Below are 56,393 nucleotides of genomic sequence, written 5' to 3'. Positions count from 1 at the left end.
CACCCAGTTGCTCGAACAGCGCCCGGCTGGTCTCGCAGTCACGCTGCGCCGCGGGCAGGTCGCTGCGGAGTACGAGCGCGAGGTCCGCTCGGATGGCGCAGGCGGCAGCGATGCCCCACCGGTCCCCGCCGGCGCGGAACGCCGCCAGCGCCGCGTCGACCAGGACGGCGGCCTCGCCCGGATCCCCGGAGCCGAGCATCATGGAGGCGAACAACCACTGCGCGAACGCCTTCTCCGGCCCCTCGGTGTCCTGGTAGCTCTCCAGGATCCGCTGCCGGGGAGCGGTCGGATCGCCGTCCCGGGTGGCGAGAGCGGCCAGCCACATCTCCGCATGTCGCCGCAGGCCGTCCGGCGCGACGTCGTCCTCACTCCTCGGGACGATGTCCAACGCCGTCCGCAGTGACCGGCTCACCTCTCCGAATCGACCCCGGAGCAGGCGGTACCAGGACAACGAGGTGGCGAGCGCCAAGCCCACGCGGGCCTGACCGTCGGTGGCGGCGACGTCGAGTGCCGCCCGGAGGTTGGCGCTCTCGGCATCGAGCTCACGTAGCGCACGACTCTGATCGTGACCACGTAGCCGTCCGGCGGCCTGCTCGGCGAGACGGGCGAAACACGTGGCGTAACGGCGACGAGTCGCGGGCAGTTCGGCGGCGCTGCCGAGCTGTTCCAGACCGTAGGCAGCCACCGTCTCCGGCAGCCGAAAGCGTCGCGGACTCTCGCCGTGCCGCACCATGACCAGCGATCGGTCGATCAGGCGTGCCAGCACATCGAGGACCTCGTCCGATGCCACCTGCCCGCCCCCGCACACCTGCTCGGCGGCGGCCAGGGTGGCGCCGTCGGCGAAGACCGCGAGCCGGCGCAGCACCGCGCGTTCGGGAGGCGACAACAACTCCCAACTCCAGTCGATCACGGCGCGAAGCCCCTGCTGACGCGGCGGCGCGGTGCGCCGGCCGGATGACAGCAGCCGGAATCGATCGTCGAGCCGTGCCGCCAGCTCGCCCGGGTCGAGAACGGCCAGACGGGAAGCGGCCAGTTCCAGCGCCAGCGGTACGCCGTCGAGACGCCGGCAGATGACGGCGACCGCGTCCGCGTTCCGCTGATCGACGGTGAACCCCGGCTCGGTGGCGCGGGCGCGGGCCACGAAGAGCCGAACCGCCGGAGCCTCGGCGATCTGCCGCGCGCCGGCTCCGGGCTCCGGCAGGGTCAGCGGCGGCACCGGAAAGACGGCTTCGCCGGGGATCCCGAGCGGCTCGCGGCTCGTCGCCAGGATGCGCAGGTCGGCCACGGCGCCGAGAAGCTTCTCGGTCAGTCGAGCGACCGGCGCCACCACGTGTTCGCAGTTGTCGAGCAGCAACAGCATCCGCCGACCTCGCAGCGCGGCGACCAACCGGTCCATCGGCTCGCGCGGTGGTCGATTACCGGGCAGGCCGGGCGGGCTGTCGTCCCGGATCTCGAGCGTCGCCGCCACCGTGTCGACGATCTCGGTGCAGGTCGCGTGGTCGCCGCAGTACGGCTGGCCGGCCAGCTCGACGAGCCACACGCCAGCGGGGAACGTGTCACCCAGCGCACGAGCGGCCTCGATCGCCAACCTGCTCTTTCCCACCCCACCCAGACCGGTCAGGGTCACCAGCCGCTCGTTCGTCAGCCGCTCCCGCACCGCCTCGACGGCCGCGTCGCGCCCGATCAGCCCGCCGTACGGACCAGGCGACAGAGGCGCCGGAAGATTGGTCCGGGCCGGAGTCGACGCCGGTGCCGGCGGCTGGAGAGCGGGATCCTGGCGCAGGATCGCCCCGTGCAGCTCGACCAACTCCCTGCCGGGATCGATGCCGAGTTCGTCGCGCGCCTGCCGACGGAACTGCTCGTAGGCGAACAGCGCCTCATGCTGGCGTCCCGAGCCGTACAGGGCGCGCAGGTGCGCGGCCCGTAGTCGCTCACGCCACGGGTAGCGTGCGACCAGGTCGGTCAGTTCCCCGGCGAGCAGGTGGTGCTCACCGAGATCGAGCCGGGCCTCGGCCAGCTCCTCCAGCGCGGTCAGGCGCTGGTCGTTGAGCCGCTCGACCGCCTGGCGGACGAACCGCTCGTCGCTGAAGTCTGCGTACGGGGAACCGCGCCACAGCGACAGGGCCTCCGTCAGCGTCGCCGCCCGCACAGCCGGCTCCCGCTGCGCGCCCGAACGTACCAACAGAGCGGCGAAGCGACCGGCGTCGACCGATTCCGACGGCGTCCGCAGCCGGTAGCCGGCTTCACCGGACTCGACCAGCGCACGGCCACCCGCCTCGCCCGCCCCCAGTGCGCGGCGCAGCTGCGACACCTTGGTCTGGAGCGCCCCGAGCGCGTTGCCGGGTGCCTCGTCACCCCAGAGATCCTCGATCAGCCGGTCGGCGGTCACCGGGCGCCCCTCGTGAACCAGCAGGTCAGCCAGCAGACCACGCACCTTGAGGCCGGGCACGGCGACAGGTGTGCCGTCCGACGTCCACACCGCGACGTCGCCCAGCACTCCGAACCTCATCGCTTCACACTAGCCAGCCGGCTGTCCCGCCCCGCGAACGTCCGCCGACCGGCGGTCTGTTCACCGGGAAGCGGCGCGGGGTCACCGACGCGTACGTCAGCCGGCCGTCAGCCGGTGGTAAGGAGCCCCGGGCACGCTGAACCGAGCCGACACCGGAGGAACGACATGGATCAGCTACAGCGGCGCCGAGCCGCTTCCCGCCACAGGCCGCTCGCACCAGGGCGGGTGGCCACACCCTGGCTCGCCCTGCTGGCCGGTCCGCTGTCGTTCGGGATTGCCGCACCGGCACTGCTGCTCGACGACCTGGCGCGCGCAACGGGTAGCGGGGAACAGGCCGCGACCGCCGGTGTGACCGCCTTCGGCTGGGGGATCGCGTTGGGGACGCCGCTGCTGGCGGCGCTGCTCGCCCGTCGCGGCGTACGAGCGGTCCTGACCGTCGCGTCCGCGCTGGTGGCCGCGGGGACGCTCATCCTCGTGCTGATCCCGAGCGTGCCGGCGATGGTGGCCGGTGCGGCGGTGCAGGGACTCGGGTCCGCCGGCCTCACCGTGACCGCGATGAAACTGGCCGACTCGGCCCGGCAGATGGGCGTGGTCGCCGCGTCGCTGGCGGTCGTCGGGGCCACCGGTCCGCTGACCGGCGCACTGATCGCCGACCTCTCCTCGTGGCAGGCGGCACTGGCGTTGCCGCTGCTGGCGGTGCTCGCCGTGCCCGCGGCTCGCCGCGGCACCACCTCACCGGACGCGGTCCCGGCGCCGTTCGATTTCTTCGGGATGACCATCCTGGCGATGCTGGTCACCGCAGCCGTCCTCATTCCGCACCGGCCGCTGGTGGCCGGCCCGGCCACCGTTGTACTGCTGCCTCTGCTGGCGTTCTGGACCAAGGTCCGTCCGGACGGCTTCCTGCCTGCTGCGGTGGCACGGAACGGCCGGTTCCTCGCGGCGTGCGCGCTGGCCTTCGCGCTGGGAGTGGGGAACTTCGCCCTGCTCTACGCCGCGCCGGACCTGCTGCGACAGCACGCGGGATGGGCAGGCACCATGAGCGGGATCGTGCTGCTGGCGCCCTACCTGATCGGCGGAGTCTGCTCCGGGTTCCTGGTCGCGGCATCGGTGCGAGTGTCACGCCGCGTCGCGGCCGCCACGTTGCTCGTCACCGGCGCCGCCGCGCTGCTGCTGGCGGCGGTCACCACCGCCGTACCGCTGCTGCTCGCGGCGATGACGCTCGGCTCCCTGGCCGCCGCGACCGGCCAAGGCGTACTCGCCCTGCACGCGGCCGGCGTCGTATCCGCCTCCCACCGGGCCGAAGCACTCGGCCTGTTCAACCTCGCCTACCTGCTCAGCGTCGCGATCGGGCCAGTGGTTGCCGTGACGCTCTCGCACCCAACCGCTTGAGGACCCCGACGCTGGCGGTCCGCCACGGCGACGGCGCCTTCGCGGACACCTTCACTCTCACACCGACAGGCTCCACCTATCGCTACGAAGCCGACCGTTGACCAGCCGCACACCAGGTGGAGTTCCTGGATCATCGCAGCGCGTTGAAGAAGGCGCGCAGGTCGGCAGCGAGCAGGTCGGGTTCTTCCTGGGCGAGGAAGTGGCCGCCCACGGTGGGCTCGCGCCAGTGGGTGAGGTTGGCGTAGGTGCGTTCGGCGAACGATCGGGGCAGGCCGGCGTCCTCCACGCTGACCGTGATGCCGGCGGGCACGGCGACCATCGGCAGATGTGGGGCCAGGTGGTCGTCGCGGTAGGGCCGGAAGGACGTGGCGATGCAGTTGGTGACCCAGTACAGCATCACGGTGGTCAGCAGCTCGTCGAAGCCGAACCGGCGGGAGATGTCGCCGCCGCAGTCGCTCCAGCGCTGGTACTTCTCGACGATCCACGCGGCCAGGCCGGACGGCGAGTCGCTCAGGGCGGCCGCAAGGGTGTCGGGCCGTGTCTCCTGGAGGAATCCGTAGCCCCAGTCGTCTTGGGCCTTCGCGTCGAGCTTGGCGACGAACGCCTCCTCGGCCGGGCTGAGGTCGTCCCTGCGGTCCGCCGGCGGGAACTTGATGTGCTGCGAGAAGACCCCGATGACCCGATCTGCGTGGCGGGCGCCGAGCCACGTCGTCACGCCGGAACCGATGTCGCCACCGTAGGCGCCGAAGCGGTCGTAGCCCAGGCGGGTCATCAGCTCGGCCCACACGTCCGCGACGGCCGCCTCGGTCGTCGGGCCCTCGGCGAGTGGTCCGGAGAAGACGAAGCCGGGCAGGCTCGGTATGACGAGGTCGAAGTCTGCGAGCCGGGACACCAGGGGCAGCATCTCCGTGTAGGTGCCGGGCCAGCCATGGGTCAGGATCAGCGCCGTGGCGTCGGGCGATGCCGAGCGGACATGAACGAAGTGGACCGGCGCGCCCCGGACCGTGATGACGAACTGCGGGTACCGATTGAGGGCACGCTCGACCGCACGCCAGTCGAATCCGTCGAGCCAGTACCGCACCAGATCTGCCAGGTACCCAGGGTCGGTGCCGGCGGCCCACGGCTCTCCCGGGGCGGCCGGCGCGAACCTCGTCCGCGAAAGCCGAGCGCGCAGGTCGTCCAGGACGGCTTCGGGCACATCGATGCGGAAGGGCGTCACCCGATCATGGTCCCATCGCCAGGAGTCACTGGGCAGCCGCCCGAACGGGCAGGCTGCCGCCGCGGTGTGACCGCACTCGGTCGGCAGCCACGATCCGGGAGACTCGATCAACGCCTCCGGAGGAGCGTGATTCAGGCCGGAACCGCTGCCAGGTGGCACTATCGTGACCCTCAGGTCCGGCAGGCCGCGCCGTGCGAACCGGTCCTCCAGGGAGGGAAGTTCACGTGCCTCAGACGTACATCCGGGCTCGGAGGTCTTGATGCCCGCGGCGTTCCTGGGCCACGGCAAACCCATGAACGCCCTCGAGGTCAACCGGTACACCTCGGCGTGGAGAGCCTTCGGCGCCGCGGTGCCGCGTCCCCGCGCGATCCTGGTGGTCAGCGCCCACTGGTACATCAACGCCACGGCCGTCACCGCGATGCCCCGGCCGAGGACCATTCACGACTTCTACGGGTTCCCCCAGGAGCTGTTCGAGGTGCAGTACCCGGCGCCGGGACTACCCGAACTGGCTGAGGAGGTCAGTGACGTCGTCCATCCGACCTGGGTCGGGGCGGACGTCGACAGCTGGGGCATCGACCACGGCACCTGGTCGGTGCTGCTGCACGCCTTTCCGGACGCGTCGATCCCCGTCGTCCAGCTCAGCATCAACGCCGACAAGCCGATGGACTACCACCTTCAACTCGGCGCCCGGCTCGCTCCGCTGCGCCGGCGCGGTGTGCTGATCGTGACGAGCGGCAACGTGGTGCACAACCTGCGCGGCATGGACTGGGCGCTGGCCGACGACGGCTTCGACTGGGCGCGGCGCTTCGACGAGGACGCCAAGGCCCGGATGTTGACCGACCCGGGCGAGTACGCGACCCTCGACGCTCACGGGGACTTCCGCCGTGCGGTACCGACACCGGATCACTTCATCCCCGCGTTGTACCTCGCCGGTCTGGCCGCCGCCATGGACACCCCCGACACCGAGGTCCTCGTCGACGGCTACGCCTACGGCTCGCTGTCCATGACGGCCTACACCCTGGGCATGTCCTGTCCACCGGCTGCCGGCCGCGGCGGCTCCCCGCAGCCACCGCCCGGTCTGCCGCCGGACGGCTCCAACATCTGAGCAAGCGCCGGCTGGTCGAATGGTCTCATGGATCAAGGTGCAGTCGCGGTGGGTCCGGCGCTCGCCGCCGTACTCGTGGTTCTGGTGCTCGTCGCCGTGGCGACGGTGCGGGCCGGCCGGCTCGGCCACGCCCGTGGCATCGCCACGGCGGCGCTGCGCGCGGTCGTGCAGTTGTGCGCCGTGGCGCTGCTCATCACTGCCGTCCTGCGGTCGTGGTGGGCCAGCGCCGGGTTCATCGCGCTGATGATCCTGGTCGCGGCGGCGACCTCCGCGCGCCGGGTCAGCTCGCTTCGCCTCGGCTGGCCGGTGCTGGCGCCGATCGCGGCCGGCGCGCTCCCGGCCTGCGCCCTCGTCGTGGCCTCCGGCACGGTGCCGCTGACCGAGGTCGCTGTCGTTCCGATCGCCGGGATCCTCATCGGCGGGGCGATGACGGCTACCTCGCTGGCGGGCCGCCGCGCACTGGACGAGCTCCGCGACCGCCATGGCGAGTACGAGGCGGCCCTGGCGCTGGGCCTCGTGCCGCGGGATGCGGCGCTGGAGATCTGCCGGCCCAGCGCGGGGCAGGCGCTGGTGCCCGCGCTGGACCAGACACGCACCGTCGGCCTGGTCACGCTCCCCGGCGCCTTCGTCGGCGTGCTGCTCGGCGGCGGCACACCCGTCCAGGCCGGGGCGGCCCAACTACTGGTCCTGGTCGCGCTCCTGGCCGTCGAGGCGATCGCCGTCGCGGTGACCGTCGAGCTGGTCGCCAACGGACTGCTTCGCCGACCGAGCCCGGCCGTCTAGCTCCCGCTTCGACGTCTGATCGCCTGGCGGGAAAGAACCCGAAGGCGGGATGAGCCGCTACGCGAGAGGTGGGAGCGGGACCCGACGGCCGACGCGGACCTCCGCACCGGGATCAACCGGTGACGGGCTCCGGGTCGGTTGCACCGCCGGCAGGCTCCGGCCCGCCGACCGGCGGGTTGAGGTCGGGGCCGGCCTGCAACTGGACGAGCGAGGTGGGTGTGACGACCTCCCACGGATCACCGACGGCCACCTCCTCGCCCGGCCGGTCGAGAGCGTCGGCGATCAGCTCCTCGATCGGCGGGTACGGATTGCCGCCGTCCCGCCACGGCCGTGGCGACAGGGTGGGCACCTGGGAGGAGGCGAGATACCCGCCGACGGCGTACTCGTAGCCGGGGCGTACCGGCACGATGACCCGGGCCGCGCCGGCCTGCAGGAACGCCTGGTGCAACGCGTCGCTGCTGGTGCGGCTGCGTACGGTGACCCAGCGGTCCCGGCCCGCCCACTGGTAGGGGTAACACAGGTAGGTCAGGTTCTCCCACTCGAAGACCTCCTCGAAGAACTGGATGTGGTCGGCTTCGGCGGTGATCTGCATCCGGTCGATGCGGGGAGCCTCGTCGTCGGGCGTGTCCAGGGCCCCGTACAGGTCGAACTCCTGCCCGGTGAGCACGGTCTGGCAGGCCCGCTTGAGTTCCAGCATCTCCAGCTGCCGGAGGCCGGCCGCCGGCCCGCTCGCCTGGTAGGCGGTGCGTGCCTGCCGGCGTGCCTGGTCGTTGTCGTAGGCGGAGCGCTGGGCCAGGTATCCGGCTCGGATCGTCTCCCAGGCCCGCAGCCGCCACGCCGCGAACGCGCCGTCGGTCCGGGCGCACCGCACCCGCACCACGACGGTGAGCCCGCCCCGCTGGTCGGTGCTGATGCCGATCGGGACCGGACCGGGGACCGGTGAGTCGAAGTCGATCTTCGCATTGCCGACGCTCTCGTTGAGGGTGACCCGGTGCTCTCCGACCGCGACCTGCGCGGCCTGCGGCGGGCTGCCGACGTCGGTGGGGTATTCGCCCTCGGACAGGCCCCAGGTGGTCCAGACGTACGCCCTGCTCGCCTCGTAGCCGGCCGGTACCGCGACCTCGCCGGTGTAGGAGGCGTACCCCCATTCGGGCTGGGACTTGTCAGTGGAGTTCTTGGGATGGTCGAACGGCCGGGCGGCCGGGTCGACGAAGGTGGCGGTGGCGAAGACCTCCGGGTCCGGGGGCGGCTCGACGCCGAAGACGTCCCAGCGGGCGGCCTTGGCGGCCCAGTTGTCGTCGTCCAGGTCGTCGACGTCGAGGAACCAGGCGGGCGGTTTGGGGACGGCACCCGCGCTGGTGTCCTCGGACGTCCGGGTGCTCAGCCAGACCAGCGTGGCGGCGGGCTCGGGGACGACGAACTCCAGCATCAGCCGCTCGCCGTAGTTGTAGACCTGCGCCTGGTCGACCTTGTCCAGCCAGCGGTAGACGCCGCTGATGTTCGCGGCGCCGGCGGCGTTGTCGAAGGAGTGGGTGTTGGTCTCGGTGACCCGGACGCTGCTCGTGGTGGTGCGGCGTTGACCGGTCTCGGTACGCAGGAGCTGCGTGGCGCTCTCGGTGATCGTCTTGGCGTACGACACCGCGGAGCTGCTGCTCGTCTCGGTCGAGGTGGACTGGTCGGCGTTGATCTCGATTCCGGCCTGGACCGGCCCGAGGCCGCTGGACACGCTGACGCCCAGCGAGGTGGAGTTCTGCTGCGACGCCGCCGTCGCCAACGCCCGGTCCAGGCTGTTCTGCTCGGTGGACGCGAGGTCCTCGGTGGACGCGTCGATCGTCTTACTGATCGTGGTCACGGTTTCGCTGGTGCGGGTGTCGGCCACGTGGGACCGGCCGCGCGTCTCGCTGGCGAGCACGTTCTCGACGTACGAGATCTCGCCGGGCTGGTAGCGCAGCAGCGCGGTACGGATGACCATGAGGTCGCCCCGGCCGGCGATGCGGGTGTACGCGTCCAGCACCGGCACCTTCGGCTGCCCCGGATAGGGCAGCGGGTCGGCCGGGCCGGGGTGCGACGGGATCGGTTCGGCGTCGCCCGGGTCCAGTTTCGCGGTCGCCCGGCGCCGGGCGTCGTCCTGCTCGGCGGAGAACACCCGGGCGAGGCGGCTCAGCGTCGTGGTGTCCGGGACACCCAGGTCGGCCGCGGCCTGCGTGGTGGCCGCGATGGCCGGACCGAGATCGGGAAAGCCGCTGTTCCGCAGGTCCCGTACGGTCGCGTCGGTCAGGCCGATAGCGCCGGCCCGGGCGCGTAGCCGCCGCAGGGTCTGGCCGAGGTCGGCGAACCGGCCGGCCCGATCGGCGTCCGGGTCGGTCCGCGGGGGCGCCGGCGGGTCCGGAAGCAGCACGTCGCGTCCGCCGAGCAGGGCCCGGACCAGACACGCCGCGTCGGCGTCGGAGCGGGCGAGGCGCAGCAGCGTCATCCCGCGCAGCACGCGGACCAGCACGACGGCCGCCGGTGACCGGGGGATCCGCAGGAACCGGCCCAGCACCAGCACGTCCACCACCCAGCCGGTCAGCTCCGCCGCGGCCGTGGTGAGCTGTCCGGCGTCCAGGTCGTGCTCGGTGGCCCACCCGGCGACGCCGTCGCGCAGCCCACCGACGGTCAGCCGGGCGTCGACGGCCACCCGGAGCAACAGCCACAGCGTCTGCCTGCCGAGCTCGTCGAGGCGGTCGTCCCGCGCCGCCAGCCGTTTGGCCAGCAGCCGCCGCGCCCGGTCGTCGTCCCCCTCGGTGACGACCTCCCGGACCGGATCCGACCAGGCGTCCCGGAAGTCGACGACCGCGTCGATCAGTTTCGGCCCGGTGGTGCAGGCGTCGGGGGCGGCGTCGCCCTCCCGGCGCAACTGGACGAACCGCAGGCCCACGTGGGTGGTGACAGGGGTGGTCATGGTTCCCCTCCGGTCTCCCGACTCGCTTGTGGTCAGATCTTCGGCAGGTGCAGGGCCGCGGGCATGCCGTACGCGGCGAGGTGTGTGTTGAGCCGGTCCACGAGCTGGTTCCATTCGGCCCGCACGTGTGTGTTCTGGCCGGCCGTCGTCTTCACGGCCTTCTGCCACTCGTCCTCGTGCAGTGCGCCGACCAGTTCCGCGAGGGTGAACTGGTCGAACGCCACGATCGGTTCGTCGGCGCGCGGCGTGTCGGTGAGCGGGAACGCCCGCAGCGTCCCGCCGCCCGTCAGGGGGGAGTCGGCCGCACGGGCGGCGTCGTCGTACGCCGCCACGTCGCGGAGGGTGGGCACGGCCCGGTTGCCGTACCTGTCGACGCGCGTGACGCCGTCGAACATCCGACCGGCGTGCAGGTCGACCCGGGCGTGCTCCCAGGGGGAGAGGAGCTGGAGGTTGGCCGGTTCGGCGGCGCCGGTGAGCATCGACAGCCGGCTGGCCCAGACGGTCTCGTCCAGGTGGTTGCCCAGCCGATGCGCCCAGTCGTTCATGCGCTTGGTGAACCGCTGGACCAAGCCGTGCTCCCATTCGCGGGAGCGGGTCCGTACGTTCCAGGCGCCCGGCAGGCGGAGGGCCATCTCGAACAGCTCGTCCCGGGACCTCCGGTAGTACGGATCCCGGGCGTACCGTGTCTCGAGGTTCGTGGGGTCTCCGGTCCTGCCGGCGGTGTCGCTGCCGTGGTGGTTCCACAGCCGGTGCAGCGTGGCGTCGTCGGCCTCGATGAAGGCCTCGTCCTCCAGCCGGGCAGCCAACTCCCACCGCGCCTGCTCGGCGGTCCGGTCGTTGACCTTCTCCCGCACGAGCTTGAAGTGGTACACCGGCGAGTCGCCGGTCGTGATCATGTGGGCGATCTGCGGTTCGGACAGCAGCAGGTCGGGGTCGTAGTCCCAGGCGTGCAGCACGTCCTCGCTCTTCAGCCCCAACGTCCGGAACAGGGTGACACCGCGGGCGTCCAGCGGGATGTCGCGTCCCCACGCCCGGGAGGCCATCACCATCCCGATGGTGCGGTTGCCGCGGGCGGTGACGAGCTTTCCGTAAGCCGGATAGTGCAGGTCCGGCCCGGTCGGCGCGTTCATCGGGATGACGTTGAGCTCCTCGGGCAACGCGACGTGGTGCCCGATCTGGTAGCGGTACCTGCTGTAGGCGATGCCGCCGTCGTACGGTGTCGGGCCGAACCGGAAGTCGTGGAACGCCTGGACGAGCGCCTGGCGGTACAGGTCGGGGTCGGTGGTGCGCAGCATGGTCGCGGCGGCGGGACCGAGCAGCGAGTCGACGATGCCGTGGAACAGCGAGTCGACGGCGCCGCCGGCGAGGAACTCGCCGGTCGTCAGCCGTGGGTTGTCCCGCCGGGCCGCCTGGTAGAGATTCTGCAGGTACGCGGATTCCAGCGCGACACCGGAACGGTCGACGAGTTGCGCCGGATCGCGCAGGAACGCGGTCGGGACCGGCGTCACCGCCCTGGTCGCCGAGGTCTTCGCGGCCTGGGCGGTCAGCTTCTGCTGGGCCGTCAGCAACCCCTGCTGCTGCACCAGTCCCACCGGCCGGGTCACGGCGACACCCGCGGCAGTTCGTCGATCAGGGTGGCGGCCAGGTCGGCGTCGACCGGGGCGGCTGCCGCCGCCGCCCGCGCCAGTCGGGGGAGCGGCACGTCACCACGGGTCAGCACCCGCCGGCCGGCGGCCAGCAGCGAACCACCGACCCGGTCCACCACGGGCGGCACCAGTACGCCCCCCAGCGTCAGCGCCGCCGTCAGGCCGCTCATCGGCTCCCCGTCGAAATCCCTGCCGGTCAACACGTACGCGGCGACCGAACCGAGATCACGTAGGTCGTACATGGCTTGGACGGTGGGAACGGGGACGAACTGGCCCACCGTCGCCACCACGTGGACGATCTCCGCCAGAGTGGCCGGCCGGGCCGGCAGATCCCGCACCGGCACCACTTCGTCGGTGATCTCCAGGGGTACGTCGTCGAAGTGGGTGGCCACCCGCTCCCGGTAGCGGACGATGCCCTTGACGGTGCTCACCCCGGCGGCGCCGACCGAGTCGTCGAGGAACACCCGCACCCCGGCGGTGCGGATCACGGTCAGCTGCCACACCGGTCCGTCGGGCGTCGTGGTGGCCGGACCGCCGACCGGCTCGCCGTCGGAGTCCAGCAGATCCAGCCGGTAGGCGAAGCGGTCCTCGGCGCCGGCCGGGTCGACCCGGATGTGGATCGGCAGCGGCGCGCTGTCGGGTACCCCGCCCAGCCAGTCGATGTAGGTGTCGTACACGTCCTTGGCCAGCGTGAACGCGATGTCGTCGAGGACCGAGGCGGCGGCGACGAACCAGTCGGGCTGCCAGGACCAGGGCTGACCGCGAGACGGGCGGCCCTGGTCGGGGCGGATCAGCACCAGGTCGAGTCCGTCCGCCCGGACCTGCTGGACGGCCGTCGGCAGCAGCTCGCCGCCGACCCCCTCGACCGCCGCGTCCAGCGCGACGGTCCCGGCCACCAGGTCGGGTTCGGTGAGCGGGGCCGCCCGCAGCGGACCGCCGAGCGGTGGCAGCGTGTCCGGGTGCCGGTGGCGCTGGATCTCGAAGGCCAGGCTCTGGTCGCAGCGGGTGGGTCCGTCCCCGGGCAGGTACGCGGCTCGCAGCGCCCGCAGCCCGTCCGCGCCGAGCAGTGGCCGCGCCGAGAACGACACGCCCGGCGCCATGGCCAGGAGCAGCCGCATCGCGCTCCAGTGCACCAGCGGGGTGGCCTTCGGGTCCGCCTCCTCGATCTCGAAGGCGCGCGCGGGCGTGAACGCGTATCCCATCGGCAGCGGCGCGTACGAGATCGTCTCTCCGCCGACCACGACGCTCCGTTCGGCACCGGCGATCCGGTGCTCGACCCTCAGGTCGAAGACCAGCGGCTGGGCGGCGTCGACGTCGGTCACCATGACGGCGGACGCCTCCGGCCGCCGGTCCGCGTGCGCCGCGGTGGCGGCCTCGTAGCACCAGCCGGGCAGATAGCTCACGGTCAGCGAATCGGCGCCGTCGAAGCGGACGTGCAGGACGTTGCTCATCGCGTCGAGGCACACGAACACGGGGTCTGCCGGTGCACCGCCGTAGAGTTCCAGCCAGCGGCCCTCGCCCTCGACCGCGGTGTCGAGGGTCAGCCAGACGTCCTCCAGCACGGCGCGCAGTGGCCGGGCCGCCTCGTCGGCAGCCTCCAGAAGGGTCGGTGGACCCGGGGCCATGGTTGGCAGCGTATCCACGGCGTGTCACGCCGCAGTCACCTGTCAGTCACTCGCGTGCGGGAAAGCGGACAGCGCGGAATCGGACAGGCCGCTCGACCCGCGTCGGCGCGGCGACACCGCAGGAGACCAAGGAACCGGGGCCAATGGCCGTCGGAGGGTGAGCGGTGACCGGGGGCGGGAACAGGCGACCGTCGGACATCCGGTCAGCGGCGGATGAGGCCGAGGTCGGTGGCGGTGGCGACGGCGGCGGTGCGAGAGTCGACGCCGAGTTTGGCGTAGATGCGGGCCAGGTGGGACTTGACCGTGCCCTCGGTCAGGTGGAGGCGGGCGCCGATGGCCTGGTTGGACAGACCGTCAGCAACCAGCGCGATGACCTCGGTCTCGCGTCGGGTCAGGGCGGTGCCCGGCGTACGCAGGCGGTTCATCAGCCGGTCCGCGACGGCGGGCGCCAGCGTGGTGCGTCCGGCGGCGGCGGTGCGGACGGCGGCGGCCAGGTCCTCGGGTGGGGCGTCCTTGAGGAGGTAGCCGGTGGCGCCGGCCTCGATGGCGGGCAGGGTGTCGGCGTCGGAGTCGTAGGTGGTGACGATCAGGACGCGCGGCGCTCCCGGGCGGGCGGTGATCCGGGCGGTGGCTTCGGCGCCGCCCATGCCCTTGCCGAACTGCAGGTCCATCAGCACGACGTCGATGTCGCCTGCGGCGGCGCGGATGACGGCATCCTCGGCGGTGGCGGCTTCGGCCACGACCAGGAGGCCGGGTTCGGTTTCCAGCACGGCGCGCAGTCCGGCCCGTACGACGGGGTGGTCGTCGGCCAGGAGGAGGCGGATGGGGGCGTCGTCGGTCACGGGCGGCCCTCGGGCTCGGTCTCGGTGGGTTGGGTGAGGGGAAGCCGGGCGGTCAGGGCGGTGCCGTGACCGGGCGCGGACTCGACGGCCAGGGTGCCGCCGAGGGTGTCCATGCGGGCACGCATGGCCGCCAGGCCGAAGCCGCCGCTGTCGGCGTCGGGGGCGGACGTCCGTTCGGGGTCGAAGCCGCGCCCGTCGTCGACGACGTGCACGGCGACGTGGTCGCCGAGATTGCTGAGGGTGACCTCGGCGGTGGTGGCCCGGGCGTGCCGGACCGTGTTCGCGAGGGCGGACTGGGCGACACGCAGGAGAGCCACCTCCTGGGCGGTCGACAGCGGCACGGTATCGCCGACGAGGTGGAAGCGGGCGGTGAGGCGGTGGCGGGCGCTGGTGGTGGTGCACAGGCGCTCCAGTGCACCGGCCAGGGTGGTGCCCTCCAGGGCGGGCGGGGTGAGTGCGGCGACGAAGCGCCGGGCCTCGGCGAGGTTGTCCACGGCGACCTGGCGGGCCGCGTCGACGTGGCCGGCGGCGGCGTCGGTCCGGCCGGGCAGGGCGCGCTCGGCGGCGCGCAGCAGCAGTTGGATGCTGGACAGGCCTTGGGCGAGGGTGTCGTGGATCTCGCGGGCCAGACGCTCGCGTTCGGCGAGTACGCCGGCGGTGTGCTCGGCCCGGGCCAGGTCGGCCCGGGTGGCGGTGAGTTCCTCGATCAGTTGCCTGCGCTGCTCGCTCTCCCGGTACAGCGCCTGGTATCCCCACACCACCCCGACGGCGACGGCGGCGCCGAGCGCGGGACCGATCGCCACCGCCGGGGTGAAGGAGCCGGTGTGGGCGGCGAACCCGGCGACGGCAGCCGCGGCGGTGGCGATCACGGCGGCCAGGCCGGCGCGGCGCGGCAGCAGGTGGAGCTGGAGGAAGTACAGCGGAAAGGCCACCCAGATCGCGTCGGCGGACAGGCCCAGCAGCAACAGCCACACGGCGCCCACGGCCGCCAGCCACCACGCGGCGGTCCGCCGCGAACGGCGGATGCGGGGAAGGAACGGCCCGGCGGCGTACGTCAGGCCGAACGCCGCCGCAGCAGCGACGATCAGTCCGGCGTGGGGCCGGTCGACGGCCACCGCCCGGCCGGCGGCCAGGACGAGCAGGCCGGCGATCAGCAGGTGAAGGCACCAGGCCAGGGCCCGGATGGTCGGCGTCAGGACGGGGACAGCGGTGCTCACAGTGCGTCCCACGTTACCGAGGCAGGCGGCCCGGGGGCCTCTATCGAAAGTTAGAACCCGGGTGCCGTCTTCCGGCCCGCGAAGTGCCGTCCTACGCCAGACGCGCACACGGGCGTCGGCAGCGATGGTGGATCCATACCGCTTCCACCGCTGGAAAGGACAGGCCGAGGCCGTGTTCGTCGCCTGGAGAGATCTGAAGTTCGCCAAGGGACGCTTTGCCCTGATGGGGACCGTCATCGTGTTGATCACCCTGCTGGTCGGGCTGCTGTCCGGGTTGACGGCCGGACTGGGCCAGCAGAACGTCTCGGCCATCACCGGCCTGCCCGCCGACAGGATCGCCTTCCAGGCACCCGGCGACGGCCAGAGTGTGTCGTACTCCAACTCCACGGTCACCGAGAAGCAGTGGCAGCAGTGGGCCGAGGCCCCCGGAGTCACCGGCGCCGAGCCGCTGGGCATCACCACCACCAAGGCCACCGCCGGGGACAGAAGCGCCGGGGTCTCCGCCTTCGGCGTCCGGCCCGGCTCCCGCCTGGCCCCCGACAGCGACCGGATCGACGGGCGCTCGGCAGTGCTGTCCACCAAGGCCGCCGCCGACCTCGGCGTGCAGGCCGGTGACTCGATCACGCTGGCCGCGCAGCAACTCACGGTGGCTGCAGTACGGGGCGACGCCTCCTTCAGCCACACCCCTGTGGTGTGGACCAGCTTGGACGCCTGGCAGCGGATCGCGCCTCCCACCGGCACCGGTGGCGGCGGCCCGACGGCAACCGTCGTCGCCCTGACCACCACCTCGGGGGCCGATCTGGCGGCCATCGACCGGCAGACGGGCACCGAGACGGTCTCCGTCGACGACTCGCTGTCCGCGATCGGCTCCTACACCTCCGAGAACGGCTCCCTACAGCTGATGCGCGGCTTCCTGTTCGCCATCTCCGCCCTGGTCATCGGCGCCTTCTTCACCGTCTGGACCATCCAGCGCAGCGGCGACGTCGCCGTGCTGAAGGCACTCGGCGCCTCCACCGCCAACCTTCTCAAGGACGCCCTCGGACAGGCCGTCGTCCTGCTCACCGGCGGCACCCTGCTCGGCACCGGCATCGCCGCCGCCCTCGGCGCCCTCGTCGCCGGGTCCGCGGTGCCGTTCCTCCTGACCCCGGTGACCGTCCTGCTCCCCGCGGCCGTGATCGTCATTCTCGGCGCGCTCGGAGCCGCTCTGTCCATCCGCCGCATCACCTCCGTCGACCCGCTGACCGCCCTGGGGAGCGCCCGATGAGCCTGAACCTGACCGACGTCACCCTCACCTACCCCGACGGCGAGGGCCGCCTGACCGCCCTCGACCGCGTCACCCTGGACGTACCCAAGGGCAGCCTGACCGCCGTGATCGGCCCTTCCGGCTCCGGCAAGTCCAGCCTCCTCGCGGTCGCCGCCACCCTCATCACCCCCGACTCCGGCACCGTCACCGTCGACGGCACCCCCACCACCGGCATGATCAGGAGCGAACTCGCCGACCTGCGCCGCCGCAGGATCGGCATCGTCTTCCAGCAGCCCAACCTGCTGCCCTCCCTCACCGCCGCCGAGCAGCTCCAGGTCATGGCCCACATCGACGGCCGCCCGCCGGCCACGGCCCGCACCCGCGCCATGGAACTCCTCGACGCGGTCGGCCTCGCCGGCCAGGCCGACCGCCGGCCCCACCAGCTCTCCGGCGGCCAGCGCCAGCGCGTCAACATCGCCCGCGCCCTGATGAACGACCCCACCGTGCTGCTCGTCGACGAACCCACCAGCGCCCTCGACCACGAACGCGGCGCCGCCGTCATCGACCTGATCACCCGCCTCACCCACCAGCAGGCCACCGCCACCGTCCTGGTCACCCACGACCGCACGCTCCTCACCGCCGCCGACCAGGTCGCCGAGGTCCACGACGGCCGCCTCCACCTTCCGGCACCGGCCCGCTGAAGCGGCGCGACCCACGAGCTGTCCGGCCCGCAGCAGCAACCCGGCGTACGCCGGGACGCCGGCCCGTCCCCGGCCGGCGGGAACGCGGTCGCGGCCGACGGAATGTGAGACCGCCGACTCCGCCGCTCGTCACGGCACGTGTGCGGCTCCTGGCGCATTGACACCGGGGCTACGGCCACATAAGACTGTCGCGACAACTGAATCACCGCGTGTACGTGCGGGGGAAGACCGGTCGAAATCCGGCGCTGGCCCGCAACGGTAGGCCGTCCAGTGAACTCTGGCGGCGAGCCCGAATACCCGTCGTACGCGTGAATCCGCTCCCCACCCGTCGTGGCCCACGGGTCGGAGTCCCGACCGACCCGGCGTTGCCGCATCGGCCGGGCTTTCGACGACCGCCGGGCCGGAAAGGCGCTTCCGATGGTCGTCCGCCGAAGCCGGCACCGCCTGCTCGCGCTCCTCTGCGGCGTGCTCGCCGCCCTCATCCTCACCACACCGGCCGTCGCCGCACCCGAGCGCGCCGCCCTCACCCGCCCCGAGGCCGCCGCCGGCTGGCTCGCCCGGCAACTGGTCGACGGGGAACGCTTCGAGGCGGTCTTCGACGGCGTCGCCTACCCCGACCAGGGGCTGACCCTCGACGCCGTGTTCGTCTTCGCCGCAGCGGGCGCCGCCGACGACTACAGCGCCGACGCGCTGGCCTGGGTCACCCGGCCGGACGTCCGCGACGGATACGTCGGCGACGGCGTCGCCGAGGCGTACGCGGGCGCGACAGCCAAGCTCGCCCTCGCCGTGCAGGTGCGCGGCGGCGACCCGGCCGACGTCGGCGGGGTCGACCTGATCGCCCGGCTGCGCTCGCTCCAGACGCCGGCCGGCCGGTTCAGCGACCGGTCCGCGTACGGCGACTACAGCAACGCGTTCAGCCAGTCCTTCGCGCTGCTGGCGCTGGACCGCACAGCGGCCGGGGCGCCACCGGCGGCGGCCGCCTGGCTGGCCGGCACCCGATGCCCGGACGGCGGCTACCCGCTGCTGCCCGCGCAACCGGTCTGCGTGTCCGACGTGGACGCGACCGCGCTCGCGACGCAGGCGCTGCGCGCCGCGGGGCGTCCGGCCGACGCCGCCGCCGGGCTGCGCTGGCTCGTGTCCGTCCAAGGTGCCGACGGCGGCTTCGCCAACGCCGCCGGCACGCCGAACGCCAACAGCACCGGCCTCGCCGCGCAGGCCCTGCGCGACGGCAGCCGGCCCCTGGCCTGGGCGCGCGCCCGGGCGTTCCTCGCCGGACTCCAGGTCGGCTGCGCCGGGGCACCGGCGGACCGGGGCGCTGTCGACTTCGACGGCGGCGGCTTCGACCCGGCCACCGCACCGCGGGCCACCGCCCAGGCCGTCCTCGGTCTCACCGGGACCGGGTACGCCCGCCTGTCCGCCGCCGGTGCCGACCCCGGCGCGCCGGCGCTCGCCTGCCCGTGAACCCCCTCGCCGCTCACCCGATCACAGGAGGACCCGTGTTCCGTCACCGTTCCACAGTCCGCACCTGGCTGGCCGGCCTGCTGGCCGCCGCCGTGGCGGGCGTCGCGCTGACCGCCGCCGAACCCGCGCCCCGGGCCGCGCACGCCGCCGCCTGCGTCGGCACCTCGGGAGTCACAGTGGTCGTCGACTTCGCCGCGCTCGGCGGCGGCGTCCAGGTCGGATGTGCCCCGGGTGACCCGGCCACCGGCCTGGCCGCGCTGCAGGCCGCCGGCTTCACAGTCACCGGCACCGCCCGCTGGGGCCTGGCCTTCGTCTGCCGGATCAACGGCAAGCCCACCGCCGCGACCGAGCCGTGCGTCAACACCCCGCCGGTCACGGCGTACTGGTCGTACTGGCACGCCCCCAGCGGCGGCTCCTGGTCCTACAGCACGTCCGGGGCGACCAGCTACAACCCCGCGCCGGGCAGTGTCGAGGGCTGGTCCTTCGGGGCCGGCGCCCCGCCGAGCATCGCCGCTCCCTAGGTGTGACCAGCGGCGCACCGGGTGCCGGCCGCTGCTCTGGCGTCGTCGCGCGCCCGGGCGGTACGGTGTCGGCACCCGGTGCGCCGGGCACACAACTGCATACGTCCCGTGTGGGGGGAAGCCGGTTCGAAGCCGGCGCTGACCCGCAACCGTGAGCGAGAGTGCCTTCTCGCGAGCCGGAATGCCCCGCCCGGGACGAGCGGCTTCCACTGTCGAGGTCTACAGGGTGAAGTCCGGGCCGCCGAGGTCCGACCACCCCCGCTCACCGCAGCACGCGGAGCGGGGTGTCCGTTTCTCGGGGTGCTTTCCGGAGGTTTCACCGACCGCTCTGCGAAAGGCACCCCTGATGCCCCTGTCCCGGCGTCTCACCACCGGTCTCGGTATAGCCACGGTCACGACCCTCGCCGCGATCACCGGCGCCCCTCTGACCGTTGTCGCGGCACCCGCCCCGGCCCACGTCACAGCCGCCCGCGACGCCGCGGCCTGGCTGGCCGGCGAGTTCACCGACGGTACGCTGCCCGGCCCGTTCACCCCCGAGGACTGGGGGCTGACCATCGACGGCCTGGTCGCACTGTCCGCCACCGGCGTGGACGCGCCCACCCGGCAGGCGGCAACCGCGCAGGCCGCCAAGCACGTGCGCTCCTACAACAGCTACGACGACTGGGGCATCGAGGGCTTCACCGACGGCGGGGCCACCGCGAAACTGCTCTACGCCGCCTCCGCCGCCGGCGCCGACCCCACCGACTTCGGCGGCTACGACCTGCGGGCGGAAACCCTGTCGCTGATCGCCGGCGCCGACGCCGGGCACCAGCGGGGACGGATCACCAGCCGCACCACCGCCGACAGCGGCCCGGACGCCAGCAACACCTTCGACCAGTCGTTCGCCGTGCTCGGCCTGGCCCGCAGCGGCGACCTACCGCAGGAAACTGTGGACTTCCTGCTCCGGCAGCAGTGCGCGGCCGGTGGCTTCCGGCTCTACCCGGACACCGCCGACGGGCCGTCCTCCTCCTGCGACGAGCAGCCCGGCGCCACCCTCGATGTCGACTCGACCGCGATGGCCGTGCAGGCGTTGCTGGCCGCCGCCGAGGACGGCGCCACCGGTGCCGGCGACGCCGCGCGCAAGGGCGCCGACTGGCTGGTGGCCCAGCAGCACGCCGACGGCTCCTTCGGCGGTTCGGGACCGACCACCGGTGCGAACTCCAACAGCACCGGCCTGGCCGGGCAGGCCCTCGCCGCCGCCGGACGCGACGACGCCGCCGCCCGGGCCGCGAAGGCCCTGGCCGCGCTGCAGCTCACCGCGGGCGACGGCGGGGCCGCCTCGGCCGACGCCGGCGCGATCGCCTACAACACCGACGGACTCACGGCGGCCACGGCGGGCGGGATCACCGACACCGACCGTGACCAGTGGCGCCGCGCCACCGCGCAGGCCCTGCTCGGGCTGGCCCAGGTTCCGCTGGGCCGGATCGGCCTCGGCACGCCGCCCACATCGACTCCCACCCCGACCGGCACGGCCTCGCCCACCGCGCCCGCCACGCCCACCGCGTCTCCCACGCTCACCACGTCGCCTCCGCCGACCGGCACCGCCGGCCCGACGCCGAGCGTGACCAGCCCTCCGGCGACACCCGCGCCCACGACCGCGGCGCCGACCACCGCCGCTCCGCCGATCACGACCCCGGCCGCGTCAGGGCTGGGCGGGCTGCCGACCACCGGCGCGGCGATCGGCAGCTATCTGCTGATCGCGCTGCTGCTGATCGGTGGCGGAGTGACACTGCTCGTGCTCGGCCGACGGCGGGCGGGATGAGCCTCCGTGCCGCCCGCGGCGCGCTGGTCGTCGCCCTGGTCACCGCAGGCACAACGATCGGACCGGGCAGTCCTGCGGTGGCCGCCGGGTCGGCCGGCTACTGCCCGGACGCCTCCGGGGTCACAGTCGTGGTGGACTTCAACGAACTCGGCGGCGGAACGGTGGTGCGCTGCGCGCCGGGCACCCAGGCCACCGGCCTCGCGGCGCTCAAGAACGCGGGCTTCCCGATCACCGGCACGCTGCGCTGGGGCGAGGGGTTCATCTGCCGGATCGACGGCAAGCCGTCGGCCGCGACGGAGAAGTGCGTCGACACGCCGCCTGCGAGCGCGTACTGGTCGTACTGGCACGCGCCGAACGGCGGCAGCTGGACGTACAGCGACAAGGGTGTGCTCAACCGCAAGCCGGCGGCCGGCAGCTTCGAGGGCTGGTCGTTCTCGCTCAACCGCAACGCCAACGACGCGCCTCGTCCCGGCGTCGCGCCGAAACGACCCGCGCCGCCGCCCTCTCCGCCACCGGCCCCTCCGCCGCCGCCACCCGCGGGCGGCGGGCCGGCGGCGCCACCACCGGCGGGCGGAACCGTCGTGGCGCCGCCGGTCGGCGGTGGCCGGCCCGGTGAGCCCACCCGGCCGACCGGCACCGCCGGCCCGCCGGCCTCCGTCAGCCCGCCGACCTCCGCCGGCACGTCACCGACGGCCGGTACGCCGACCCTGGCGGCGACGCCGGGTGCTGACAACAGCACGGCACCGCAGGGCTCCTCCGACGAGCCCGTGGTGACCGATGTCGCCGCGTCCCGTGACGACGACGGCCTGCCACTGGGCACGATCGCCGGGGTGCTGCTGCTCGCCGTGCTCGCCACCGGCGCGCTGGTCGCGGCCCGTCGGCGGCGTGCCACCGGCCCGGATGACTGACGCCGCGGTCACCGGGTCGCCGGCCGCTGACGCCGGTCGTCTGCCGGGCCGGTGGTCGGTGTGGTGGCTGCCCCGAGGGCTGCATCCGGGCGCGTGGTGGCTGTGGGCGCTCGGCTTGGCGACCGCGGCCAGCCACACCACGAATCCACTGCCCCTGGCACTGCTCGTCGCCGTCGCCGGGCTGGTGGTGGTGCGCCGTCGTGGCGACGCGCCGTGGGCTCTGGCGTTCCGCATGTACGTCTGGCTCGGTGTGGTGATCGTCGCGATGCGGGTGGTGTTCCGGATCGTGTTCGGCGGCGGCCAGGGCGAGCACATCCTGGTCCGGTTGCCGGAGATCCCGCTGCCCGCGTGGGCGGCGGGCATCCGCCTGTTCGGACCGGTCGCCGTCGAGCAGATCCTCGGCGGCTTCTACGACGGGCTGCGGCTGGCGACGATGCTGATCTGCCTCGGTGCGGCGAACGCCCTGGCCAACCCGAAGCGGCAGCTCAAGGCCGTACCCGGAGCGCTGTACGCGGTCGGTACCGCCGTCGTGGTCGCGTTGTCGGTCGCCCCGCAACTGGTGGAGAGCGTGCTCCGGGTCCGCCGGGCCCGTCGGCTGCGTGGCGCGACCGGGCGGGGGATGCGGGCGTTGCGCGGGATCGCCCTGCCGGTGCTGGCCGACGCGCTGGACCGGTCCCTGGCCCTCGCGGCGGCGATGGACTCCCGTGGTTACGGCCGCACCGCTTCGGTGGCCGCCGGGCAGCGGACCGTCACCGGCGGGCTCGTCCTCGGCGGGCTGGTCGGCGTCTGCGCCGGCACCTACGGGCTGCTCGACAGCGCCGGACCCGGCTACCTGGGGCTGCCGATGCTTCTGGCCGGACTGGCGGCCGCCGTGACCGGCATGCTGCTGGCCGGTCGCCGGGTCCGCCGCAGCCGCTACCGGCCGGACCGCTGGCACCCGGCCGAGCTGATCGTGGCCGGCTGCGGGGTGGCCGCCGCGGCGCTGACCATGCTCGCCGGCTCGGGGGACCCGGAACTGCTCTACCCGCCGGTCAGCCCGCTCACCTGGCCGCAACTGACCCCGCTGATGCTTCTCGCCGTCGGCGTCGCCGCGGCGCCGGCCTGGCTGGCACCACCACCGCCCGTGGTGCGGGTCCATCGCCCGCCGGCGGTGGACCCGCCCGTCCCCGTGCCGAAGACACCGGCGGACGGAGAACGCGTCGCGACGACACAGTCACCGGGAGATCGCCGATGATCACTTTCGACCGGGTCACCGTCCACTACGCCGAGGGCGGCCCGCCGCCGCTGCGGGACGTGACACTGCACATCGACGAGGGTGAACTCTGCCTGGTCGCCGGCCGTACCGGCGCCGGAAAGTCGACGCTGCTGCGGGCAATCAACGGCCTCGTCCCGCACTTCACCGGCGGCACCCTGCACGGCACCGTCACCGTCGACGGCCGGGACACCCGTACGCACCCGCCGCGTGACCTCGCCGACGTCGTCGGCGTGGTCGGCCAGGACCCGCTGGCCGGCTTCGTCACCGACACCGTCGAGGAGGAACTGGCGTACGGGATGGAGCAGCTCGCCCTGCCGCCGGCGGTGATGCGCAAGCGGGTGGAGGAGACCCTGGACCTGCTCGGCATCGCCGACCTGCGGGACCGGCCCCTGCGGACGCTGTCCGGCGGACAGCAGCAGCGGGTCGCCATCGGCGCGGTGCTCACCGCGCACCCCCGGGTGCTGGTGCTCGACGAACCCACCTCCGCGCTGGACCCCACCGCGGCGGAGGACGTGCTCGCCACGGTCACCCGTCTGGTCCACGACCTCGGGGTGACCGTGGTCCTGGCCGAGCACCGGCTGGAGCGCGTGCTCCAGTACGCCGACCGGCTGCTGTACCTGCCCGGCGACGGCCACGTGCACGACGGCACGCCCGCGACGGCGCTGGCCCACGTCGACATCGCGCCACCCCTGATCGAGTTGGGTCGCCTCGCCGGCTGGACACCGCTGCCGCTGTCGGTCCGCGACGCCCGCCGACGGGCGTCCGACCTGCGGCACCGGCTCGCCGACGCGGAGCCGCCGCCGGCCCCGGTGGTCGCGGACAACCGCCCCACGCTGACCGCGCGGAAGATCGTCGTACGGTACCCGGGGACCGTCGCGGTGGCCGGCGTCGACCTCGATCTGCGAGCCGGCGAGATCGTCGCGTTGATGGGCCGCAACGGATCCGGCAAGTCCAGCCTGCTCTGGGCGGTGCAGGGCAGCGGGCCCCGCCACGGCGGCACCGTCGCCGTGACCGGTCCGGAGGGCACGGCCGACCCGAAGGCACTGCGTGCCGGTCAGGCCCGCCGCCAAGTCGGCCTCGTCCCGCAGAACTCCGGCGACCTGCTCTACCTGGAGACCGTCGACGCGGAGTGCGCCCAGGCCGACCGGGAGACCGACGTGCCGGCCGGCACCTGCCGGGCACTGTTGGACCAGCTCGTCCCCGGCCTGCCCGGTGACCGGCACCCCCGGGACCTGTCCGAGGGACAGCGGCTCGCCCTCGCGCTCGCCGTGCAGCTCACCGCCGCTCCGCCGGTGGTCCTGCTGGACGAGCCGACCCGCGGCCTGGACTACCACGCCAAGCGGCAGTTCACCGCCGTCGTCCGGATGCTGGCCGGCGACGGCCGGGCCGTGGTGGTCGCCACCCACGACGTCGAACTCGTCGCGACCCTCGCCGACCGGGTGGTGGTGATGGCCGAGGGGGAGACGGTCTCCGACGGCACCACCGCCGAGGTCATGCTCGCCTCCCCGGCGTTCGCGCCGCAGGTGGCCAAGGTCCTGGCCCCCGCACCCTGGCTGACAGTGGAACAGGTCGCCGCCGCGATCAGCGCGACCGGGGGACCGGCATGAGCGTGCTGCGAGTCGCCCCGCGTTCCGCAGTGGTGCTGACTCTCGCCTCGGCCGCCGCGCTGGCCACGTTCACCTGGCCCTTCTTCGTCCCCGCGAACCCGGAGAGCACCGCCCGAACCGCCGAGGCGCCGCTGGTCTTCCTCGTCATGCTGCCGGTGCTCGTGGCGCTCACCCTCGCCGAACTCACCTCCGGCGGCATCGACAGCAAAGCCCTCGCGATGCTCGGCGTACTCGCTGCCGTCAACGCCGCCCTGCGGCCCCTGGGCGCGGGAACCGCGGGCATCGAGACGGTGTTCTTCCTGCTCGTCCTCGCCGGCCGGGTCTTCGGACCCGGGTTCGGATTCCTGCTCGGCGCCACGTCGCTGTTCGCGTCCGCACTGCTCACCGCGGGCGTCGGACCGTGGCTGCCGTTCCAGATGCTCTGCGCCTCCTGGATCGGCCTCGGCGCCGGCCTGCTCCCGGCCCGGCTGCGCGGGCGGGCCGAGACCGCCGTCCTGGCTGGCTACGGCGTGCTCGCCGCCTACGGCTACGGCCTGCTGATGAACCTGTGGTTCTGGCCGTTCAGCGTCGGCGCGGACACCCAGCTGTCGTACGTCGCCGGTGCGCCCGTACTGGAGAACCTGCACCGCCTCGCCCTGTTCACCGCCGTCACCTCCACCTTCGGCTGGGACACCGGCCGGGCGATCACCACAGCCGTGGCGATCGTCCTCGCCGGTCCAGCCGTCCTGGCGGCGCTGCGCCGCGCCGCCCGGCGGGCCGCGTTCGGCGCTCCGGTCACCTTCGCCGCGCCCGAATCTGCCACGCCCGGGGCGGATGGTGAGCAGGTGACCATGCCCGGCATCAAGCCGACATCCTCGCAGGCGGCGGAGGAGGTCAGCTCATCGCAGACCCCGCGACCGCCCGTCAGATGATCGGTGACGCGTTTCGCTACCGGGCAACGCTGCCGCCCGAATGAACGACGGGTGGGCGCATGTCAGCGACGCCCCCGGCAGGTTGGCCTGACCGTGCGCTTCGGCGCACTGTTCCCGATCCTGGGCCGGCATTCACCGGGCGCGGTCGGTGTACGCCTTGCGTTGTTCCGCGGCCAGGATGGCGGCGCTGACCTCGTTCACGAATGCCCGGACCTCGTCGAACCGGCCGGGATCGGTGTCGTGGCCGGAGTCGTACCACCAGTCGCGCGCCCACACGATCAGGTCCGCCCATCGCGGGAGGGCGGCGGCGGTCTGCTCGGCGGCCTGCCGCTTGGACAGTTGCCGGCCGTTGCGCAGCCGCTGGAAGGCCCGGCAGAGCGTGAGCACCGCGTACGACTGGGCTCCGGGTGGGGTCATCGCGAGCACCCAGGCCGGCCAGTCGCGGACGTGGTCGAGCAGAGCCGCGCGGACCAGGCCGGGGTCGACGGCGGGCAGCAGCTCGCCGGCCGGCGGTCCCAGCAGCGTACGGCCGTGGTCGCGCACGGCGACCCAGGTCACGACGCGGTGAGTGGTGGCGGGCAGCAGGTGCAGCGACTCGCCGGGGCTGATCCGGGCGATCAGGTGGCCCCGGCCGCCGACGGCGCGCACCGCGTCCAGTGACACGTATTCCACCTCGATCCGGCCCGCCCACTGCGGATGCCGCCGGTCGAGATCCGCGTGCAGGCCGGCGAGTACGTCGAGGAGCTTCTCGTCCGGGTCGCCGGCGAGGACCGCGAGCAGGTCCAGGTCGCTGCGGCCCAGATCGAAGTCGCCTGCCACCAGTGAGCCGTGCAGGTACAGGCCCAGAAGGCGGTCGGCCAGCGCCTCGCGCCACGCCTCGCGAAGGTCGGAGAGAACCATGTCGGGTGAAGCCACTGGGTGATCCTGCGCGGCCGGTTGCCGGGCGGCCACCGATTAAGCCGCCCCGGACATCGCCGGCAGCATGCCAACGACCCCGGTCGACCCCGGCATCAACCACCTGGTTGACCGCCGCACCCACCGGGCTGTGCGGCGGCTCTCGCCGCGCGGTCGATTCGGCGTACGGGTGCCGGGCGGCACGCTTCTGCCATGGCAATCATCGAGGTGGACGGCCTCGTCAAGCGCTACGGCGAGCACACCGCTGTGGACGGCGTCAGCTTCGCCGTCGAGCAGGGCGAGATCTTCGGCATCCTGGGCCCGAACGGGGCCGGCAAGACCACGACAGTCGAGTGCGTCGAAGGGCTGCGCGTCCCGGACGGCGGCACCGTCCGGGTCTGCGGCATCGACCCGCAACGTGACACCGGGGAGCTGCGGCACCTGCTCGGCGCGCAGCTCCAGGCGAGCGAGCTGCCCGACAAGCTCACAGTCGGCGAGGCGATGGAGCTGTACAGCTCCTTCTACCGCCGGCCGGCCGACTGGCGTGCGCTGATCGACACGCTGGGTCTCACCGAAAAGCTCGGCACGCAGTTCCGGCGGCTCTCCGGCGGGCAGAAGCAGCGGCTGTCGATCGCGCTCGCGCTGGTCGGCGACCCGGAGGTGGCGGTGCTCGACGAGCTGACCACCGGCCTCGACCCGCAGGCGCGGCGCGACACGTGGGATCTGATCGAGGGCGTCCGCGATCGGGGTGTGACGGTGCTGCTGGTCACGCACTTCATGGAGGAGGCGGAACGGCTCTGCGACCGGCTGGCGGTGATCGACGCCGGTCGCCTGGTCGCGCTCGACTCCCCGGCCGGGCTCGTGGCGCGCGTCGACGACCGGCAGCGAATCCGGTTCCGGCCCTCCGCGCCGCTTGATCACGCCCTGCTGACCGCGCTGCCGGAGGTCACGTCCGTCGAGCGGGCCGGCAGCCAGCTCGTCGTGACCGGTACGGGAGACCTGCTGCTCGCCGTGACCACTGTGCTCGCCCGCCATCAGGTGGTCGCGGCCGATCTGCGGGTCGAGCAGACCTCACTGGACGACGCGTTCGTCGCGCTCACCGGCCGCCCGATCGACGCCTGAGGAGACATCATGTCCGCGCTGTACCGGCTCACCGCCACCGAGACCAGACTGTTCTTCCGCGAGCCGATCATCGTCTTCTTCGCGCTCGGTTTCCCGCCGCTCCTGCTCGTCATCTTCGGTGCGATCCCCGCGTTCCGGGAGCCCGACGCCGGCCTCGGCGGGCTGCGGACCATCGACCTGTACGTGCCGATCATCGTCGCGCTGAGCATCGCCATGTTCGCGCTGAACAGCCTGTGCCAACTGCTCGCCACCTACCGGGAGAAGGGTGTGCTGCGCCGGATGCGGACCACGCCGGTCAAGCCGGCGGCGATGCTCGGCGCGCAGTTGCTGATGTCCACTGCGATGTCCGTGGTGACGATGCTCGTCGCGCTCGCCATCGGCCGGTTGGCGTTCGGCGTACGGCTGCCCCGGCAGGTGCCGGCGTACCTGACGAGTTACGTGCTGGCGGCCGTGACGATGTTCGCGATCGGTCTGCTCGTCGCCGCGCTCGCGCCCGGCGGCAAGAGTGCCGGGGCGGTCGGGACCGTACTCTTCTTTCCGGTCGTGTTCTTCGCCGGTCTCTGGCTCCCGCGCGACAGCATGCCCGGCGTGCTGCGGGCGATCAGCGACTTCACCCCGCTCGGCGCGGGCGTGCAATCATTGCAGGACGCCACCGCCGGTCAGTGGCCGCAGGTGCTGCACGTGGCCGTGATGCTGGGGTGGACGATCGTGGCTGGCGGGCTGGCCGCGCGGTACTTCCGCTGGGAGTAGGTCGTGAGTATCGAGGCCGAGCTACGTGCGGAGTTCGACCGCTGGGAACGCAAGGAGACGGTGTTCTTCTCCGTCCTGCCGTACTTCCTCCTGTCGGTCTGCGCGCTCATCACGCTGGTGCTGCCGTTCTGGGACGTGTCGCTGAACCTGCCGCTGGTGCTCGGGCTCACGCTCGTGATCGCCCTCTGGGTGGGCTGGTTCCATGGCCACCCGCAGTGGCAGGAGAGCGGCCCGTTGACGGGCCTCTACTACGTGGGGCTGATCGTGCTGGGCGCGAGCGTGGTGACGCTCGCTCCCTGGTACGGCATCTTCACCTTCATCGGGTACGTCCACGCGTTCCTGTTCCTGAAGGGCCGCTGGCGGTACGCGGGGGTCGCCGCCACGGCGATGATCCAGGCCGCGTCCTCCACCGGTGGCCTGTCCGGCGCGACGCTGAACGAGTGGCTCGTGCTGTCCCTGGTCATGATCGTGCTGGCCGGGGCGTTCTTCCGCTTCGCCGAGCTGGACGACCGGCGCAACCACAGGCAGAAGCGGGCGCTCGCCGAGCTGCACGAGGCGAACGTCAAGCTGGAGGCGGCGCTGGCGGAGAACGCCGGGCTGCACGCCCAGCTGCTCGTGCAGGCCCGCGAGGCGGGCGTGCAGGACGAGCGGCAGCGGATGGCCCGGGAGATCCACGACACCCTCGCCCAGGGGCTCGCCGGCATCCTCACCCAGCTCCAGGCCGCCGAGCAGACGGCCGACCGGGACGAGGCGTGGCGCCGGCACGTGGACAACGCGAAGAACCTGGCCCGCGACAGCCTCACCGAGGCCCGCCGTACGGTGCACGCCGTGCAGCCCGAGGTGCTCGCCGAGGCCCGGCTGCCGGAGGCGATCAGCGACGTGACCCGGCGCTGGTCGCAGGTGCACCACATCGACGCGGTGCTGACCACCACCGGCGATCCGCGCCCGATGCACGCCGATGTCGAGGTGACACTGCTGCGGGCCGCGCAGGAGGCACTCGCCAACGTCGCCAAGCATGCCCGGGCCAGCCGGGTCGGGCTGACGCTGTCGTACATGGAGGACCTGGTGACGCTCGACGTACGCGACGACGGGGTGGGTTTCGAGCCCGGCGCCAGGCGCGCCGACGGCGCCGGGGGTTTCGGGCTCACCGGCATGCGGCAGCGGGTGCAGCGCCTCGCCGGGCGGCTGGAGATCGAGTCGGAGCCGGGCGGCGGTACGGCGATCTCGGCCACGGTGCCGGCCATCCCCGCCGGAGCGGGCCGGTGATCTCGCTGCTGATCGTCGACGACCACCCGGTCGTACGCAACGGGCTGCGCGGCATGTTCAGCGCCGACCCGCGTTTCGAGGTGCTGGGCGAGGCGGGTGACGGTGCGGAGGCGATCGTCGCGGGGGAGGCGCTCCGGCCCGACGTGATCCTCATGGACCTGCGTATGCCGCGCGTCGACGGCGTCTGCGCCATCCGGGAGCTGGCGAGACGGGGAGTGCCCGCCCGCGTTCTGGTGCTGACGACGTATGACACGGACAGCGACGTGCTCCCCGCCATCGAGGCGGGCGCCACCGGCTACCTGCTGAAGGACGCGCCGAGCGAGGAGCTGTTCCGCGCGGTGGAGGCGGCCGCGCAGGGGCAGGCGGCGCTGTCCCCGGCCGTCGCGACACGGCTCATGCGGCAGATGCGGCAACCGGCTTCCGAGCCGCTGTCGCAGCGGGAGCTGGAGGTCCTGGAGCTGGTCGCCCGGGGGTCGACGAACCGCGAGGCGGCGAGGCAGTTGTTCATCAGCGAGGCGACTGTCAAGACGCACCTGCTGCACGCGTACGCGAAACTCGGCGTCAACGACCGCGCGGCGGCCGTCGCGGCAGCGTTCTCCCGCGGCTACCTGACGCCGGAGCGGTGAGGGCGGCGGCGGCCGGTCAGTTCCAGAAGCTGCTGGTGTTCGTGCCCCACGGCGACGAGTCGAGGCGGCTGTCGACCTGGTGTGAACTGCGGCCGCCGTCGAGCAGGCCGGCGTCCCGGGTGAACCGCGGCATCAGCGCCTGCGCCGCGGGGGTGCCGAAGAGCGCCACCGCGAGGCCGACCTCGGCCGGTTCCAGATCGGCTCGTTCGAGGAGGTCGCCGTGTCGTGCCCGGGCGGCAGCCAGGGCTCGCGTTCCGGCGACGGTACGGAGGGGCAGCGACCACACGGCGACTCCCACGAGAATCACGACGGCCACCAGTCCCTGGGTCACGCCGACCGTTCCCGCCGCCACCAGCTTCACGAGCAACGCCGGGGGCAGCACCACCAGCAGGATCGGCAGCAGCACCCGTCGGCCGGGCGTCCGGGCGAGACCTCGCGCAGCCAGGCTCCGTCGCACGTCGCGGAGCGCTCGATGGACGCGCTTCTGCCGGGCCAGTTCCCCGGGGCCGACGGATCCGTAGAGGGCGGCGTACAGCGCCCGCTCCAGCGGTTCGGCCTCCGGCGGAAGCGACCCGGTCCGGCGGACCCGGCCGGCTCCTGCCGCCAGGACCCCGCGCGCGTTCAGCATGGCCAGCGCCGCGACCACCGCTGCCCGGTCACCGCCCTGCAGCAAGCCGATCTCGGTGGCCGCAAGTGTCTCCGCGTCGCCCATGCGTTCAGGATCCGGGGTACGCGCAACCGCGTCCGCCGGTCGCGCCTACGTGCTCGGCGGGTTGCGGTGCCGCTCGGCGAGGCCCGACGCGACCTGCCGCTGCGCGTCGTGCCGGTGCTGGTCGGCGCGGGCCTGGTGAACCGCAGCCGAGTCCTCGTCCGACGGGCGCCTCGTCCGGTCGCGCCGGGCGACGAAGACGACGAGCGCCAGCGCCAGCACCAGCATCATCGCGAGTGACACCACCATCGTTCTCATGCCGTCGACGCTACGGCGTACGCGCCAGCCTCGGCGTGGTGACGGTCAGGGGGCTGCTCCGTCCGCCGCCGGATGGCAAGCTCACGTGTCGTGGTCGACGACTTCGCGAAGAGCGGTGGGGACGCGGTACGAGATCCGGACCTCGCGGAGGTCCGCCGGTGAGGGCGGTCATCGTCGCGGCCGCTGTCGCGTTCGTCATCTCCCTGTTCGGCACGCCGGTGGCGGTTCGCGTCTTCACCGCGCTGAAGGCCGGTCAGCCGATCCGGTCCATCGGGCTCGCCAGCAACGAGCACAAGGTGGGCACGCCCACGATGGGCGGCGTCGTCTTCATCGTGGCGACGGTCCTCGCGTACGTCGCCGGGCACCTCGCCCTGACCACCCTGCCCGAACGGCAGATCGCGCAGGAGGGGCCCACCATGACGGCCCTGGTGCTGCTCGGGCTGTTCGTCTTCTGCGGCGCGGTCGGCTTCTTCGACGACATCCTCAAGGTGCGCCGGCGCAACTCCGACGGGCTGTCGGCCAAGGGCAAGCTGCTCGGCCAGGCGCTCGTCGGCGGCGGGTTCGGCGTGGCCGCGCTGTACGTGCCCAGTACCAACGGCCAGACCGTGGCCAGCGAGCACATCTCGCTCATCCGCGACATCAGCTGGCTGGACGTCGGCAAGGTCGGCGCGGTCATGGTCTTCATCTTCGTGATCACGGCGATGTCGAACGGGGTGAACCTCACCGACGGCCTCGACGGCCTCGCCACCGGCGCGTCGATCCTGGTGCTCGGCGCGTACTCGCTGATCGGCTTCTGGCAGTACCGGCACTGGTGCGCAGACGACGGGTACGCGCGCGTGAACGAGTACTGCTATCAGGTCCGCGATCCCCTGGAGATCGCCATGATCGCGGCAGCCGCGGCCGGCGCCTGCGTGGGCTTCCTGTGGTGGAACACGTCCCCGGCGCGGATCTTCATGGGTGACGTGGGCGCGCTCGGGCTGGGCGGCCTGATCGGCGGGCTCGCGGTGGTGACCCGTACGACGCTGCTCTCGATCCTGATCGGCGGGCTCTTCGTCATCATCACCACGACCTGGGTGATCCAGATCGTCTCGTACCGGACCACCGGACGACGCGTCTTCCGGATGGTGCCGTTGCACCACCACTTCGAGCTGGCCGGGTGGAGCGAGTCGACAATCGTGGTCCGGTTCTGGATCGTGGCCGGCGTCTGCGTCGCGGCCGGCCTGGGCCTGTTCTACTCGGACTTCCTGGCGACTGTGGGATAGCGGCAGAGCGACAGGAGACGCCGGCTCAGGCGGGCCGCTGCCTGGTGCCGTCGTCACGGAGGTGGTCCAGCTCGGCGAGGTACATCTCCTGCAGGCGGCCGTGGTGCCGGACCAGCAGCCCGACCTCCTCGGCGCTGTAGCCCTCGACGAGCCGTTCCGCCCGCTCGGCGAAACGCTCGTACGGTCGCTCCAGGTCGGCGATCCGCTCCGGTCGCATGGTGACGACGACCCGCCGCCGGTCGGCCGGGTCGCGTTCGGCCGTCACGTAGCCGGCCTGCTGGAGCCGGCGGACCATACTGGTGACCGCGCCGGTGGTGAGGTTGGTCCGCTCGGCGATCTGTCCCGCCGTGGCGGATCCGACGTCCGCCAGGAAGTCCAGGCACTCCAGGTCGCTCACGGCGAGGCCGAGCCGTTCCGCGATGGCGTACCGGAGCACGGTGGACAGCCGCGACGTCTCCCGCCCGGCGCGCATGAGGTCGGCGATCGCGGAGGCGCGGGCCGGATCGTGGGACATGCGGGCAATCATGCCTCCGGCACGGTGACCCGGTGCAGCCGAGGTAGCACGCGGGTCAGCACCCAGTGCGGTGCCGCGGCGCCTCCGGTGAGGCGGCGCATCAGCCTGGCGGCGTCGTCGACGGCGTGGAAGGCGTACGGCACCATCTCGTCCTGGTAGCCGGCGATCGCCTCTTCCACGGACGTGCCGTTTCTCCGGGCCTCGACCAGCCTGTGGCCGAGCAGGGCGGCGTCGCGCAGCGCGGTGTTGCCGCCGTGGGCGCCGAACGGCGGCATGACGTGTACGGCGTCGCCCATCATCGTCGCCCGGGGCACCGCCCACCGGTGCGGCCGCCGGCCGGTGGCGAAAAGGTTGAGCACCGTGGCGTCCAGCTCGGCCGTGTCGACGAGCCGCCGGACGAGCGGGTGGAAGTCGATGCTCATCCGGGACGCCACGTGCCACAGCGCCCGCAGGTCGCCGCGTACGCCGGGAGGCAGTTCGTCCCGCCGGAGCAGCAGCGCCCACATGACGTAGTCGTCGCCGGTGGGGGCGTAGCTGCCCGGCGCGAGGCGTGTGAACGCCTCCCGTGGGCTCTCGCCGAACCGCATGGAGGTGAAGAAGAAGGCGCTGCCCGGCCGGTCGGCGATGGCAAGGACCCCGCTGGTGCGCAGTGCGTCCGGGATGACGCTCGCGCCGTCGCGCCACAGCGGCGACCGGCCGTAGATGCCCGCCATCGGGGTGTCCGCGGGGTCGGCGTCCGGCATGAGCTGCGCGCGTAGCGCCGAACCGACGCCGTCGGCGCCCACCACGACTGTGGCCGCGGCGGCGCTGCCGTCGGAGAACCGCAGCCGCAGCCCGGCCGGGCCGCCGCTGTCCACGGCGACGGCGGCCTTGCCGTAGTGGATGCGCCCGTCCAGCCCGGACTGGAGGATCGACCGCAGCGTCAGGCGGTCCACCTGACGGGTCTCGTGCGGATCGTCCTTGAAGGTGATCGTGAAGGCGTCCCGCAGCCGTCGGTCGGTGAAGCGCAGGTGCCCGCCGGGCTCGTCGCCGGTGGTCAGCGCCAGGCGGTACAGCGGGCGGGGCAGGCTCTCGCGCAACGCCGCCAGCCCGTACCGGTCGAGGATGATCCGGTAGCCCTGCCGCCGGACGAAGGGGCCGGGGTCCCGCTCGTAGACGTGCACGTCGACGCCGGCACGCGTCAGGTACTGGGCGAGACAGAGGCCGGAGAGGCCGGCGCCGGCGATCGCCACGGAGAAGTCGGTCGATGCGCTCATCCGATTACCTTAACCATTAAGGTAATTTGAGCAAGGGGCACAGTGAACAGTCACCTTGGACGGATACTCAAGGTGGTTGTATATTCGGCGGCATGGGATCTGCTTCGCGTCCCGCGCTACGGGAACCGTCGTACTTCGTCCTCGCCGCCCTGCTCGGCGGGCCGCTCCACGGTTACGCCGTGATCAAGCGGGTGACCGAGCTGTCCGACGGGCGGGTGACCCTCGCCGCCGGATCGCTGTACTCGGTGATCGACCGGCTGCTCGGCGAGGGACTCGTCACCGCCGACGGGGAGGAGATCGTCAACGGGCGTGCCCGTCGCTACTACCGGCTCACCGACGAGGGTTGTCGCGTACTCACCGAAGAGGCCGACCGGCTCGCCCAGGCCGCGCGGGTGGTCATGGACCGCCTGCCACGCCGGGTCACATCGCAGGCAAGCGCCCTTCAACCTTCTACCGCGAGGATCAGACCAGCATGAGTTCCGATGTTCTGGAGAAGCGTTACCGCCTGCTGCTGCGGGCCTACCCGGCCGGCTACCGCCGCGAACGCGCCGACGAGCTGATCGACACGTTGATCGGCGACGAACCGACCGACCGTCGCTGGCCCAGCCTCCGAGAGGCGGCCTCGCTCGTCCGGGGCGCCCTGCGGGTGCACGGCGGCAGCACCGCGCCCCGGCCCGCCGCCGTGCTGTTCTGGCAGGGCATCCACCTCGGCGCCCTGGCGGCGCTGGCGCTGGGTGTGCTCATCGGCCTGGACGACATCGTCGAGGCGTTCCAGTACGGCGGACTCTCGGACCCCCTGACCGTCCTGCGGAATCAGGGCGTCCACGAGGTCGTGCTGATCGCGGCGCTGGTGGCGCTCGTCGCGGGCCGTACCCGCACCGCCGCCGTCCTGGCGGTCGCCGCGGCCGTGGTGCCGACCGCGATCTCCCAGTACCTGTTCCTCAACGGCCTGCCGCAGTGGTGGGCGCCGGTCGTCGCCGCGCCCCTGATCGTGCTGGGCCTGCGGCGTCCGGCTGACGTGCCGCCGGCGCCCCGGGCCAACGCCGTCCTGGTCACCGCCGGCGTCCTCGCCCTGCACCTGATCCCCGCGGGCGGCCTCCGCATGGTCGACGCGGCCCCGCGGATCGTCGCCGCCGCCATGGTGGTCGCCGGCGTGGCCGCCTTCCTGTGGGTGGCGACCGCCGACCAGCGGCTGCTGATCGCGGTCGTCCCCACCCTGCTGCTGGGCACGCTGCACCAGCTGGACAACGCCGGGCTGACGGGGGAACTGCTGCGCCGGCCCGATGCACTGCCGTCGCTGGTCGTCGCGGTCCTCATGGCTGTCGTCGCGGTCGTGTCGACGCGGCAGCGGCAGCGCACCCGCGCCTGACCAACAAGCGGGCGGTCCGGTCATGACCGGCGTCAGCTGATGCGCGATTCGCCGGAGCGGGCAGGCCGCCGGCGCGGTAGGTCAACGTGTACGCGAATTCCTGCGCCACGAAGTAGCCGGTGGCCGCGGTGATCGCCAATACCACCAGCAGCCCCAGAAGGAGACTCAACGCCCACACGGGGCCATGCTCCTGATCAGGGTGGCGCCGGGTGAATCAGGCCCGTAGCGGCGGTTCAATGGTCTCGGACGTTGGCCGTCGCCCATCGGGTCGCGCTCCTCCTCGTGTCAGCAGGGAGCGCAGAAACCTGACAATTCGCTCCCGACCGATCTCTGGCCCTCGTCGTGACCTCCCGTATCGGTGCCCGGGTGACCTCGGCGCGAGGTCACCCGGGCACCGCGGGCTATGCCGTGGGCCTGGCTTCGTGCAGGATCCGGGCCAGCTCGACCGGTCGGCTCAGCATCGGCCAGTGCCAGGTCGGCAGTTCCGCGTACCGCCACGAATCGCCGGCCATGTGCCGGCACAGCGGCACGGTGGCGGCCATCTCGCGTGCCTGCTCGGCGGTGAAGCTCGACAGCACACCGAGGCGGGGGAGCTTCTCCCACGCCCCGGTGAGCCGTACCGGGGTGGTGGCAGTCGCCCACGGCTGGGCCGCCGACCGCTCATCGAGCAACGCGACGACCGACTCATCGACGTCTGCCGCGCTCGCCAGCTCGGCCCACGGCGGGGGTGGCAGCCGCCAGCCGTCGCCGTGTTCGGCGACCACCGCCGCGTTGCGTTCACGCTCCTGGGGCGGGCTGAAATCGGCGTTCGCCGCGCCGTCGGGTAGCGGGCCGGTGTCGACGAAGACCAGTTGGGCGATGCGGTCGGTCATGCGGTCGGCAACGGCTGTCGTCACGACCGCGCCGGCGTAGCTGTGCCCGACGAGGACCACGTCGTGCAGGTCCTCGTAGCGCAGCAGGTTGACCACGTCCGTGACGTGGACGTCGAGGTCGGTGTCCGGGCGGGCCAGGTGGGCGCGCTCGCCCAGGCCGGTCAGGCTCAGCGGGTACACCTCGTGGCCGTGCCCGCGCAGGGCGGCGGTGACCGGGCGCCAGGCCCATGCGCCGAGCCAGAACCCGGGAATCAGTACGAAGGTCGTCATGCCTGACACGCTACGATCAATACCGGACAGGTTCCGCCCGGATGAGGAGTGGGGATTTGACCCGGCCGACCGCGCGCGTACTGGCGTTGCTGGAGATCCTCCAGGCCGGTGGCGGCTTCACCGTCGCCGACCTGGCCGGTCGGCTGGGCGTCGACGAGCGCACCGTCCGCCGATACGCCGCGCACCTCGCCGACCTGGGCATCCCGGTCGAGGCCCGGCGCGGCCGCTACGGCGGGTACCGGCTCGCCCCCGGATACAAGCTGCCGCCACTCATGCTCACCGACGAGGAGGCGGTCGCCGTCATGCTCGGGCTCGTCGCCGCCGGCCGGGCCGGGCTGGTCACCGCCGAAGGCGCGGCCGCCGAGAGCGCGACCGCGAAGATCCGCCGGGTGCTGCCGGCCGTTCTCGCCCGGCGGATCGATTCGCTGCTGGAGACCGTGGACTTCACCGCACGGGTACGGAAGTCCGCCCCGCCCGGCATCGAGGTGCTGCTGGTGCTCGCCGAAGCGGCCCGGCATCAGCAACCGGTGAGCATCACCTACACCACGTGGCGCGGCCAGTCCGGCGAGCGCCGGCTCGACCCGTACGGGCTGGTATTCCACGCCGGCCGGTGGTACGTCACCGGCCACGACCACAACCGCCGGGCCGTACGGACGTTCCGGCTCGACCGCATCGGGACGGCCCGCCCCACCCCGGGCAGGTTCGACATTCCGGCCGGCTTCGATCCCACGGCGCAGGTACTCACCGGTCTGGCAGCCGTGCCGTACGCACACGACATCTCCGTGGTACTGCACACCAGCCTGGAGCAGGCCCAGCGACGGATCCCGCTCTCGGTCGGCACGCTCACCGAGGTTCCCGGCGGAGTGCGCCTCACCGCCCGGGCCGAACGGCTCGACGGCGCGGCACAGATGCTCGCCGGACTCGGCTGGTCGTTCACGATCGACCGACCGGAGAAACTCAAGGACGAGGTACGGGCCCTGGCTGCCCGACTGCTCGCCGACGCCGACGCCGACGCTCGGTAGAGGTGGTCAGACCCACCACGCGAGGTTGGCGGTCACGTGGGCCACCGGCTCGATGATCTCCCACGCCTCGGCGATCAGCCCGTCGTCGATCCGCCAGATGTCGACGACCGCGATCTCCGGTCCTGCGTCGGGAAGCCAGCGCCGCGAGTACATCACGACGTGATCGCCGTCGGCCAGCACCTGATGGATCTCGACCTGCATGCCGGCAAGCGGTACCAGCGCGGCGCGGACGGCGGCGAGCCACTCCACCTTGGTCGATGTGGTTGCACCCGGCCTGTGGTGGACGAAGTCATCACTAAGGAAGGGGGCGAGCGCATCGACGTCGCCCGTCTCGATCAGTCCTGCCAGCGCCCGTTGGACGATGCTCTGGTTCTCCATGGTCATGGATGCAGTGTTTGCGCGACCGCTTCGATTGTCGATGAACTCGGATTTCATGGCGTCCGACTCGACGATGAGTACGCTCCATGACCGTGCACACGGTCGGGGAACTCTTGCGGCAGTGGCGGCAGCGCCGGGGACTCAGCCAACTGGATCTCGCGATCGCTGCGGATGTCTCGGCTCGTCACGTCAGTCTGGTCGAGACCGGTAAGTCCAAGCCGAGCTCCGACATGATCCTTCGACTCGCGGATCAGCTCCACGTGCCGCTGCGGGATCGCAACCGGCTGCTGCTCGCCGGTGGCTTCGCACCTCGGTACGCCGAGAGTCCGCTGGACCACGACGCACTGTCAGCCGTCCACGACGCTGTCCGGAGGGTGCTCCGCGCCCACGAGCCCTACCCGGCGGTGGTCTTCGATCGCCGGTGGAACATCGTGACGACCAACCGCGCTGTCGACCCGTTCTTCGCACAGGTGGCTCCTGACCTGCTGCGGCCGCCGGTCAACCTGGTACGGCTGGGACTGGACCCGCGCGGGCTCGCGCGCATGGTCGTCAACCTGGCCGACGTGCGCGCGGTGTTCCGCGCCCGGATCTCACGCCAGCTCGCCACTGCCCCCGACCCCGAGCTGACCGCGCTCTACGAAGAACTGTTGGCGCCCGAACCGCAGAACACGTCGAGTCAACGGGTCGAACCGGACGTCGTGATACCGATGATCCTTCGCGTCGGCGGACGAGAGTTGCGGCTGTTCTCGACCATCACCACATTCGGCACCCCGATGGACATCACGATCGACGAAATCGCGATCGAGTCCTACTACCCGGCCGGCGCGGAGAGTGCCGCCTACTTCACGACGTAGCGTTCCGTCAGCCGCTGTCGAGTCGCGGGCGCTCACCCCGCGTACCGGTCGGATCGCTCCGAGGTGCGCTGTCCCTGGCGGCGGGGCAATCCGCGGGGAATGATCGGGGTACACCGCGGGCTGCCCGCAGCAGTCCACGGCGCCGCAGAAGGGCGGTCACGCCGATGACTCCGACGCAGCTACGGGCCTACGTCGCTGTCGTCCGGCTGGGATCGGTCAAGCAGGCCGCCGCGCAACTGGAGGTCTCCGAGCCGGCGGTCTCGCTGTTGATCGGGCAGCTGCGCAAGGAGTTCGGAGATCAGCTGTTCACGCGGACGGCGGCAGGGCTGGCCTTCACCCCCGGCGGGCTGCGGCTCGCCAGCCGCGCGGCCGAGATGCTGGGGCTGCAGGACCGTACGGTCCTGGAGGTCAGTTCGGCGGCACACGGCCGCCGGATGCTGCGGGTCGCCGCGTCCAGCGAGTTCGCCGAGTTCGCCGCGCCGAGACTGATCGAGCTGTTCGCCAGACGCGCCGCCGACCTCGACATCGAGCTGAGCGTCTGCGACCCCGGCTCCTTCGAGTCGCTGCTGCTGACCCGGGCCGCGGACATCGCGATGGGGCCGCTGCCGCCGGTGGCCGAACCGGCGATCTCCTGCCGGCCCATGATGAACTACCGGCTCGTGACGGTCGTCGGCCCGGATCATCCGCTGGCCGGTGTGCCGGCGTCACCGGGACAGTTGCGCGACCAGACCTGGCTGCTCGGGCCTTCGGCCACCAACGCCCTGGGCGCTGTCCCGGCGATGCTGCGCCGGCTCGGTGTGCCCGAGGAGCGGCAGCAGATCTTCCAGAGCCACGCTGCAGCGCTGGGTGAGGCCCAGCGCGGCCGGGGGATCGCGCCGGCGCTGTCGTTCACCGTCGCGCCGGACGTCCGTGGCGGCCAACTGGTGGCGTTGTCAGGGGCGCACGCGACGGCCGAGGCGACATGGCATTCGCTGGTGCTCGTCACCCCCGGCACTCCGTCCGCGGCAGCCGAGCTGTGCCGCTTCGCGTCGACGCCCCGGGCGATTCAGGCGATGATGCGCGGCGTGGGCGTCGCGGTCAACCGTTTCCGGCCCTCGGTGCACGTGACGCTCTGGAGCTGATCGGCGGCGTCCAGCAGGTCCCGGAACGTCGCGGCCGGCAGGAGCCGGTCACAGTAGGGCAGGGCCGCGGCCATGCCCGCCACCAGGGGAGCGAAGCCGGGGGCGCCGGCCCTGGGGTTCAGCCAGACCACCCGGTGGGCACGGCGGCTCAGCCGCGCCATCACGGCGGAGAGCTCGGCCGGCGGGTCGCTGTCCCAGCCGTCCGAGCCGATCAGCACCACCGCACCGCGAACCGCCTCGCCGTGCGGGGAGGCGAGCAGCGCCCGCAGGTTCGTCGCGATGCGCGTACCCCCGAACCGGTCGGTCACGGCGGCGCTGGCGTGCGCGATCGCCGCGGACGCCGACGTGTGCCGCAGCGCGACGGTGAGCCGGGTGAGCGTCGTGGCGAAGGCGAACACCTCCGCGTCGGCGGCCACCGCGAAGGCCCGCAGCAGGTGCAGGTACGCGTGGGCCTGGGCGCGCATCGACTCGCTGACGTCGCACAGCAGCACGACCCGGCGCGGCCGGCGTACCGGTCGCTCGCGGACGACCTCGACGGGCTCCCACGCGGTGCGACGGGCGCGGGCGATCGTCGGACGCAGTGCGACCCGGCGCCCGGCCGGGCCCACGGCGTGCCGCCTGGTGCGCCGGGACGGCCAGCGGGCGACGGCCTCGCGCAGGGCCTCGCCGAGCAGTTCGAGCTGGGCGCCGTCGAGATCCTCGAACGGCCGGTCGGCGAGCCCGGCGAGGGCGCTGGGCCGTCGTTCGGGCAGCCGCAGTCCGGCATCGGAGGGCTCCGCCTCGGCGACGGGCGCCGGCAACGTCGCCCACGGCAGCCCGCCACCGTCGCCGGTGTCGTCGGTGTCGGCGGGCACCGGCAGGTGCACGTCGTCACGGGCGCCCGGCGGGGCCGCGGACCGGGTGAGCGGCAGCGGCGGCGCGTCGACGAAGACAGCGGCGAAGACGCGGTCGAAGGCGGCGAGGTCGGCGTGCCGCCGCACGAAGCTGATCCGGGCGGCCCAGTAGAGCGCGGTCGTCTCCCCGGGTGTGCACACGCCGAGCGCCCGGACGAAGTCGCCGGCCTCGGTGAGCCCGGCAGGTACGCCGGCCCGCCGCAACCGGCCGGCGAACGCCGTCGCGAACGCCGCTCGGTCGACGCCGCGCAGCAGACCGTCGCTCACCGGCGTGCGACCCACCAGGCGATCATCGCGCCGACGACGACGATCCCGACGAGGACCGGCACGAGGCGCTTGACGACGGCACCACCGGCGACGTCGAGCAGGTCCAGCGTCTCCGGTTCGGCGGCGGTGCCGGCATCCGGTCGACCCGTGGAGGGCGACGCGGCCACCGGGGTGCCGGCCACTGTGGACTCGGGCAATGTGGCGGACGAGGGCGAGGCGGTGTTCGGCGCTGCCGCCTCGGCCGCGAGGGTGCGAGCCGCGGAGGCGCCGGGGCCGGTCGCGGCGGCGACTGCGGGTGCGGGCCCGGATGCGTCAGGCGCGGTGGCCTCGTGCGGGTCACCGGCCGTGCTGTCGCCGGTCTCCTCGGCCGCCAGCCTCGCCTCGAGGTTGGCGACGAACTGGGCGAGCAGCTTGCCCGACACCTCCTTGATCATGCCGCTGCCGCACTGGGCCAACCGCCCCGAGATCTTCAGATCGGTGTCCACGCTGACGACGGTGCGCCGACCGTCCGGCCGCAGTTGGGCGGTGACCAGGGCGGACGCGTTCGCAGCCGACCGCCGGTCGCGGCCCTTCGCGTCGATCACTCCCCGATAGCGACTGTCGTCCTTCTCGACGAAGCGTGCGGTGCCGGCGAACTCGGAGACGACCGGACCGACCTTGACCTTCACCGTGCCCTGGTGGACGTCGCCGTCGACGCCGGTCAGCCGGGCGCCCGGCAGGCACGGTGCGATGCCCTCCAGGTCGGTGAGGATCGCCCACGCCCGCGCGATCGGGATGTCGACTGTGAACTCGTTGGTGATCTTCATGCCGGCCTCTCCTGGTGTGCGCCGAGCGCGGCGGCGACGGCGGCGCGGTCGTCGGGGGTCTTGGCGATGGTGCCGATGGTCCGGACGACGTCGTCGGCGCAGAGGTCGGCGGCGCCGAGCACTGACAGCGCGGCGACCCAGTCGATGGCCTCGGCCATGCCGGGTGCCTTGTCCAGGCCGAGGGCGCGTACGTCGCCGACGAAGGCGGTCGCCGTGCGGATCAGCCCTTCGGTGGCGCCCGGCACGGCCCGCCGGACGATCTCGGTGGCGCGGCCCGGCTCCGGGAAGTCGATCCAGTGGTACAGGCAGCGGCGGCGCAGCGCGTCGTGCAGGTCGCGGCTGCGGTTGGAGGTGAGCACCACGACCGGAGGCGTGGTCGCGGTGAACGTACCCAGCTCGGGGATGGTGATCCCGGACTCGCCGAGGAACTCGAACAGCAGCGCCTCGAACTCGTCGTCGGCCCGGTCGATCTCGTCTATCAGCAGCACCGGCGGGACCGGTCCCGGGTGGCGTACCGCCCGCAGGATCGGCCGTTCCTGCAGGAACTCCGCGGCGAACAGGTCGGCGTCGGTGAGCGAGGCGTGCCGGGCCTCGGCCAGCCGGATGGCGAGCAACTGCCGCTGGTAGTTCCACTCGTACAGCGCCTCGCCGGGGGTCAGGCCCTCGTAGCACTGCAGCCGGATCAGTGTCGTGTCCAGCGCCCGCGCCAGCGCCTTCGCCGCCGCGGTCTTGCCGACGCCGGGCTCACCTTCGAGCAGCAGCGGCTTGCCCAGCTCCAGCGCGAGGAAGACGGCCATCGCCATGCCGTCGTCGGCCAGGTAGTCGACGGCGTCCAGCCGGCGCCGCACGGCCTGCGGATCCTTCACCGCGCCTCGCCCGAGAGCAGCCGCCGGTAGTCCGCTCGGGTGTCCACGTCGATCGGCACCGGCCCGTCCACCGGCACCTCCGTGACCGGGTGCCGGCCGGAGTGCAGCAGCTTCCACACCGCCTTGTCGCCGTGCAGGACACGCAGCTCCGGCAGGACGTCACGGGCGAACCAGAACGGGTGCCCCAGGCCGTCGGTGTACCGGCACACCGCGAGCGGGGTGGTCGCCGCCGCGACCCGGCGTACGTCGGCGGCCCGTACGCCGGGCTGGTCGCCGAGCAGGAGCACGAGCCCGTCGGCGCGCGGGTCCACCACCTGCGTCGCGGCGCGGATCGACGATCCGCAACCAGTGCTGAACTCGGCGTTCTCGACGACCTGGACCCCGGTCAGGTCCACCCGCTCGCGGACCAGGTCGGCGGCGCCGCCGAGGGTCACCAGCAACTGGTCGAAGGCGCACGAGCGGGCCAGGTCGAGGGTGGCGTCGAGCAGCGTCCGCCCCCGGTACGGCAGCAGTTGCTTGGCCTCGCCGAGGCGCACCGACGCCCCGGCGGCCAGAACCAGGCCGGTCACGAACACGGCTACGCCGCCACGTGCCGGTCGCGGCAGCCGGGGCAGCAGAACCAGTGGTCGGTGCCGTCGATCCGCACGTGCGGGGTGTCCGGCCCGACCAGGACGGTCATCCCGCACACCGGGTCGACTGCCTGCTGGGGGAGCGCCGCGGATGGCGCGGGGGAGGAGGCGGCGAGGCCGTCCACCCGGAGCGCCCGCACCACCTCGGCCATGATCGACAGCGCGATCTCCTGCGGTGAGCGCGCCCCGATCTCCAGTCCGGCCGGGGTCCGGACCCGGGCACGCTCCGCGTCGGACAGCGCCAGTTCGTCGAGCACCGCCGCCCCGCGCTTCCGGCTGGCGACCAGCGCGACGTGCCCCACCCCGGCGTCCAGCGCGGCGCGGACGGCGTCCTGTTCGCCCTTGCCGAGGCCGGCCACCACGACCGCCGTCGCGCCGGAGAAGTCACCGGACGTGGCCACCTCGAAGTCGAGGAAGGCAGCCAGGGTGGCCACCGCCGCGCTGATCGGTGTGTCACCCACCAGACCCAGCACGGGTACGGGCAGCACCGGGCGCAGGAAGATCTCCAGCGCCCCGCCCGAGTGGCACGGGTTGACCACGACCCGTGCCCCCGGCGTGTCGGGGAAGGCGGGCGCGCCGTCCGGCAGGACCCGCAGCAGCAGCGCGTTGCCGTCCCGGAGCGCGTCCAGGGCGGCTGTCCGCACCGAGTTCTCGGCGCACATCCCGCCGACGAAACCCTCGATGGTGCCGTCCGGCAGGATCACGGCGTCGTCGCCGGGCCGGGCCGACGTCGGGTCCTGCGCCCGGACCACTGTGGCGTGCACGAACGGCGCGCGCGAGACGGTCAGATCATGCGTACGGCGGGCGATCGTCGTCATGGCCACCTCCCCTAGATCGGCGGGCGGGCGTTGCCGCGCATCGCGTCCCAGACGCGCGACGGCGTCAGCGGCATGTCGGCATGCCGTACGCCGAAGGGTTCGAGGGCGTCGACGACCGCGTTGACGATGGCGGGCGGGGAGCCGACGGTGGCCGACTCGCCCACGCCCTTCGCGCCGATCGGGTGGTGCGGGGACGGGGTGACTGTGAAGCCGGTCTCCCAGTCGGGCACCTCCAGCGCGGTGGGAATCAGGTAGTCCATGAGCGACGCGCCGAGGCAGTTGCCGTCCTCGTCGAACGCGATCATCTCCATCAGGGCCATGCCGACTCCGTCGGCCAGCCCGCCGTGCACCTGACCCTCGATGATCATCGGGTTGATGCGGGTGCCGCAGTCGTCGACGGCGATGAACCGCCGCACCTTGACCTGCGCGGTGCCGGGGTCGATGTCCACCACGCAGATGTACGCCCCGTGCGGATACGTCAGGTTCGACGGGTTGTAGCAGATCTGCGCCTCCAACCCGCCCTCGACGCCCTCGGGCAGGTCGCCGGCGCCGTGCGCCCGCATCGCGATGTCCTGGATGGTCACGCTCTTGCCCGGGTCGCCCTTGACCCGGAAGGAACCCTTCTCCCACTCCAGGTCGGCGACCGAGACCTCCAGCATGCCGGAGGCGATGATCTTGGCCTTGTCGCGGACCTTGCGGGCGACCAGGGCCGCCGCGGCGCCGGAGACGGGGGTGGACCGGCTGCCGTACGTGCCGAGACCGAACGGCGTGTTGTCGGTGTCGCCGTGCACCACGTCGATGTCGTCCGGCGGGATGCCGATCTCCTCGGCGACGATCTGCGCGAACGTCGTCTCGTGTCCCTGGCCCTGGGACTGCACGCTGAGCCGGACCACGGCCTTGCCGGTCGGGTGCACGCGCAGCTCACAGCCGTCGGCCATGCCCAGGCCGAGGATGTCCATGTTCTTGCGCGGGCCGGCGCCGACGGCCTCGGTGAAGAACGCGATGCCGATGCCCATCAACTCGCCCCGGGCCCGCTTCTCCTGCTGCTCGCGCCGCAGGTCGGCGTAGCCGGCCATCTCCATCGCGAGGCGCATGGTCGGCTCGTAGTCGCCGGAGTCGTACACCCAGCCGGTCTTCGTCGTGTACGGGAACTGCTCCGGGCGGATGAAGTTCTTCAGCCGCAGTTCCGCCGGGTCCATGCCCAGCTCGTCGGCGAGGCAGTCGACGATCCGCTCGACGAGGTAGACGGCCTCGGTGATGCGGAACGAACAGGCGTACGCCACACCGCCCGGCGCCTTGTTGGTGAAGACCGCCGTCATCTTGCAGTACGCGGCCTCGATGTCGTAGCTGCCGGTGAAGACCCCGAAGAAGCCGGCCGGGTACTTCACCGGCGCGGCGGTGCCGTTGAACGCGCCGTGGTCGGCGAGGACGTCGGTGCGGATGGCCAGGATCCGGCCGTCACGGGTCGCCGCGATCTCACCACGCATGATGTAGTCGCGGGCGAAGCCGGTGCTGATCAGGTTCTCGAAGCGGTCCTCCATCCACTTCACCGGCTTGCCGGTGACGATCGACGCGACGATCGCGCAGACGTACCCCGGATAGATCGGCACCTTGTTGCCGAAGCCGCCGCCGATGTCCGGCGAGATCACCTGGATCTTGTGCTCGGGGATTCCCGCCACCAGGGCGTAGAGGGTGCGGTGCGCGTGCGGCGCCTGCGTGGTGGACCAGAGGCGCAGCTTGCCGTCGACCGCGTCGAAGTCGGCGAGCGCCCCGCACGTCTCCATCGGCGCCGGGTGCACCCGCGGATAGACCAGATCCTGGGTGACCACGACGTCCGCCCGGGCGAACACGGCCGCGGTGGCCGCCTCGTCACCGGTCTCCCAGTCGAAGCAGTGGTTGTCGGTCTTGCCTTCGAGATCGTCGCGGATCACCGGGGCGCCCGGTTCGAGCGCGCGGCGGGCGTCGACGACCGGATCGAGGACGTCGTACTCGACGTCGATCAGCTCCAGCGCGTCCCGCGCCGCGTACTTGTCCTCGGCGACGACGAACGCCACCTCCTGGCCCTGGAAGCGCACCTTGTCGGTGGCGAGCACGGCCTGCACGTCGTTGGAGAGCGTCGGCATCCAGGCCAGCCCCTGCTCGGCCAGCATCGCCCCGGTCACGACCGCCTTGACGCCGGGTGAGGCCTCGGCGGCGCTCGTGTCGATGCTCAGGATCCGCGCGTGGGCCACCGGCGAGCGGAGGATGGCCAGGTGCAGCATGCCGGGCAGCCGGACGTCGTCGACGAACCGGCCCCGGCCGCGGACGAACCGCGGATCCTCCTTCCGCAGCATGCGGCCGTATCCCACCGGCTTCTGGTCGTTGTCGTGGAAGGTGTCCACGCGCTCGTGCACAGTCGTCATACGACGCTCCCGGCGGGCCGGCCGGCGTTGTCGATCTCGCCGGCTTCGCGTGATTCGGTGGTCTCGGTGACCGCGGCGGCGGCGTTGGCCTCGTGTACGGCGGCCCAGCGCACCGAACGCACGATGGTGGCGTAGCCCGTACAGCGGCAGATCTGACCGGAGATCGCCTCGCGGATCTCCGCCTCGGTCGGGTCCGGGTTGCGGTCGAGCAGTGCGCGGGCGGTCATCATCATGCCGGGGGTGCAGAAGCCGCACTGCAGGCCGTGGCACTGGATGAAGCCCTGCTGGACCGGGTCGAGCTCCGCGCCCTTCGCCAGGCCCTCGACGGTACGCACCCGGTGTCCGCCGGCCATCGCGGCCAGCACGGTGCACGACTTCACCGGTTCGCCGTCGAGCCACACGACGCAGGTGCCGCAGTTGCTGGTGTCGCAGCCCGCGTGCGTGCCGGTCAGGCCCAGCACGTCGCGCAGGAAGTGCACCAGCAGCAGGCGACCCTCGATCTCCCGGGTGACCTCGACGTCGTTGACGGTCATGGTGACCTGCATGCTCAGCTCCTCGCCCGTTGCACGGCCCGGCGCAGGGTCCGTCTGGTCAGCTCGTCGGCCAGGTGCCGCTTGTAGTCCGCGCTGCCCCGCTGGTCGGTGACCGGATCGCAGCTGCGCGCGGCGATCGCACCGGCCTGCTCGAAGAGGCTCTCGCTGGGCTCCTGCCCGCGCAGCGCCGCGGAGATCTCCGGAATACCGGTGGTGTTCGGACCAACAGCGGCCAGCCCGACCCGGGCGTCGGAGATCACGTCGCCGTCGAGCCAGACCGCCGCACCGGCCGAGACCACCGCCCAGTCCCCGGCCCGGCGCTCCACCTTCTCGTAGGCGCTGCCGCAGCCGGGCCGCACCGGCAGCCGGATCTCGACCAGGATCTCCCCGTCGCCGACGGCCGTCTCGTACGGCCCGACGTGGAACTCCTCCATGGACACCACCCGTTCGGCGCCGCCCGGCCCACGGATCACGCAGCTCGCGTCCAGGGCGGTGCAGACCGCGGACAGGTCCTCCGACGGGTCCGCCTGGCACAGCGAGCCGCCCAGCGTGCCCCGGTTGCGCACCACGGGATCGGCGATCACCCGTTCGGCGTCGGCGAAGATCGGAAAGGCCGCCGTCAGGGTGGCGGACTCGAGCAGTTCCCGGTGCCGGGTCAGCGCACCGATGCGTAGCTCGTCCGGACCCGCCTCGATGTAGCCGAGCTCGTCGTGGAGATCGTTGATGTCGATGAGATAGTCGAAACTGGCCAGCCGCAGCTTCATCATCGGCAGCAGGCTGTGCCCGCCGGCGATCAGCCGGGACGTGCCGCCCAGCCGTTCCATCAGGCTGATGGCGTGGTCCACACTGGTTGCTCGTTCGTACTCGAACGGGGCCGGCACCTGCATATCGCACCTCCGGAAGTCGTCAATGTGGTGCCGGTGCCCGCGGAAGTCAACGCCGACCTAAGCAAGTCCTTAGGTCGGCGTTGACGGTGCCGCTGCTGCTCACGGATCGTGCGGCAATGCGAGACATCGTCGACGGCTTGACCGCGTGGCGTGCCGCCGGCGTCCGGTTCGCCGTCGCGACAGTCGTGCGGACCTGGAGGTCGGCGCCCAGACCGCCGGGCGCGGCCATGGCGGTCTGCGCCGACGGCGAGGTCGTCGGCAGCATCTCGGGAGGGTGCGTCGAGGGCGCGGTGTACGAGCTCTGCCAGGAGGCCATACGCACCGGCCAGGCACGCACCGAGACCTACGGTGTCGGCGACGACGACGCCTTCGCGGTGGGCCTGACCTGCGGTGGCACCATCGAGGTCCTGGTGCAGCCGGACGTCGTGCTGACCGAGCCCGACGCGGTGCTCGCCGCGATCCGCGCGGGCGAGCCGGTGGCGACGGCGTCGGCCGGGACAGCCCAGCTGGTGGTCTGGCCCGACCGGGTGGCCGGCACTCTCGGCGACGCCGACCTGGACCGTGCGGTGGCGCAGCAGGCCGAGGGCATGCTCGCCCTCGGCACCACCGGAGCCGTCCGACTCGGTACGCGCGGGCAGCAGCGGCACGACGAGGTGTCCGTCTTCGTCCAGTCGTACCTGCCGCCACCACGGATGATCGTGTTCGGCGCGATCGACTTCGCGGTCGCGGTGGCCCGGATCGGCCGTTTCCTCGGCTATCACGTCACGGTGTGCGACGCCCGTCCGGTGTTCGCCACCCGCAAGCGCTTCCCCGACGCCGACGCCCTCGTCGTCCAGTGGCCGCACACGTACCTGGAGTCGACGACAGTCGACGAGCGGACGGTGCTCTGCGTCCTCACCCACGACCCGAAGTTCGACGTCCCGCTGCTCCAGGTCGCCCTGCGCACCCCGGCCCGCTACATCGGCGCGATGGGCAGCCGCCGCACCCACGCCGATCGGTTGCGCCGCCTGCGCGAGGCGGGCGTGGACGAGGCCGCCCTCGCCCGGCTCTCCTCGCCGATCGGGCTCGACCTGGGGGCGCGGACGCCGGAGGAGACCGCCGTGGCGATCGCCGCCGAGTTCGTCGCCCTGGCCGCGGGAGGCTCCGGCCGGCGGCTGACGGACCTCGACACCCCGATCCACCACCGCTGACCGGCCGGCAGCGTACTCGTCACCCCCGGCTCAGGCCGAGCGCCTCGTCCACCCGGTCCAGCATCGTCACGTCGTCGTGGCCGACGCCGCGCAGCAGGTCGATGGCGGTCGCCCGGATCTGCCCGACGATCATGGTGACCGGCAGCGGCGGATCGGTCCGGAGCAGGCCGGCGGCGATCCGTACCGCCTCCAGGGCCGCCGTGTCGGCCTGCTGCGCGTGCCGGTCGGCGTCGGCGCCGGTGAGGTCGTGGGCCATGGCCTCACCGGCCGACCGTACGGCGTAGGTCAGCGCGCCGATCGCGGCGGCCAGCTCCGGCGGGGTGGCGGTGTGCCGGCGGGTCAGGGTCACGCCGGCTCGGGCCAGCACGCGGATGTTGCGGGCGGCGTAGTCGAGCTGCCGCAGCGTGGCCTCCACCTCGACGAGCTTGCCCAGGTGCCGGCGGCGCAGTCCCAGCCGCAGCGTCTCCCCGGTGGCGAGCACGGCGGCCTGCATCTCGGCGACGCAGTCGTCCACCTGCCGCGCCCGGTCCAGCGCGGCGCGGGCGGCGTCCTCGTCGCAGCCGCGCAGGGCCGCGTTGACCTGGTCGAGCAGGTCGGCCAGATCGGTGTAGCTGCGGCGGGCCTGGGCCACCAGTGGCGCCAGCGGGTCACGGGCGGCCATCAGTTGACTGGCGCCCAGTGCCACCACGCCGCCGATGAGCGCGTCGACGAAGCGGAACGGCATCAGCGTCCCGTTCGGCGCGGAGACCACCACCAGGTACATGGCCGAGACGCTGGCCTGCACGACCAGGGCCCGGCGGGCCCCGATCACCACGAGCGTCGTGGTGGTCAGCAGCAGCACCAGCAGAACCGTCTCGGTGCCCGGGCCCAACGCGTACACCAGCAGCTCCGCGACGAGGACGGCGGCTGCCACGGCGAGCAGGATCTCGACGGTCTGCCGCAGCCGTCGACCACGGGACTCGCCGAGCACGACGAGCGCGGCCGTCGGTGCGAAGAACGGGTCCGGGTGACGGATCACCACCGCCGCCACGATCCAGGCGACCACAGCGGCGGCGGTCAGCTCGACCACCGTCATCCCGTCGCCGCGCAGCCGCGCGACGGCGTCGCGTAACCAGGTCCGCACCGGTGGTGCCCCTCTCGCCGGGCGGACCCGGACCGGCCGCCGCTTGATCTTCGCGAGGAGGGCCACTACCCCGGCCGTGACCTGCTCAACCGTTCGGGTGGCCGGCGACGGACCCGGGGCACGCCCGGCGGTTGGTCGCGGTCGGCCTGGCCGCCCTGCCGGGTTCGGGCCGTCAGCGCTTGGCGACGGTGAGCAGCACCGCGGAGTCTTCGAGCGCCTCCAGCGTGTGCCGGCGTTCCGGCACGATCAGCAGGTCGCCGGCTGAGCCGTCCCAGGATGTCTCGCCGGCGCCGAGCCGCACCCGGCCGCGCAGGACGTGCACGGTGGCCTCGCCGGGGTTCTCGTGTTCGCTGAGCATCTGCCCGGCGGTCAGCGCGATCAGCGTCTGTCGGAGCCTGTGCTCGTGACCGCCGTAGACGGTGGAGCTGCTGCGGCCGCTGGAGGAGGTGTGCGCGCGCTCCAGCTGCTCGCGGGCCAGCGCGGTCAGGGATGACTTCTGCATCAGGTGTCCCGTCCTCTCGTCGTACCGCTTCTCCCGAGCCGCCCAACCGGCTCAGGTCGACTCTGGCATACCGACGAGGGCTTCCGGCTAGACGGTCGGCACCACCATCGGGGCGCCGGTGACCGGGTTCGGCATCACCACGCTGGGCAGGCCGAAGACCTCCCGCATCAGGTCGGCGTCCACCACGTCGGCCGGCGGCCCCTGCGCGACGATCCGGCCGGCCTTCATCGCCACGATGTGATCGGCGAACCGGCACGCCTGGTTGATGTCGTGCAGCACCGCGACGACAGTGCGTCCCTCGTCGCGCAGCTTGGCGAACAGCGCCAGCAGCTCGTACTGGTGCGTGATGTCCAGGAACGTGGTGGGCTCGTCCAGCAGCAGGTACGGCGTCTCCTGCGCCAGCACCATGGCGATCCAGACCCGTTGCCGCTGCCCGCCGGAGAGTTCCTCCACGGGCCGCTCGGCCAGGTCGGTGACGCCGGCAACCGCCATCGCCGACCGGACGGCCTCCTCGTCGGCGGCGGTGCCGGTGCCGAGCAGGGACTGGTGCGGGTAGCGGCCCCGGGCGACGAGCCGCCGGACGACGATGTTCTCCGGCGCGACGAGGCCCTGGGGCAGGAAGCCGACCTGGCGGGCGAACGGCTTCGGCCGGTGCTCGGCGACGTCCCGGCCGTCGAGGCGTACCGTGCCCGACGCCGGTGTGAGCAACCGGACGAACGCCTTCAGCAGCGTCGACTTCCCGCAGGCGTTGGGGCCGACGATCGCCGTGAACGCGCCGTCCGGCACGGCCAGGCTCACCCGCGTCGACACCACCCGATCGCCGTAGCCGAGCGTGACGTCCTCCGAGGTCAGGCGGCTGGTCACCGTCGTTTCACCTCCATGCCGAGCAGCCAGATGAGATAGCAGCCGCCGATCGCCGTGGTGACCACGCCGACCGGCAGCGCGACCGGCGCGAGCAGCAGTTGCGCGACGAGGTCCGCGGCGAGCAGCAGCACCGCGCCGGTCAGCGCCGCCGGCACCAGTGGGACACCCGCGGCCCGCGCGAGCCGCCGACCGATCTGGGGCGCGGCGAGCGCGATGAACACGACCGGCCCGGCCACCGCTGTCACTGTCGCGGTACAGCCGACGCCGGCCAGGACCAGCAGCAGGCGGAGCCGGCCCAGGCGTACGCCTGTGGTGCGCGCGATCTCGTCGCCCAGCGCCGCCTGGTGCATGGCGTGCGAGATCACGGCGAGCAGGAGGACGAACAGGCCGATGACGGCGAACGGGAGCCGCACCTCGGCCCAGTCGACGCCGTTGAGTGAACCGGCGTTCCAGCCGGTCGCGGCGAGCGCCACGTCGATCTCGGCCCGCAGCACGATCCAGGAGTTGAGCGCGGTCAGCATCGCGTTGACGGCGATGCCGATGACGACCAGCCGGACGCCGCTGAGCCCGGAGTCCAGCGACAGCAGGTAGATGAGCGCGGCGGCGAGCAGCCCGCCCGCCACCGACCCGGCCGCGAGTTGCCCGGCGGTGCCGTTCAGCACGGTGATCGCGACAAGCGCGCCGGTGTACGCGCCCGCGTCGAGGCCGATCACGTCGGGGCTGCCCAGCGCGTTGCGGGTCAGGTTCTGGAAGACCGCTCCGGCCAGGCCCAGCGCGGCGCCGAAGACCAGCGCGGCGGCCACCCGGGGGAGCCGCCACTCCCGGATCACGAAGGCCGAGTCGCCGCCCTGGAACAGGGCGTCGAACACCTCCGCCGGTGTCGCCCACTCCGGTCCGTGGCTCAGCGTCAGCAGCGCGAGGGCCGCCGCGGCCGTGAGCAGCCCGGCCGAGGCGACGGCCGAGCGCCGTTCGACCTCGACCGCGAGGCGTCCCGCCCGCAGCCTCACCGTGCTCACAGCGCCGCCGCCCCGTAGCGGCGGACCGCCCAGATCAGCACCGGAGCGCCCAGGAACGCGGTGACGATCGACACCGGGACCTCGCCAGTGGGCAGCAGGACCCGCGAGCCGACGTCCGCGACGAGCAGCAGGATCGGCCCGAGCAGCATCGCGTACGCCATGATCCACGGGATCGAGTCGACTGCGAGCCGCCGCGCCAGGTGCGGAACCATCAGCCCGACGAACGCGATCGGGCCGGCGACCGCGGTGGCGACGCCGGTGAGCAGCGTGACGAGCACCAGGACGGTGACCCGGGTCCGGGTCACGTGCGCGCCGAGCGAGTGGGCGACGTCCTCGCCGAGGGCGAGCGCGTTCAACGGCCGGGTCGCGACCATCGCGGCGGCCAGGGCGGCGACTGTCACCAGCACCGGCAGCACCAGCGGCGTCCGCTCGGCGCCGGCCAGCGCCCCGACCGACCAGAACCGGTACCTGTCGAAGACGTCCGGGAAGCCCAGCCGCAGCCCGAGCGAGACGCCCATCAGCACCCAGCTCAGCGCGACTCCGGCGAGGACCAGCCGCAGCGGTGAGGTCCGCCCGACGGCGTAGACGGCGACGGCGGCGAGCGCGGAGCCGGCCACCGCGAGCACGAGCTGCCCGGCCTGCGACCCGGCGACGCCCGCCAGCACGCCCAGGTTGATGGCGAAGCCGGCCCCGGCTGTCACGCCGAGGATGCCCGGCTCGGCCAGCGGGTTGCGGGTGAGCGTCTGGATCAGCACCCCGGCGGCGCCGAGGGCGGCGCCGACGCAGACGCCGAGGATCGTGCGGGGCAGCCGGATGTCGCGTACGACGAGATGGTCCGTCGTGGCCGCGAAGTCGGTCAGCGCCCGCCACACCTCGGCCGGCGCGACCGGCCGCGCGCCCACGGCCATGCTCGCACCCGCCGCGACGACGAGCAGCGCGGCGGACACGAGCAGGAACGCCGCCCGGCGGGACAGGTCAGTCTTCAAGCCCGGCGACTCCGCGCTTCCAGTACCCGGTGATCAGTGAGTCGAGGCGGCCGGCGCTCCAGGCGCGCAACGGCCTGATGTCGTTCGCCTCCCCGGCCGCGAAGAGGAACGCCCGCCCGGCCGGCAGACGCAGCGACCCCACCTGCTGCGCGAGCGTGGACCCGGTGGCCGCGCGCACCAGCCACGTCACCGCCACGCCGTCGCGGTGCGCGAGCGGGTAGTCCCGTTCGGCCGGGTCGTCGACCTCGGCGACCACGTGCGCCGACACGTCGGCCGGGGACTCCTCCAGCCACCTGGCGACGGCCGGCAGAGCGGTGGCGTCGACGGCGAAGACGTAGTGGTCGTAGCTGTGCGGGAACGCCTTCGCGCCGGGCGGGCCCGCGATCGTCACCCCGTCGCCCACCGCCGCCGCGTCCGCCCACGCCGAGGCGACACCGCCGTCGTGCAGCACGAAGTCCAGGTCGATCTCGCAGGCGGCGGGATCGTAGCGGCGCACCGTGTACTTGCGGGTGGTCGGCAGCGGGCGGGGCCAGTCGAGCATGCCCCGCCCGTCCGGGACGGGATCGCGCCGGGTGCCGTCCGGATCCGGGAAGACGAGCTTGACGTGGTCGTCCGCCTGGTAGGTGTGGAAACCGGCGAGGGCCGGGCCGCCGAGCGTCAGCCGCACCATGCGCGGGGTCAGCCGCCGCCGGGCGACGACCCGGACCTCGCGTACGTCGATCGGGTAGCCGATCCGGACCGTGCCACTGCCCGCGCGGTGGTGGGCGGCGACCCGGCCGGCCGGGTCGTGACGGTCGACTGTCATCGGGCCAGCAGCGGCGCGAATGCCTTGTCGACGGAGTCGAGCGTCCGGAGGGCCGACTCGTACGTCGCCGCCTCCGTGTACTGCAACCCGAACACCCGGCCGGCCTTGACCGCGGGCAGGTTCTTCCACAGCGCGGAGTCGAGCACCTGCTTCACCGCCTCGGCGGGGGTGCCGTCGGGCTGCAACGTGTACGTGATGGCGTCGGCCTCGCCGAGGCTCGTGGGCAGTTCCTCGATCGCCGGGTACTCGGTGACGTCGAGCCCGCCGCCGCCCTTCTCCTTGACCTCGCCGTAGTAGGTCACGCCCGCGTCCTGGGCGATGTTCGTGCCCCACGAGCCGGCGAACTCGCGGTGGAAGGTGCCCTTGGCGATCTCGCCGTAGCTGCCGACGTGCCCGAACTTCAGGCCCGCGAGGGCGGCGCCGTACTTGTCCTTCAGCTCCGCGGCCCTCTTCTCGTACGCCTCCTTGGCCGCCTCGAAGTTCGCGCCGCGACCGGCGGCGTCGGACTGCCGGCGGGACAGCTCGCGCCACGCGGCGGGCGTGGTGGGGCCGATCGCGACGACCGGCGCGATGCTCTCCAGCCGCTTCATGTCGATGCTGCCGAGAGCCGGCTTCGGCACCCCGATCACGATGAGGTCCGGCTTGGCGGCGGCGACGGCCTCGTAGTTGGTCTCGGCAGCGGCCTCGCCGGCGACCTTCGGCAGCCGTTCGTAGGTGGCCCGGTCCTGCTCGGTCATCAGCGCCAGGCCGCGCTTCCAGCTGGAGATCCCCACCAGTGCGGCGTCCGCCTCGATCAGGACCGGCACGGCGTAGCCGGTGGCGACGACCCGCTTGGGGTCGACCGGGATCGTGATCTCGCCGTTGTCGGCGGCGAAGACGCGGGTCGCGGCGTCGCCGGACTTCGCGGCGGAGTCGCCGCCGTCGGATCCGCAACCGGTGACCACGGCGAGCGTCACCGCGGCGGCGGCGATCACGCGCCAGTGCTGTCGTACGGACATCTGCCAGTTCCTTCGGGTTCTCAACACAGAGGTGCAGCCCCGCTGGGCTGCAGAGCTTAGGCTAGCCTTACTTCTGTGGGCGGAATGTCGCCGAGAGGTCAACCGATGTCGGGGAGAGGTCAGAGCGTGATGGTCACCGGCCCGATCACGGCGGATCCGGTCAGCTGCGAGGAGTTCGGCTACGGCCTGGGTCGCCCCGACGGCATCCTCCTCCTGCGCTACCGGTCGGTGACCCGGCTGGCGTTCGCCGAGAACCGGGAGGACTTCCTGCACCAGTTCTACTGGTCACCCGACGGTCTGCTCTCCGCCCGCCACGGTCCGCACACGACCTTCCTCGGGCCGGACGAGGTCTTCTGGGTGCACCGGGCCGTCACCCACGAGGTGCACGCGGCGGACCGGCAGACGGTCTACCGGATCTGCCTGCGCGAGGTGCCCGACGCCCTCGACGGGCTGGGGGCCGGCGTCGCCACCATCGACGCCGAGGCCGTTCGGCTCGTGCTCACGCTCGCCACCGCCGGCTACGACGAACGCGACGCCCCCGCCGCCCGCAGCCGCGTCATGGCCGGGCTCGCCCCCCGGCC

At 72.8% G+C, this 56,393-nt stretch carries 52 protein-coding genes, 1 pseudogene and 2 riboswitches (1 of these 55 running past the window's edge); of the genes and pseudogenes, 24 read left to right on the top strand and 29 right to left on the bottom strand.

The window, feature by feature from the left end:
• Positions 1-2,509: the 5' portion of a BTAD domain-containing putative transcriptional regulator gene (locus EAD96_RS04325; protein ID WP_233585434.1), read on the bottom strand. The gene continues 767 nt to the left of window position 1, outside the view; only the first 2,509 of its 3,276 coding nucleotides appear in the window; its start codon is at positions 2,507-2,509; its stop codon lies beyond the left edge, outside the window.
• A gap of 225 nt (positions 2,510-2,734) precedes the next feature.
• Here EAD96_RS04325 and EAD96_RS04320 point away from each other — a divergent pair, with 225 nt between their 5' ends.
• Positions 2,735-3,898, top strand: a complete 1,164-nt coding sequence (locus EAD96_RS04320; protein ID WP_233585433.1) for an MFS transporter — start codon at positions 2,735-2,737, stop codon at positions 3,896-3,898.
• 130 nt (positions 3,899-4,028) lie between these two features.
• Here EAD96_RS04320 and EAD96_RS04315 read toward each other — a convergent pair whose 3' ends face one another.
• A complete protein-coding gene (locus EAD96_RS04315) occupies positions 4,029-5,117 on the bottom strand; it encodes an epoxide hydrolase family protein (RefSeq protein WP_121683358.1) in 1,089 nt (362 codons plus the stop codon).
• Between the two features lie 259 nt (positions 5,118-5,376).
• On the opposite strand from EAD96_RS04315, the gene ygiD reads away from it, so the two are divergent.
• Positions 5,377-6,222: a 4,5-DOPA dioxygenase extradiol gene (gene ygiD / locus EAD96_RS04310; protein ID WP_121683357.1), complete on the top strand. Its 846-nt coding sequence runs from the start codon at positions 5,377-5,379 to the stop codon at positions 6,220-6,222.
• A gap of 27 nt (positions 6,223-6,249) precedes the next feature.
• Positions 6,250-7,005 (top strand): ABC transporter permease, encoded by a 756-nt coding sequence (locus tag EAD96_RS04305; protein WP_162959124.1) that lies wholly within the window; start codon positions 6,250-6,252, stop codon positions 7,003-7,005.
• 112 nt (positions 7,006-7,117) lie between these two features.
• On the opposite strand, the gene EAD96_RS04300 is transcribed toward EAD96_RS04305, so the two are convergent.
• The 5 genes from EAD96_RS04300 to EAD96_RS04280 form a co-directional block, all read right to left on the bottom strand.
• Entirely contained in the window at positions 7,118-9,946 is a 2,829-nt protein-coding gene (locus EAD96_RS04300; RefSeq protein ID WP_147457830.1) for a hypothetical protein, read from the bottom strand.
• A gap of 32 nt (positions 9,947-9,978) precedes the next feature.
• Positions 9,979-11,550 (bottom strand): hypothetical protein, encoded by a 1,572-nt coding sequence (locus EAD96_RS04295; RefSeq protein WP_121683355.1) that lies wholly within the window; start codon positions 11,548-11,550, stop codon positions 9,979-9,981.
• Positions 11,547-13,217, bottom strand: coding sequence for a hypothetical protein (locus tag EAD96_RS04290; protein WP_121683354.1), 1,671 nt, complete (start codon positions 13,215-13,217; stop codon positions 11,547-11,549). Before EAD96_RS04290 ends, EAD96_RS04295 begins: the two co-directional genes overlap by 4 nt.
• Before the next feature lie 203 nt (positions 13,218-13,420).
• The gene (locus EAD96_RS04285) at positions 13,421-14,059 is read right to left on the bottom strand and encodes a response regulator transcription factor (protein ID WP_121683353.1); all 639 of its coding nucleotides are present in this window, start codon (positions 14,057-14,059) and stop codon (positions 13,421-13,423) included.
• Positions 14,056-15,276, bottom strand: a complete 1,221-nt coding sequence (locus EAD96_RS04280; protein ID WP_121683352.1) for a sensor histidine kinase — start codon at positions 15,274-15,276, stop codon at positions 14,056-14,058. Before EAD96_RS04280 ends, EAD96_RS04285 begins: the two co-directional genes overlap by 4 nt.
• Before the next feature lie 223 nt (positions 15,277-15,499).
• On the opposite strand from EAD96_RS04280, the gene EAD96_RS04275 reads away from it, so the two are divergent.
• The 9 genes from EAD96_RS04275 to EAD96_RS04235 all read left to right on the top strand — a co-directional run bounded on the left by EAD96_RS04275 (position 15,500) and on the right by EAD96_RS04235 (position 25,684).
• Positions 15,500-16,540, top strand: coding sequence for an ABC transporter permease (locus tag EAD96_RS04275; RefSeq protein ID WP_233585429.1), 1,041 nt, complete (start codon positions 15,500-15,502; stop codon positions 16,538-16,540).
• Positions 16,537-17,220 (top strand): ABC transporter ATP-binding protein, encoded by a 684-nt coding sequence (locus EAD96_RS04270; RefSeq protein ID WP_121683350.1) that lies wholly within the window; start codon positions 16,537-16,539, stop codon positions 17,218-17,220. Before EAD96_RS04275 ends, EAD96_RS04270 begins: the two co-directional genes overlap by 4 nt.
• A gap of 174 nt (positions 17,221-17,394) precedes the next feature.
• Positions 17,395-17,540: riboswitch (cobalamin riboswitch) on the top strand.
• 97 nt (positions 17,541-17,637) lie between these two features.
• Positions 17,638-18,681: a peptidase gene (locus tag EAD96_RS04265; protein WP_121683349.1), complete on the top strand. Its 1,044-nt coding sequence runs from the start codon at positions 17,638-17,640 to the stop codon at positions 18,679-18,681.
• A gap of 35 nt (positions 18,682-18,716) precedes the next feature.
• Positions 18,717-19,202 (top strand): hypothetical protein, encoded by a 486-nt coding sequence (locus EAD96_RS04260; protein WP_121683348.1) that lies wholly within the window; start codon positions 18,717-18,719, stop codon positions 19,200-19,202.
• A 68-nt stretch (positions 19,203-19,270) separates the two neighbouring features.
• A riboswitch (cobalamin riboswitch) is annotated at positions 19,271-19,411 on the top strand.
• Positions 19,412-19,548: 137 nt separating this feature from the next.
• Positions 19,549-21,003 carry a prenyltransferase/squalene oxidase repeat-containing protein gene (locus EAD96_RS04255; protein ID WP_121683347.1) on the top strand — a complete coding sequence of 485 codons (1,455 nt, stop codon included), beginning with the start codon at positions 19,549-19,551 and terminating at the stop codon, positions 21,001-21,003.
• Entirely contained in the window at positions 21,000-21,911 is a 912-nt protein-coding gene (locus EAD96_RS04250) for a hypothetical protein (protein WP_121683346.1), read from the top strand. Before EAD96_RS04255 ends, EAD96_RS04250 begins: the two co-directional genes overlap by 4 nt.
• Positions 21,904-23,145, top strand: a complete 1,242-nt coding sequence (locus EAD96_RS04245; RefSeq protein WP_121683388.1) for a CbiQ family ECF transporter T component — start codon at positions 21,904-21,906, stop codon at positions 23,143-23,145. Before EAD96_RS04250 ends, EAD96_RS04245 begins: the two co-directional genes overlap by 8 nt.
• On the top strand, positions 23,142-24,773 hold the full coding sequence (locus tag EAD96_RS04240) for an ABC transporter ATP-binding protein (RefSeq protein ID WP_121683345.1): 1,632 nt from the start codon (positions 23,142-23,144) through the stop codon (positions 24,771-24,773). The genes EAD96_RS04245 and EAD96_RS04240 overlap by 4 nt, the downstream gene beginning before the upstream one ends.
• Positions 24,770-25,684: an ECF transporter S component gene (locus tag EAD96_RS04235; protein ID WP_121683344.1), complete on the top strand. Its 915-nt coding sequence runs from the start codon at positions 24,770-24,772 to the stop codon at positions 25,682-25,684. Before EAD96_RS04240 ends, EAD96_RS04235 begins: the two co-directional genes overlap by 4 nt.
• Before the next feature lie 132 nt (positions 25,685-25,816).
• Here EAD96_RS04235 and EAD96_RS04230 read toward each other — a convergent pair whose 3' ends face one another.
• Entirely contained in the window at positions 25,817-26,599 is a 783-nt protein-coding gene (locus EAD96_RS04230; RefSeq protein ID WP_121683343.1) for an aminoglycoside adenylyltransferase domain-containing protein, read from the bottom strand.
• A 192-nt stretch (positions 26,600-26,791) separates the two neighbouring features.
• On the opposite strand from EAD96_RS04230, the gene EAD96_RS04225 reads away from it, so the two are divergent.
• From EAD96_RS04225 to EAD96_RS04210, 4 genes are read left to right on the top strand one after another with little or no spacing between them, the layout of a single operon-like run.
• The gene (locus tag EAD96_RS04225) at positions 26,792-27,700 is read left to right on the top strand and encodes an ABC transporter ATP-binding protein (protein ID WP_121683342.1); all 909 of its coding nucleotides are present in this window, start codon (positions 26,792-26,794) and stop codon (positions 27,698-27,700) included.
• Positions 27,701-27,709: 9 nt separating this feature from the next.
• Positions 27,710-28,450, top strand: a complete 741-nt coding sequence (locus EAD96_RS04220; protein WP_121683341.1) for an ABC transporter permease — start codon at positions 27,710-27,712, stop codon at positions 28,448-28,450.
• A 3-nt stretch (positions 28,451-28,453) separates the two neighbouring features.
• Positions 28,454-29,716, top strand: coding sequence for a sensor histidine kinase (locus EAD96_RS04215; protein ID WP_121683340.1), 1,263 nt, complete (start codon positions 28,454-28,456; stop codon positions 29,714-29,716).
• Positions 29,713-30,342: a response regulator transcription factor gene (locus tag EAD96_RS04210; protein ID WP_120570867.1), complete on the top strand. Its 630-nt coding sequence runs from the start codon at positions 29,713-29,715 to the stop codon at positions 30,340-30,342. Before EAD96_RS04215 ends, EAD96_RS04210 begins: the two co-directional genes overlap by 4 nt.
• A gap of 16 nt (positions 30,343-30,358) precedes the next feature.
• Here EAD96_RS04210 and EAD96_RS04205 read toward each other — a convergent pair.
• Together EAD96_RS04205 and EAD96_RS04200 are read right to left on the bottom strand one after the other, a co-directional pair.
• Positions 30,359-31,063 (bottom strand): annotated as a pseudogene (locus tag EAD96_RS04205) (TIGR04222 domain-containing membrane protein); the annotation flags it as partial.
• A 36-nt stretch (positions 31,064-31,099) separates the two neighbouring features.
• A complete protein-coding gene (locus tag EAD96_RS04200) occupies positions 31,100-31,309 on the bottom strand; it encodes a hypothetical protein (protein ID WP_120570865.1) in 210 nt (69 codons plus the stop codon).
• A 158-nt stretch (positions 31,310-31,467) separates the two neighbouring features.
• Here EAD96_RS04200 and mraY point away from each other — a divergent pair, with 158 nt between their 5' ends.
• Positions 31,468-32,571: a phospho-N-acetylmuramoyl-pentapeptide-transferase gene (gene mraY / locus EAD96_RS04195; RefSeq protein WP_121683339.1), complete on the top strand. Its 1,104-nt coding sequence runs from the start codon at positions 31,468-31,470 to the stop codon at positions 32,569-32,571.
• 25 nt (positions 32,572-32,596) lie between these two features.
• Here the strand turns inward: mraY and EAD96_RS04190 are convergent, their stop codons facing one another.
• Both EAD96_RS04190 and EAD96_RS04185 read right to left on the bottom strand, forming a co-directional pair.
• Positions 32,597-33,085 (bottom strand): MarR family transcriptional regulator, encoded by a 489-nt coding sequence (locus EAD96_RS04190; protein ID WP_233585427.1) that lies wholly within the window; start codon positions 33,083-33,085, stop codon positions 32,597-32,599.
• An 8-nt stretch (positions 33,086-33,093) separates the two neighbouring features.
• Positions 33,094-34,341 carry an NAD(P)/FAD-dependent oxidoreductase gene (locus EAD96_RS04185; RefSeq protein WP_121683338.1) on the bottom strand — a complete coding sequence of 416 codons (1,248 nt, stop codon included), beginning with the start codon at positions 34,339-34,341 and terminating at the stop codon, positions 33,094-33,096.
• Positions 34,342-34,433: 92 nt separating this feature from the next.
• Between EAD96_RS04185 and EAD96_RS04180 the strand changes: the two genes are divergently transcribed.
• Positions 34,434-34,817, top strand: coding sequence for a PadR family transcriptional regulator (locus tag EAD96_RS04180; RefSeq protein ID WP_121683337.1), 384 nt, complete (start codon positions 34,434-34,436; stop codon positions 34,815-34,817).
• Entirely contained in the window at positions 34,814-35,710 is an 897-nt protein-coding gene (locus tag EAD96_RS04175) for a hypothetical protein (protein WP_121683336.1), read from the top strand. The genes EAD96_RS04180 and EAD96_RS04175 overlap by 4 nt, the downstream gene beginning before the upstream one ends.
• 401 nt (positions 35,711-36,111) lie before the next feature.
• Here EAD96_RS04175 and EAD96_RS04165 read toward each other — a convergent pair whose 3' ends face one another.
• The gene (locus EAD96_RS04165) at positions 36,112-36,852 is read right to left on the bottom strand and encodes an alpha/beta fold hydrolase (RefSeq protein ID WP_121683334.1); all 741 of its coding nucleotides are present in this window, start codon (positions 36,850-36,852) and stop codon (positions 36,112-36,114) included.
• A 56-nt stretch (positions 36,853-36,908) separates the two neighbouring features.
• Between EAD96_RS04165 and EAD96_RS04160 the strand changes: the two genes are divergently transcribed.
• Complete coding sequence (locus EAD96_RS04160; protein ID WP_121683333.1) at positions 36,909-37,874, top strand: YafY family protein; 966 nt, start codon at positions 36,909-36,911, stop codon at positions 37,872-37,874.
• A gap of 6 nt (positions 37,875-37,880) precedes the next feature.
• Here EAD96_RS04160 and EAD96_RS04155 read toward each other — a convergent pair whose 3' ends face one another.
• The gene (locus EAD96_RS04155) at positions 37,881-38,258 is read right to left on the bottom strand and encodes a nuclear transport factor 2 family protein (RefSeq protein WP_121683332.1); all 378 of its coding nucleotides are present in this window, start codon (positions 38,256-38,258) and stop codon (positions 37,881-37,883) included.
• Between the two features lie 80 nt (positions 38,259-38,338).
• Between EAD96_RS04155 and EAD96_RS04150 the strand changes: the two genes are divergently transcribed.
• Together EAD96_RS04150 and EAD96_RS04145 are read left to right on the top strand one after the other, a co-directional pair.
• The gene (locus EAD96_RS04150; RefSeq protein WP_199733060.1) at positions 38,339-39,106 is read left to right on the top strand and encodes a helix-turn-helix domain-containing protein; all 768 of its coding nucleotides are present in this window, start codon (positions 38,339-38,341) and stop codon (positions 39,104-39,106) included.
• A gap of 164 nt (positions 39,107-39,270) precedes the next feature.
• Complete coding sequence (locus EAD96_RS04145) at positions 39,271-40,227, top strand: LysR family transcriptional regulator (protein ID WP_121683331.1); 957 nt, start codon at positions 39,271-39,273, stop codon at positions 40,225-40,227.
• On the opposite strand, the gene EAD96_RS04140 is transcribed toward EAD96_RS04145, so the two are convergent.
• From EAD96_RS04140 to EAD96_RS04105, 8 genes are read right to left on the bottom strand one after another with little or no spacing between them, the layout of a single operon-like run.
• The gene (locus EAD96_RS04140; RefSeq protein ID WP_233585425.1) at positions 40,152-41,402 is read right to left on the bottom strand and encodes a VWA domain-containing protein; all 1,251 of its coding nucleotides are present in this window, start codon (positions 41,400-41,402) and stop codon (positions 40,152-40,154) included. The two genes, EAD96_RS04145 and EAD96_RS04140, sit on opposite strands and share 76 nt — an antisense overlap.
• Entirely contained in the window at positions 41,384-42,193 is an 810-nt protein-coding gene (locus tag EAD96_RS04135; protein WP_121683330.1) for an SRPBCC family protein, read from the bottom strand. The genes EAD96_RS04140 and EAD96_RS04135 overlap by 19 nt, the downstream gene beginning before the upstream one ends.
• The gene (locus EAD96_RS04130) at positions 42,190-43,059 is read right to left on the bottom strand and encodes a MoxR family ATPase (protein WP_121683329.1); all 870 of its coding nucleotides are present in this window, start codon (positions 43,057-43,059) and stop codon (positions 42,190-42,192) included. The genes EAD96_RS04135 and EAD96_RS04130 overlap by 4 nt, the downstream gene beginning before the upstream one ends.
• Positions 43,056-43,628 (bottom strand): NTP transferase domain-containing protein, encoded by a 573-nt coding sequence (locus tag EAD96_RS04125; protein ID WP_233585423.1) that lies wholly within the window; start codon positions 43,626-43,628, stop codon positions 43,056-43,058. The genes EAD96_RS04130 and EAD96_RS04125 overlap by 4 nt, the downstream gene beginning before the upstream one ends.
• Positions 43,629-43,636: 8 nt before the next feature.
• Entirely contained in the window at positions 43,637-44,506 is an 870-nt protein-coding gene (locus EAD96_RS04120) for an XdhC family protein (RefSeq protein WP_121683327.1), read from the bottom strand.
• Between the two features lie 11 nt (positions 44,507-44,517).
• Positions 44,518-46,908 carry an aerobic carbon-monoxide dehydrogenase large subunit gene (locus tag EAD96_RS04115; RefSeq protein ID WP_121683326.1) on the bottom strand — a complete coding sequence of 797 codons (2,391 nt, stop codon included), beginning with the start codon at positions 46,906-46,908 and terminating at the stop codon, positions 44,518-44,520.
• Positions 46,905-47,453, bottom strand: a complete 549-nt coding sequence (locus EAD96_RS04110; RefSeq protein WP_121683325.1) for a (2Fe-2S)-binding protein — start codon at positions 47,451-47,453, stop codon at positions 46,905-46,907. Before EAD96_RS04110 ends, EAD96_RS04115 begins: the two co-directional genes overlap by 4 nt.
• A gap of 2 nt (positions 47,454-47,455) precedes the next feature.
• Positions 47,456-48,328, bottom strand: coding sequence for a xanthine dehydrogenase family protein subunit M (locus EAD96_RS04105; RefSeq protein ID WP_121683324.1), 873 nt, complete (start codon positions 48,326-48,328; stop codon positions 47,456-47,458).
• 116 nt (positions 48,329-48,444) lie between these two features.
• Between EAD96_RS04105 and EAD96_RS04100 the strand changes: the two genes are divergently transcribed.
• A complete protein-coding gene (locus EAD96_RS04100) occupies positions 48,445-49,518 on the top strand; it encodes an XdhC family protein (RefSeq protein ID WP_121683323.1) in 1,074 nt (357 codons plus the stop codon).
• Positions 49,519-49,537: 19 nt separating this feature from the next.
• Here EAD96_RS04100 and EAD96_RS04095 read toward each other — a convergent pair whose 3' ends face one another.
• The 7 genes from EAD96_RS04095 to EAD96_RS04065 all read right to left on the bottom strand — a co-directional run bounded on the left by EAD96_RS04095 (position 49,538) and on the right by EAD96_RS04065 (position 55,812).
• Complete coding sequence (locus EAD96_RS04095) at positions 49,538-50,641, bottom strand: FUSC family protein (RefSeq protein WP_121683385.1); 1,104 nt, start codon at positions 50,639-50,641, stop codon at positions 49,538-49,540.
• A gap of 172 nt (positions 50,642-50,813) precedes the next feature.
• Positions 50,814-51,143, bottom strand: coding sequence for a cupin domain-containing protein (locus EAD96_RS04090; protein WP_121683322.1), 330 nt, complete (start codon positions 51,141-51,143; stop codon positions 50,814-50,816).
• 87 nt (positions 51,144-51,230) lie between these two features.
• Entirely contained in the window at positions 51,231-52,007 is a 777-nt protein-coding gene (locus tag EAD96_RS04085; RefSeq protein ID WP_121683321.1) for an ABC transporter ATP-binding protein, read from the bottom strand.
• Positions 52,004-53,023, bottom strand: a complete 1,020-nt coding sequence (locus EAD96_RS04080) for an iron chelate uptake ABC transporter family permease subunit (RefSeq protein WP_120570858.1) — start codon at positions 53,021-53,023, stop codon at positions 52,004-52,006. The genes EAD96_RS04085 and EAD96_RS04080 overlap by 4 nt, the downstream gene beginning before the upstream one ends.
• On the bottom strand, positions 53,020-54,009 hold the full coding sequence (locus tag EAD96_RS04075; protein ID WP_233585420.1) for an iron ABC transporter permease: 990 nt from the start codon (positions 54,007-54,009) through the stop codon (positions 53,020-53,022). Before EAD96_RS04075 ends, EAD96_RS04080 begins: the two co-directional genes overlap by 4 nt.
• Positions 53,999-54,814, bottom strand: a complete 816-nt coding sequence (locus EAD96_RS04070; protein WP_120570857.1) for a siderophore-interacting protein — start codon at positions 54,812-54,814, stop codon at positions 53,999-54,001. The genes EAD96_RS04075 and EAD96_RS04070 overlap by 11 nt, the downstream gene beginning before the upstream one ends.
• Positions 54,811-55,812, bottom strand: coding sequence for an ABC transporter substrate-binding protein (locus EAD96_RS04065; RefSeq protein WP_120570856.1), 1,002 nt, complete (start codon positions 55,810-55,812; stop codon positions 54,811-54,813). Before EAD96_RS04065 ends, EAD96_RS04070 begins: the two co-directional genes overlap by 4 nt.
• A 105-nt stretch (positions 55,813-55,917) precedes the next feature.
• Here EAD96_RS04065 and EAD96_RS04060 point away from each other — a divergent pair.
• A partial coding sequence (locus EAD96_RS04060; RefSeq protein ID WP_199733059.1) for a hypothetical protein occupies positions 55,918-56,393 on the top strand: 476 nt, incomplete at its 3' end.

Origin of the sequence: Micromonospora sp. BL1 (assembly GCF_003667485.1) — a bacterium.
Lineage (GTDB): Bacteria > Actinomycetota > Actinomycetes > Mycobacteriales > Micromonosporaceae > Micromonospora > Micromonospora tulbaghiae.
The sequence above is the reverse complement of the archived record's forward strand: the minus strand, read 5'-3'. Positions and strand labels throughout refer to the sequence as shown.

Bases quoted from the DNA above. Each gene is read 5' to 3' on its own strand.
- ygiD (WP_121683357.1), top strand. From the start codon at position 5,377: ATGCCCGCGGCGTTCCTGGGCCACGGCAAACCCATGAACGCCCTCGAG.
- EAD96_RS04305 (WP_162959124.1), top strand. From the start codon at position 6,250: ATGGATCAAGGTGCAGTCGCGGTGGGTCCGGCGCTCGCCGCCGTACTC.
- EAD96_RS04300 (WP_147457830.1), bottom strand. From the start codon at position 9,946: ATGACCACCCCTGTCACCACCCACGTGGGCCTGCGGTTCGTCCAGTTG.
- EAD96_RS04290 (WP_121683354.1), bottom strand. From the start codon at position 13,217: ATGGCCCCGGGTCCACCGACCCTTCTGGAGGCTGCCGACGAGGCGGCC.
- EAD96_RS04275 (WP_233585429.1), top strand. From the start codon at position 15,500: ATGGGGACCGTCATCGTGTTGATCACCCTGCTGGTCGGGCTGCTGTCC.
- EAD96_RS04270 (WP_121683350.1), top strand. From the start codon at position 16,537: ATGAGCCTGAACCTGACCGACGTCACCCTCACCTACCCCGACGGCGAG.
- EAD96_RS04265 (WP_121683349.1), top strand. From the start codon at position 17,638: ATGGTCGTCCGCCGAAGCCGGCACCGCCTGCTCGCGCTCCTCTGCGGC.
- EAD96_RS04255 (WP_121683347.1), top strand. From the start codon at position 19,549: ATGCCCCTGTCCCGGCGTCTCACCACCGGTCTCGGTATAGCCACGGTC.
- EAD96_RS04250 (WP_121683346.1), top strand. From the start codon at position 21,000: ATGAGCCTCCGTGCCGCCCGCGGCGCGCTGGTCGTCGCCCTGGTCACC.
- EAD96_RS04245 (WP_121683388.1), top strand. From the start codon at position 21,904: ATGACTGACGCCGCGGTCACCGGGTCGCCGGCCGCTGACGCCGGTCGT.
- EAD96_RS04240 (WP_121683345.1), top strand. From the start codon at position 23,142: ATGATCACTTTCGACCGGGTCACCGTCCACTACGCCGAGGGCGGCCCG.
- EAD96_RS04235 (WP_121683344.1), top strand. From the start codon at position 24,770: ATGAGCGTGCTGCGAGTCGCCCCGCGTTCCGCAGTGGTGCTGACTCTC.
- EAD96_RS04225 (WP_121683342.1), top strand. From the start codon at position 26,792: ATGGCAATCATCGAGGTGGACGGCCTCGTCAAGCGCTACGGCGAGCAC.
- EAD96_RS04220 (WP_121683341.1), top strand. From the start codon at position 27,710: ATGTCCGCGCTGTACCGGCTCACCGCCACCGAGACCAGACTGTTCTTC.
- EAD96_RS04200 (WP_120570865.1), bottom strand. From the start codon at position 31,309: ATGAGAACGATGGTGGTGTCACTCGCGATGATGCTGGTGCTGGCGCTG.
- EAD96_RS04190 (WP_233585427.1), bottom strand. From the start codon at position 33,085: ATGTCCCACGATCCGGCCCGCGCCTCCGCGATCGCCGACCTCATGCGC.
- EAD96_RS04185 (WP_121683338.1), bottom strand. From the start codon at position 34,341: ATGAGCGCATCGACCGACTTCTCCGTGGCGATCGCCGGCGCCGGCCTC.
- EAD96_RS04180 (WP_121683337.1), top strand. From the start codon at position 34,434: ATGGGATCTGCTTCGCGTCCCGCGCTACGGGAACCGTCGTACTTCGTC.
- EAD96_RS04175 (WP_121683336.1), top strand. From the start codon at position 34,814: ATGAGTTCCGATGTTCTGGAGAAGCGTTACCGCCTGCTGCTGCGGGCC.
- EAD96_RS04165 (WP_121683334.1), bottom strand. From the start codon at position 36,852: ATGACGACCTTCGTACTGATTCCCGGGTTCTGGCTCGGCGCATGGGCC.
- EAD96_RS04155 (WP_121683332.1), bottom strand. From the start codon at position 38,258: ATGACCATGGAGAACCAGAGCATCGTCCAACGGGCGCTGGCAGGACTG.
- EAD96_RS04150 (WP_199733060.1), top strand. From the start codon at position 38,339: ATGACCGTGCACACGGTCGGGGAACTCTTGCGGCAGTGGCGGCAGCGC.
- EAD96_RS04145 (WP_121683331.1), top strand. From the start codon at position 39,271: ATGACTCCGACGCAGCTACGGGCCTACGTCGCTGTCGTCCGGCTGGGA.
- EAD96_RS04135 (WP_121683330.1), bottom strand. From the start codon at position 42,193: ATGAAGATCACCAACGAGTTCACAGTCGACATCCCGATCGCGCGGGCG.
- EAD96_RS04120 (WP_121683327.1), bottom strand. From the start codon at position 44,506: ATGACGACGATCGCCCGCCGTACGCATGATCTGACCGTCTCGCGCGCG.
- EAD96_RS04115 (WP_121683326.1), bottom strand. From the start codon at position 46,908: ATGACGACTGTGCACGAGCGCGTGGACACCTTCCACGACAACGACCAG.
- EAD96_RS04110 (WP_121683325.1), bottom strand. From the start codon at position 47,453: ATGCAGGTCACCATGACCGTCAACGACGTCGAGGTCACCCGGGAGATC.
- EAD96_RS04105 (WP_121683324.1), bottom strand. From the start codon at position 48,328: ATGCAGGTGCCGGCCCCGTTCGAGTACGAACGAGCAACCAGTGTGGAC.
- EAD96_RS04100 (WP_121683323.1), top strand. From the start codon at position 48,445: ATGCGAGACATCGTCGACGGCTTGACCGCGTGGCGTGCCGCCGGCGTC.
- EAD96_RS04090 (WP_121683322.1), bottom strand. From the start codon at position 51,143: ATGCAGAAGTCATCCCTGACCGCGCTGGCCCGCGAGCAGCTGGAGCGC.
- EAD96_RS04070 (WP_120570857.1), bottom strand. From the start codon at position 54,814: ATGACAGTCGACCGTCACGACCCGGCCGGCCGGGTCGCCGCCCACCAC.
- EAD96_RS04065 (WP_120570856.1), bottom strand. From the start codon at position 55,812: ATGTCCGTACGACAGCACTGGCGCGTGATCGCCGCCGCCGCGGTGACG.